The following is a 57671-nucleotide window of genomic DNA, read 5'->3' as shown; positions in this document are numbered from 1 at the left end:
AGTAGTTTCCTGGAACGATGCTGCAGAAATAAACGATTTAGTTTGTAATGAAGCTCTTGTAATACCTTGTAAAATTTGCTCGGCAGTAGCTGGTTGTGCATCTCTTGCTTCAACTAACGCTTTATCTTCTCTACGTAAAACAGAGTTTTCATCTCTTAACTGACGAGCAGATACAATCTGACCTTCTTTTAAAGTTTCCGAATCACCTGCAATTTCAACAACTTTCATTCCATAAACTTCATCATTTTCTTCAATGAAATCATTTTTATGAACTAATTCATTTTCTAAGAATAAGGTATCACCTGAGTCAATAATTCTAACTTTACGCATCATTTGACGTACAACTACCTCAAAGTGCTTATCGTTAATTTTCACCCCTTGTAATCTATATACCTCTTGAATCTCATTCACTAAATATTCTTGAACTTTACCTGGACCTTCAATATTTAAAATATCGTTAGGTGTTACAGCTCCTTCAGAAAGTGGCATACCTGCTTTAATATAGTCGTTTTCTTGTACTAAAATTTGATTAGAAAGTTTAATTAAATACTTTTTAATGTCGCCTAATTTAGATTCAACTATAATTTCACGGTTACCTCTTTTAATTTTACCGAAAGAAACAACTCCATCAATTGCAGAAACAACTGCTGGGTTAGATGGGTTACGAGCTTCAAATAATTCTGTTACTCGAGGTAAACCTCCTGTAATATCACCAGATCTTCCTGATTTACGTGGAATTTTAACAATTACCATTCCTGAATTAATCTTATCTCCGTCCTCAACAATTAAGTGAGCACCTACAGGTAAGTTGTATGATCTAATTACATTGTCATTATCATCTTTTAATAATAATGTTGGTATTGTTTTCTTATTTTTAGATTCAATAATTACTTTTTCTTGGAAACCTGTTTGTTCATCAATCTCCACTAAGTAATTAATTCCTTTTTCAATATTTTCATAATGAATTGTTCCTGCAAATTCAGAAACAATTACACCGTTAAATGGATCCCATTTACAAATAACTGTATCCGTTTTTAACTTTTCACCATCAGCAATATAAATATATGAACCATAAGGAATATTGTTAGTACTTAATGTTAAACCTGTTTTATTATCAACTATTTTAATTTCAGTAGTTCTTGAAATTACAATATCAACATCGTTACCATCAGTATCTTTACCTTTTACAGTATTTAAATCTTCAATAATAGCTTTACCTCCAAATTTAGAAATTAGCTTATTATCTTCTGAAATATTTCCTGCAACACCACCAACGTGGAATGTTCTTAATGTTAACTGTGTACCTGGTTCACCAATTGACTGTGCAGCAACAACTCCAACAGCTTCACCAATTTGAACCATTTTTCTTGTGGATAAACTATGACCGTAACATTTAGCACAAATACCTCTTTTAGCTTCACATGTTAATGCTGAACGTACTTCAACACTCACTATTGGAGAGCTTTCAATACGTTTTGCTATTTCAGTTGAAATTTGTTCACCGGCTTGTACATATACTTCTTCAGAAATAGGATCAATTACATCATGTAATGAAACACGACCATCAATTCTTTCACTTAAAGATTCTACAATTTCATCGTTCTTTTTAAGAGGCTCAACATTTAATCCTCTTAAAGTTCCACAATCAAATTCATTCACAATAACATCTTGTGATACATCAACCAAACGACGTGTTAAGTAACCTGCATCGGCAGTTTTTAATGCCGTATCCGCTAAACCTTTACGAGCACCGTGTGTAGAAATGAAATATTCAAGAATAGATAATCCTTCCTTAAAGTTAGAAAGAATTGGATTCTCAATAATTTCACCACCACCTGCTGTTGATTTTTTAGGTTTCGCCATTAATCCACGCATACCAGTTAACTGACGAATTTGTTCTTTAGAACCCCTTGCACCAGAGTCAAGCATCATAAATACCGAGTTAAACCCTTGTTGGTCTTCACGTAAACGTTTCATAGAAAGTTCTGTCAAACGGTTGTTTGTAGAACCCCAAATATCAATTACCTGATTGTAACGTTCTTTGTTTGTTAACATACCCATATTATAGTTTACCATAATATTGTCAACCTGAGCATTTGCTTCAGCAATCATTGTATGTTTTTCTGGCGGAATAATAATATCACCTAAACTAAATGATAAACCACCTTGGAATGCAAACATATACCCCATTCCTTTCATATCATCTAAGAATTTCCCTGTTGTAGGAACATCGGTAACTTTTAATATTTCACCAATAATATCTCTTAATGATTTTTTATTCAATACTTCATTTACATATCCTGCAGCTTCCGGTACAACTTCATTAAATAAAACTCTACCAACCGTAGTTGCTATAATTTGATTTACTAGTTCTCCTTTTTCATTAAAGTCTTTCGTTCTAACTTTAATACTCGCATTTAAGTCAACCGCTTTTTCATTAAAAGCAATTGTTACTTCCTCGGGAGAATAAAAAGTTAAACCTTCACCTTTAATAGGATATTCTGGAGTAGATTTTCTTTCTTTAGTCATATAATATAACCCAAGTACCATATCCTGTGAAGGTACAGTTACTGGAGCCCCATTTGCTGGGTTTAATATATTATGTGATGCTAACATTAATAACTGACACTCTAAAATAGCCTCAGGTCCTAATGGCAAATGCACCGCCATTTGATCCCCATCAAAATCGGCGTTGAATGCCGTACATACCAATGGGTGTAATTGGATTGCTTTTCCTTCAATTAATTTTGGTTGGAAAGCTTGTATACCTAAACGGTGAAGCGTAGGAGCACGGTTTAACATTACAGGATGTCCTTTTAAAACATTCTCTAATATATCCCATACAACTGGCTCTCTTTTATCTATAATTTTCTTTGCAGATTTTACTGTTTTAACAATTCCTCTTTCAATTAATTTTCTAATTACGAAAGGCTTGTATAATTCAGCTGCCATATCTTTTGGCAATCCACATTCATATAATTTTAATTCTGGTCCAACAACAATTACTGAACGAGCTGAATAATCAACACGTTTTCCTAAAAGGTTCTGACGGAAACGTCCTTGCTTACCTTTTAAAGAGTCTGATAATGATTTTAACGGACGGTTAGATTCAGTTTTTACGGCTGAAGATTTACGAGTGTTATCAAATAATGAATCTACTGATTCTTGTAACATACGTTTTTCATTACGTAAAATAACCTCTGGAGCCTTAATCTCAACTAATCTTTTTAAACGATTGTTACGAATAATTACTCTTCGGTATAAATCATTTAAATCTGAAGTTGCAAAACGACCTCCATCTAATGGTACTAATGGACGTAATTCTGGTGGAGTCACAGGAATTACTTTCATTATCATCCATTCAGGACGATTTTCTCTATTCTTATTAGCATCTCTAAAAGATTCAACAACGTTTAATCTTTTTAATGCTTCCGTTTTACGTTGTTTAGATGTTTCTGTATTTGCTTTATGACGTAATTGGTAAGATAATTCATCTAAATCAATACGGTTGAATAAGTCAATTAAACATTCAGCTCCCATTTTAGCAATAAACTTATCTGGGTCTTTATCATCTAAATACTGGTTTTCAACCGGGAATGATTCTAAAATATCTAAATACTCTTCCTCCGTTAAGAAATCCATTTTTTGCAATGGTTCTCCTTCTGCATTTTTTGCACCAGCTGGTTGTATTACTACATAACGTTCGTAGTAAATAATCATATCTAACTTTTTAGATGGTAAACCTAAAAGGTATCCCATTTTGTTAGGTAATGATTTAAAGTACCAGATATGTGCAACAGGAACAACTAAATTAATATGTCCTACTCTGTCTCTACGTACTTTTTTTTCTGTAACTTCAACACCACAACGGTCACAAACTATTCCTTTATAACGAATTCTCTTGTACTTACCACAAGCACATTCAAAATCTTTAATAGGGCCGAAAATTCGCTCACAAAATAATCCATCTCTTTCAGGTTTGTGAGTTCGGTAGTTAATAGTTTCTGGCTTTAATACTTCTCCGTTTGATTTCTCTAGAATTGCTTCTGGAGATGATAATCCAATCGAAATTTTATTAAATTTTTTTACAGTGTATTTATCGTTTTTTCTTGCCATAATATAATGATGGATTCGAATTTTAAAAATGTAAAAATATATAATTAGTTAGGAGATTAAAATCTCCTAACTAACCTTTAGTTGTTATTCCTCTAATCTAACGTCTAATCCAAGACCTCTAAGCTCGTGCATTAGTACATTAAATGATTCTGGTAAACCTGGTTCTGGCATAGAATCACCTTTAACAATAGCTTCGTAGGTTTTAGCTCTTCCTAAAACATCATCCGATTTTACTGTTAAGATTTCACGAAGTGTACTTGACGCCCCATAAGCTTCTAATGCCCAAACTTCCATCTCTCCAAAACGCTGACCACCAAACTGAGCTTTACCACCCAATGGTTGTTGTGTAATTAATGAGTAAGGTCCAATTGAACGAGCGTGCATTTTATCATCAATCATATGACCTAATTTAATCATATAAATAACACCAACTGTCGCTTTTTGATCAAAACGTTGCCCTGTTCCACCATCATATAAATACGTGTGACCAAATTCTGGTACACCTGCATCATTTGTAATTTTAGTGATTTCATCAATAGTTGCACCATCAAAAATAGGTGTTGCAAACTTTTTACCAATCTTTTGACCAGCCCATCCAAGAACAGTTTCATAAATCTGACCAATGTTCATACGAGAAGGTACCCCTAGTGGATTTAATACAATATCAACTGGTGTTCCATCTTCTAAGAAAGGCATATCTTCTTGGCGAACAATACGAGCAACAATACCTTTGTTACCGTGACGTCCTGCCATTTTATCACCTACTTTTAATTTACGTTTTTTAGCAATATAAATTTTCGCTAATTTTAAAATTCCTGCTGGTAATTCATCACCAACTGAAACTGTAAATTTCTGACGACGTAAAGAACCTTGTAAATCGTTTACTTTAATTTTATAGTTGTGAATTAATTCGTTCACCAACATATTAATATGATCGTCTGTAGTCCAAGTTCCTCCTGTTAAATAACTAAAGTCTGGTACAGCGTTCAACATTTTTAATGTAAACTTTTTACCTTTTTGAAGAATTTCTTCACCTAAATCATTTAATACACCTTGAGAAGTTTTTCCACTAATCAACGTAAATAATTTATCTGTAAGAAGTCCTCTTAACTCTTCTAACTTAGCCGTATATTTACTTTCTAAATTAGCAATACTTATTTTATCTTGTGCTCTTTTAGATTTATCTTTAACAGCACGTTCAAATAATTTTTTATCAATAACTACACCTCTTAATGATGGAGAAGCTTTTAATGAAGCATCTTTTACATCACCTGCTTTGTCTCCAAAGATAGCTCTTAGTAATTTTTCTTCAGGTGTAGGATCCGATTCACCTTTAGGTGTTATTTTACCAATTAAGATATCACCAGGTTTTACTTCTGCCCCAATACGAATCATTCCATTTTCATCTAAATCTTTAGTAGCTTCTTCAGAAACATTTGGAATATCATTTGTTAATTCTTCAGCACCCAATTTAGTATCTCTTACATCCATTGAATATTCATCAATATGGATTGAAGTAAAGATATCTTCTTTTACAACTTTTTCAGAAATTACAATCGCATCCTCAAAGTTATACCCTTTCCAAGGCATAAAGGCTACTTTCATATTTCTACCAAGTGCTAATTCACCTTTTTGTGTAGCATAACCTTCACAAAGTACTTGTCCTTCTTCAACTCTATCTCCTTTTTTAACAATTGGTTTTAGGTTAATTGAAGTACCTTGGTTTGTTTTTCTAAATTTAATTAAATTATATGTTTTTGAATCACCATCAAAACTTACCATACGCTCTTCTTCAGTAGAGTCGTACTTAATTTCTATAATGTCTGCATCAACATATTCAACTACACCAGCTCCTTCAGCATTAATTAAAATTCTAGAATCTTTTGCAACTCTACGCTCTAACCCTGTTCCAACAATTGGAGAATCAGGTTTTAATAACGGTACTGCCTGACGCATCATATTCGATCCCATCAATGCACGGTTGGCATCATCATGTTCTAGGAAAGGGATTAAAGATGCAGATATTGAAGCAATTTGATTTGGAGCAACATCCATATAATTAACTTGCGTTGGCTCAACTACTGGGTAATCAGCCTCTTCACGTACAATCACTTTATCTGCTACAAACTTACCTTCTTCATCTAAAGGAAGATTTGACTGTGCAAATTTCATTCCTTCTTCTTCTTCTGCACTTAAATATCTTGGTTCTTCAGTAATATTCACATTACCTTCAGTAACTTCTCTATAAGGAGTTTCAATGAAACCTAAGTTATTTACTTTAGCAAATACAGCTAAAGATGAAATTAAACCAATGTTTGGTCCCTCAGGTGTTTCAATAGGACATAAACGACCGTAGTGCGTATAGTGTACATCTCGAACCTCGAAACCTGCTCTTTCTCTAGATAAACCTCCAGGTCCTAATGCTGATAATCTACGTTTGTGTGTAATCTCAGCTAATGGATTTGTTTGATCCATAAATTGAGATAACTGATTTGTTCCGAAGAATGAATTAATTACCGATGATAATGTTTTAGCATTGATCAAATCGATAGGTGTAAACACTTCATTATCACGAACATTCATACGCTCACGAATCGTACGTGCCATACGAGATAAACCTACACCAAATTGACTTGCTAATTGCTCACCAACAGTTCTAACGCGACGGTTAGATAAATGGTCAATATCATCAACTTCAGCTTTAGAATTTACTAATTTTATCAAGTTTTTGATAATTGTAATAATATCTAATTTTGTTAAAACTTTTTGATCTATATCCTCGTTAAGTCCTAACTTTTTATTCATTCTGTAACGTCCAACTTCACCTAAATTGTAACGTTGTTCTGAGAAGAATAATTTATCAATAATACCTTTCGCAGTTTCAAAATCTGGCGGTTCAGCATTACGTAATTGTCTGTATATATGTTCAACAGCCTCTTTTTCAGAGTTTGTTGGATCTTTTTGAAGCGTATTATGAATAATAGCATAATCTGCCATTTCATTGTCTTCCTTGTGTAATAAAATGGTTTTAGCACCAGATTCAACTATTTCTTCAATTTGATCTTTTTCTAAAATAGTATCTCTGTCTAAAATAATTTCGTTTCTTTCAATAGAAACTACCTCTCCAGTATCTTCATCAACAAAATCTTCAAACCATGTTTTTAATACACGCGCAGCTAATTTTCGTCCTAAATATTTTTTAAGTCCACTTTTTGAAACTTTTACTTCCTCAGCAAGATCAAAAATTTCAAGAATATCTTTATCTCTTTCATAACCAATTGCTCTAAACAATGTGGTTACAGGTAATTTTTTCTTTCTATCAATATAAGCATACATTACTTGATTGATATCAGTAGCAAACTCTATCCAAGAACCTTTAAAAGGAATTACTCTGGCAGAATATAATTTAGTTCCGTTTGCGTGGAACGATTGTCCGAAGAATACACCAGGTGAACGGTGTAACTGAGACACAACAACTCTTTCAGCACCATTTATAACAAAGGTACCACTGTGAGTCATATAAGGAATTGTACCTAAATACACATCTTGAACAATAGTTTCAAAATCTTCGTGCTCTGGATCAGTACAATATAATTTTAAACGTGCTTTTAAAGGAACACAATATGTTAAACCTCTCTCAATACATTCTTGTATGGAATATCTAGGAGGATCAACAAAGTAATCGATAAACTCTAACACAAATTGGTTACGAGTATCTGTAATTGGGAAGTTGTCTAAGAAGGTTTTATATAATCCTTCGGTACTTCGTTCGTCAGCTTTTGTTTTTAATTGGAAGAAATCTTGAAATGATTTAACCTGAATATCCAAGAAATCTGGATATTCCATTACCAACTTAGCTGAAGCAAAGTTTATTCTTTCGGTGAAATTTTTTGGTGCCAATGGACAAAAATTTTAGTTAAAAAAACTATATATAATATAAGAACAAATATATACGCAAAATGGTTTAGGTCTTAGGGTAACCCCAGACCTAAACCTTAAATTGTGTTAAGTGTTGAAAGCTTATTTAAGCTCAACCTCAGCTCCAGCCTCTTCTAATGAAGCTTTTAATCCTTCTGCTTCTTCTTTAGAAACACCTTCTTTTACTGGTGCTGGTGCGCTATCTACAACACCTTTAGCTTCTTTTAATCCTAATCCAGTTAATTCTTTAACAAGTTTTACAACTGCTAATTTAGAACCTCCGGCTGCTTTTAAAATTACGTCGAATTCAGTTTGCTCTTCTGCTGCTGCTTCTCCACCTGCTGCTGGACCTGCTACTGCAACTGCTGCTGCAGCTGGCTCAATACCATATTCGTCTTTTAAAATATTAGCTAACTCGTTTACTTCTTTAACTGTTAAGTTAACAAGTTGTTCTGCGAAATCTTTTAAATCTGCCATTTCTCTTTGTTTAATTTTTATTTATTAGTTTATTAGTGCGCTTATTCTTTTTCTGATAATGTTTTCAAAATACCCGACAATTTAGCACCTCCAGACTGTAATGCTGAAACAACATTTTTAGCTGGTGATTGTAAAATTGTAATAATTTCTCCAATAAGTTCTTCTTTAGACTTAATGTTAACTAAGGTTTCTAATTGGTCTTCACCAACAAAAATTGCTTCTTCAACATAAGCTCCTTTTAATAAAGGCTTATTAGATTTTGATTTCTTTTGAAATTCTTTAATTAATTTTGCTGGCGCATTACCTGTTTCTGAAAACATTAAAGAAGTATTTCCTTTTAATGCTGTAGGTAATTCACCAAAATCTTTATCAGATTTTTCCATTGCTTTTTCTAGCAATGTATTTTTAACAACTGCAAGTTTTATATCTGCTTTAAAACAAGCTCTACGTAAGTTAGAGGTTTCTAAAGCATTTAATCCTGAAATATCAGCTAAATAGATAATAGTTCCTTCAGTTAATTGCGTTGTTAAAGTTTCAATCACTTGTGATTTTTCTTCTCTAGTCATAATTTGAAATTTTAACTTTAATTAAACTGATTTAATATCTATTTGAACACCTGGACTCATAGTACTAGACATGTAAATGCTTTTAATATAAGTTCCTTTTGCAGCTGTAGGTTTCATTTTAATTAAAGTCTGAATCAACTCTTCTGCATTATCAAAAATCTTATCAGCGTCAAAAGATGCTTTTCCAATTCCTGCGTGTACAATTCCAGTTTTATCTACTCTAAAGTCAATTTTACCTGCTTTTACTTCTTTTACAGCTTTTGCAACATCCATTGTTACAGTACCAGTCTTTGGGTTAGGCATTAAACCTCTTGGTCCTAAAACTCGACCTAAAGGACCTAATTTACCCATTACACTTGGCATTGTAATAATAACGTCAACATCTGTCCATCCTTCTTTAATTTTCTGAAGGTATTCATCTAATCCAACATAATCAGCACCTGCCTCTGTAGCATCTGCTTCTTTATCTGGAGTTACTAATGCTAAAACTTTAACATCTTTACCTGTACCGTGTGGTAAAGTTACTACCCCTCTAACCATTTGATTGGCTTTACGAGGATCAACTCCCAATCTCACAGCTAAGTCAATAGATGCATCAAAATTTACGCTAGTAATTTCTTTTACTAAAGCAGAAGCGTCTTTTAACGAATAAGCTTGATTATTATCAACCTTCGCTTGAGCTTCTTTTTGCTTTTTAGTTAATTTTGCCATTTTTTAATAACTGTTTTATTGTTTAACTGGAGCTTCACCTTTTACTCTAATACCCATTGAACGCGCTGTACCTGCCATCATTAACATAGCTGACTCTACAGTAAATGCATTTAAATCTACCATTTTGTCTTCAGCAATAACTTTCAATTGATCCCAAGTAACTGTAGCTACCTTATTACGGTTAGGTTCTGAAGAACCTTTTTTCACTTTCGCTGCTTCTAAAATTTGAATAGCCGCTGGTGGAGTTTTAACAACAAAGTCAAAAGATTTATCTTTATACACAGTAATTGCTACTGGTAAAACTTTCCCTTGCTTGTCTTGAGTTCTAGCATTAAATTGCTTACAGAACTCCATAATGTTAACTCCGGCAGCACCTAAAGCAGGTCCAACTGGTGGTGATGGGTTTGCTGCACCTCCACGTACTTGTAATTTTACTACTTTACTAACTTCTTTTGCCATTTTTTAATCTTAAATTAGATATTATATATTAGTTGGAAGCACAATACAATATCATATTATTGTAACAATTATGAAATTTTTTCAACTTGCATATAGCTTAATTCTAATGGAGTTTTTCTTCCAAAGATTTTCACCATTACTTCAAGCTTACGTTTTTCTTCATTAATTTTCTCAATAGTTCCATCAAAACCATTAAATGGTCCATCAATAACTTTTACGGTTTCTCCAACAATGTATGGTATAGCAACATTATCATTTTGAACTGATAATTCATCAACTTTACCAAGCATTCTATTTATTTCAGATTTTCTCATAGGAACCGGATCTCCTCCTTTTACTTCTCCTAAAAAACCTATAACACCCGTAATACCTTTAATTATATGTGGAAGTTCACCGCTTAAATTAGCTTCAATCATTACATAACCTGGGAAATAAACTCTTTCTTTGTTTATCTTCTTACCGTTACGAACTTGAATAACTTTTTCCGTTGGCACTAAAACTCTATCTACATAATCAGTCATACCAAGACGAGAAATTTCAGTTTCAATATAAGATTTCACCTTATTTTCTTGTCCACCAATAGCTCTAACTACGTACCATTTTTTTACAGAATCAGCCATGAATTTTTGTTGAATTAAAATAATTTAAAATACTCAGTTAAACCAGTTTGGAAGAATTTATCCACAGCAAATACAGCTAATGCAAATAGCACTGTAAATAAAGCAACAATAACTGTAGATTTTTGAGCTTCTTCCCAAGGAATCCAAGATGTTTTGTTACGCAACTCATCAAATGAGTCTTTTATATATTTAACTAAATTCATTTCTTTTAATTTTGCACGGGCGGAGAGACTCGAACTCCCGACACCTGGTTTTGGAGACCAGTGCTCTACCAACTGAGCTACGCCCGTAAGAAAGGTGCTCCTTCTCAGAAGCACCTTATTACTTTATTCAGTACTGATTAGTCTAACATTTGAGTTACCTGACCTGCACCTACTGTTCTACCACCTTCACGGATTGCAAAACGTAAACCTACGTTTAATGCAATTGGTTGGTGTAATTCAACAGTAATTGTTAAGTTATCTCCTGGCATTACCATTTCAACACCTTCAGGTAAGTTAATAGTACCTGTTACGTCAGTTGTACGTACGTAAAACTGTGGACGGTAGTTGTTATGGAATGGAGTGTGACGTCCACCTTCTTCTTTTTTAAGGATATAAACCTCAGCTTTAAAGTTAGCATGTGGAGTTACAGAACCTGGCTTACAGATTACCATACCTCTTTTGATATCTTCTTTAGCAATACCTCTTAATAAGATACCTACGTTATCTCCAGCTTCACCTCTATCTAATATTTTACGGAACATTTCAACTCCAGTAACTGTAGAAGTTAATTTTTCAGCTCCCATACCAATAATATCAACAGAATCTCCAGTATTAGCTACACCAGTTTCAATACGACCAGTTGCAACAGTACCACGACCTGTAATTGAGAATACATCTTCAATTGGCATTAAGAAATCTTTATCAACATCACGCTTTGGTAACTCAATCCAAGTATCAACAGCGTCCATCAATTCCATTATCTTATCCATCCATTTTTCATCCTTATTCAATCCACCTAAAGCAGAGCCTTGAATTACAGGAGTATTGTCACCATCATAATCGTAGAAAGATAATAAATCTCTGATTTCCATCTCTACCAATTCTAATAGTTCTTCATCATCAACCATATCCACTTTATTCATGAATACAACTAATCTAGGAATACCTACTTGGCGACCTAATAAGATGTGTTCTCTAGTTTGAGGCATTGGTCCATCAGTTGCAGCTACAACAATGATTGCACCATCCATTTGCGCAGCACCAGTTACCATGTTCTTTACGTAATCGGCGTGACCTGGACAGTCAACGTGAGCGTAGTGACGATTAGCAGTTTGGTACTCTACGTGAGCAGTATTAATTGTAATACCTCTTTCTTTTTCCTCAGGTGCGTTATCGATTTGATCGAAATCTTTTACTTCAGAAAGTCCTTTCTCTGCTAATACAACAGTAATAGCAGCTGTTAAGGTTGTTTTACCGTGATCAACGTGTCCAATAGTACCAATGTTTAAATGTGGTTTCGAACGATCGAAGGTTTCTTTAGCCATAATTATTAAATTTTAAATCTTAGTTAAATATATAGTGTTACATTCTATTCTTTACTTGAGCCAATGACGGGAATTGAACCCGTGACCTCTTCCTTACCAAGGAAACGCTCTACCCCTGAGCTACACCGGCCAAAAAAATTGAGCGAGAGACCGGGCTCGAACCGGCGACAGTCAGCTTGGAAGGCTGAAGCTCTACCAACTGAGCTACTCTCGCAATAATTTTTTTCAAATCATCATTATTGCAATAATTTCTTATTGCATTCCTTTTCGTGGTGAGAGAAGGATTCGAACCTTCGAAGCTTGCGCAGCAGATTTACAGTCTGCCCTCGTTGGCCACTTGAGTATCTCACCATTAAATTTTATTCAAAGAACTTTTTTCTTTTGAGCCGATGGAGGGACTCGAACCCACGACCTGCTGATTACAAATCAGCTGCTCTAGCCAGCTGAGCTACATCGGCAATTTACTCCATAAAAGAAGTCCGCTATTTCTAACGGACTGCAAATGTATTAAAGTTTTTATTTTTAAACAAACCTTTTTAAATTATTTTTTAAAATTTATTTTGCTCTAACTTTTTCCTTCTTTTTTGTTAACTGTCTTTTTAAAGAATCTGTTGCTAACATAACACCTTCTTCAAATGTTTTACTTTGTTTTTTCACCACCAAATCATTCCCCGGTATATTCAATTTAATATCTACTGATTTATTTTCTTTTTCACTTGTTTGTTGCACTTTTAGGTACACATCTGAATCTACTATTTTATCATAATACTTTTCTAAACCATTTATTTTTTTCTCAATAAAATCGATAAGACTCTTATCTACATTGAAATTAACTGACTGTACGTTTACTTTCATAATAAATTAATTTTTTACGCTCCTTGGATGGGCGTTGTTATACACTTCCTTTAACTTACCCAAACTACTATGGGTATATACTTGTGTTGACGCTAAACTAGAATGACCAAGCAATTCTTTAACTGAGTTTAAGTCCGCACCTTCATTCAGCAAATGTGTTGCAAAAGAATGCCTAATTACATGTGGGCTTTTTTTAACCTTTGACGACACACTACTAAAATAATTATTTATTATACGATACACAAGTGTATCATACGTTTTTTTACCTTTTTTTGTAAGCAATAAATAAGACTCGTTGCTATCTATTTCATTTCTAAGCATTAAATATTCTTTCAATGACTTTTTAACTGAATTTAATAACGGAATAAAACGCTCTTTATTTCTTTTACCTAATACTTTAACCGCATCATTACTGAAATCAACATCGGATACTTTTACATTAATTAATTCACTTCGCCGCATACCTGTTGAATACAACAATTCAACAACTAATTTATTTCTAACTGATTCGAAATTATCAATTTCTACTTCGGCATTTATTACATTTTCTATTTCTTTTTCAGAAAAAGGAACCTGAACTCTTTTTGCTATTTTTAATGCGCTATGTTTTGCAAGCGGACTTTCTTCAATTTGCTTTGTTTTTTGAAGAAACTTATAAAACGATTTTAATGAAGAAATTTTGCGGTTAATGGTTCTATTTGTAACCTTCGAATTTACTAAACTAACAATCCAATGTCTAATTTGCGCGTAATTTACTTTTGAAATCGCTGGATCATTGAATTCAGTCTGACAAAACTCCTGAAAGGAAGTTAAATCATTTTTGTATGCTATTACTGTGTGTTTTGAGTATTTTTTCTCAAATTTTAAATAGTTTAGAAAGGAATTCACAAGCATAAAAAAAACCGTTAGTAAACAAACATACAAATTGTAGTTAAGTAATACTAACGGTTTAAAGTGTTTTGGCTAAATTTTAACCTTGCTCTTCTGCTGTTCTTAATCTTTGAACGTATTGAGCTTTTATGTTTTGTGCACGGTTTACAACTGAAGGTTTGTTGAATTGTTTACGATTACGCAAATTCTTCATTGTCTTCGTACGATCAAATTTTCTTTTGTAACGTTTTAACGCTCTATCAATATTTTCTCCGTCTTTAACTGGTATGATTAACATATTTTAGCACCTCCTTTCAAAATGTTCTCTTTTTAATTTTGGACTGCAAAGGTACAAACTAATTAAACACAAACAACAAATAAATTATTTTATTTTAGTAATTAACAATAAGCTACGTTGTTGGCTTATATTCTTTCTTATCTATAATCATTTTTGAGATAATTTCTCGCAGAATTTCAGAAGTACCACCTCCTATTGGCCCAAGCCTACTATCTCTAAATAATCGTGCCATTGGGTACTCTTCCATATAACCATAACCACCAAGTAATTGTAAGCAGTTATAAATAACTTCATCAGCAATTTTTGTAGCCATTAATTTAGACATACTTGCCTCTTTAACTACGTATTGTCCTAAATCTAATCTTTTAACAATCGAATAATTAAACTCTTTACACATTTCAACTTCACTAGCCATATCAGCCACTTTATGTCGCAACGCTTGAAATTTGTCAATTGTTTTTCCAAATGCGGTTCTTTCAGACATATATCCTATTGCATAATCCAATGCAAATTCAGCTCTTGCATGTGCATTTACACCCATTATTACTCTTTCAGAAGCAAAGTGCTGCATAATATATCCAAACCCTTTTCCCTCTTCACCAAGCATATTTTCTTTTGGAACTACAACATTGTCAAAAGCTATCTCAGCAGTGTCAGAAGCTTTCCAACCCAACTTCACTAGTTGAGTTGCTGAAAGTCCTGCAGACTCTCGGTCAACAACAAAAATACTCATTCCTTTATTTCCAAGTTCAGGTGAAGTTTTAGCTGCAACCACCAAATAATCAGAGTAAACACCGTTTGTAATAAATGTTTTTGAGCCATTTATAACGTATGTATCACCTTGCTTAGTAGCTGTTGTTCGCATTGCTGCAACGTCTGAACCTCCAAAAGGTTCTGAAACACACAAACAACCAACCATTTCACCTTCAATACTTGGAACCAAATATTTTTTTTTGATTTCTGAACTTCCTTCTGCATTTAAATGTGTCATTGCTAAATAAACATGTGCCCACATAGCTGCTGCAAATCCACCAGAATTCACCTTTTGAAGTTCTTCTAAAAAAACAACAGTATAAAATAAATCTAAATTTAAACCTCCATATTCTTCAGGGTAGTTCAATCCTAAATACCCCATTTCACCAAATTTCTTAAAAACAGATTTATCTATAAAACCTGCTTCCTCCCATTGGTCAATATTAGGTATCACTTCTTTTTGTAAAAAATCTCGAAAACTTAGTCGAAATGCGTCGTGTTCTTCAGTAAAATACATAGTATAAATTTCAGGCTAAAGGAATTATTAAATCCAATTTATTCAGCCGTCAAATATAAAGCTATTCTATCGAATTGCACCAAAGGAAAACCATCAATTTTTTTCAACTCTTCAATAGATTGAATTTCAGCAACTTCATCTTTATAATTAAAGATCTTTTTAGTCAATTCATAATCTATATACACAATAGCTAGTACTTCTTTAAATGTTGCAGTATTTACATTTATTTTTTGAATTACAGGTTGCTCTTTCACTTGAAAATGCATTAAAAGCTGCTTTACAACCTCAGCATCTAAATTCCAAACCTCGAACAACTGACTATTGTACGAGTACCCTTGTAGCTTACTTCTGTAATTAGTTATTCTGTGTGCCAATTTTTCACCAATACCTTTAACAACTTGCAACTCTTCAACGGTAGCAAGGTTAATATCTTTCACTTCAACAATAGCTTCTTTAGAAATAATTGGCTTGGTGTTTTGTGTTTTTTTTGAAGTCACCCATGCTGGAAATTTAAAATACGGGGAAATTTTAATCAATAAACGATCACTTACACCTGTTACTTCTTGAAATTGTTGCACCGAGTTTACATATAAACCTTTTGCTCTATACTTTATGAGTTTATCAATTTCCTGAACAGACATTCCTAATTGGTAGCCTTTAAAATCAGAAATATAATTTGGATTGAACGGATAGATTTTAGGTTTTGAATTTTCAATTTCAATCAAACGAAGCGAGTCCATTTCATGTTCAAATGCAATGATTTCGTTTTGTGATACTTGTATTTTTACTTCAGAAGAAAAATCAACATAAAAAATTACAATTTGCAATACAACTATAATAAGTAGTAAAAAGAAAATCCCATTTCGTTGCTTTTTATTAAAACTGAAATGGGATTGTATATTTTTCATTTGATTCGATTTAAATGTCTTTTCTACCTATTGCTTTCAAATATTTAGATAATTCGACTTTTACCTTTGGAGCTAATAATAACAATCCTATTATATTTGGAAACACCATAGCAAAAATCATAGCATCAGAAAACTCAATTACAGATCCTAAACTTGAAGATGCTCCAACTACCACAAAAAATAAAAATAGTGTTTTGTAAGTAATATCTACAAATTTACTTTTTCCAAATAAATATTTCCACCCTTGTATTCCATAATAAGACCAAGATAACATTGTTGAAAAAGCAAAAAGTATGACCGCTATTGTTAACAATATTGAAAAATTTGGTATTGCTGAATCAAAAGCAACCGAAGTTAAATCAACACCTCCTAAGTGTTTACCAGTACTATTCATGATTACATTACCTCCTTTATCTAAATTTGAATATTCAAACAAGTTACTCTTTAAATTAGTAACTACAATTACTAAGGCTGTCATTGTACAAATAATAACCGTATCAACAAATGGACCAATGGATGCAACAATTCCTTCACTTGCAGGGAACCTTGTTTTTACCGCAGCATGTGCTATTGATGCAGATCCGACTCCTGCTTCGTTTGAAAAAGCCGCTCTTTGAAAGCCAACAATCATCACGCCAATTACCCCACCTACAACAGATGTTTGAGTAAACGCACCCTTCCAAATTTGAATAAAGGCATTAGGAATAATGGTAAAATTCATAACTAAAATAACTAAAGAAGCTCCTACAAATAGAATTCCCATAATAGGTACTATTTTTTCTGTAACTTGTCCTATTCTTTTAATTCCACCAATAATAACAATACCAACTAAAACTGCCATTATAATACCAAATATAAATCCTGATTCAAGTCCGAAAAGTAATTTAAATTGTGCCGCTGCTTGATTAGATTGAAACATGTTTCCTCCTCCAAAAGAACCTCCAATTACAAAAACAGCATACATTCCTGCTAAAATCTTCCCTAATACAGTTAAATTCTTTTCTTTTAATCCTTTTCTAAGGTAATACATTGGACCTCCATATATTTTGCCTTCTTCACCTACTTCGCGGTATTTTACCCCCAACGTAGCTTCCACTAATTTAGTAGACATTCCTAAAAACCCAGCTAAAATCATCCAGATTGTTGCTCCAGGTCCACCAATAGCAATTGCAACAGCAACCCCTGCAATATTCCCTAAACCTACAGTTGCAGAAAGTGCTGCAGTTAATGCTTGAAAATGAGTTACCTCACCTATAACACCTTCAGCTTGCACACTTTCAAAAACATCTCCTCCAGGTGTAGGATCACCTGCAACTACATCAACTGAATGATGATCAACATCGTCATATTTACCTTTTGCTGCTTTAATAGCAACACCTAATAAAGTTATATTAGCAAATTTAAAATATAAGGTAAAAAACAAAGCTCCTAATAACAATATAATAATTACAATAGGTACATCGATTCCAACAATTGAAATGGGATAAAAGACCACTGAACTTACAGCATCAGCAAAAGGTTTAAATTTTGATTCTATTTTTTCATCAATTGTTAATTCTTGTGCAAATATTAAAAAGGGGGTTAATAAAAATAAAAGTGAAAGGTACTTGTTCTTCATAATGCATGGGATTTTTTAAAAATCGCTGCAATATGGCGAAAAAATGAGGTTACCACAAGTTTTTAACAATTAAAAAAGATATCTATTACCATTCTAAATAATTTTAACAAAAAAATATAAAATTAAAAATATTCACGTAGTTTTTTTATCTGTTCCTTATTACCTAGAACAATTAAAAATGTATTTCTTTCTAATTTAATAGTAGCATCTGGATTTATAATATATTCACCATCTTCGGTTTTAAAACCGATAACTGTACAACCCGATTTTCTACGTAAATCTAGATCTAGTATTGTTTTTGAAATATACTCATCGGGCAACTCATTTACACAAATCTCTTCCAAGTTAGCATCTACATCACCTGCAATTGTTAAACGATCTACAAATTCAACTAAATCTGGTGTAACCACTAATGAAGCCATATGCGCACCTCCTAATTTATCTGGCATAATTACATTGGTAGCACCTGCAAACTTTAACTTACCATAAGAAGATTCATTTGAAGCCCTACTAATTATTGTAAATTTTTTATTAAACTGACGTGCAGATAAAACAACAAATAAATTATCAGCATCAGATGGTAAAGCCGTGATTAAACTTTTTGCTCTATCTAAATTTAGTTTTTTTAAATCATCATCATTTGTTGCATCTCCTTCAACAAAAAGAACCCCATCTCTCACCAAATCTTCAACTTCATCTTTTCGTTTTTCAATAACTACGCAAGGCTGATTAAATTGCTTTAATTTACCTACAGCTTGTTTTCCGTTTCTTCCATAACCACAAACAACCGTATGGTCTTTTAAATTTTCAATTTGTTTTTGCACCTTTTTTTCTTTTAGAAGTTTAAACATATCACTATTAGAAAAGTATTGCGTAATTGAAGCAAATGTGTAACCATACACTACAATACTAATAATAATTAGAAAAATTGTAAATAGCTTTCCCTGGACAGAAAGCGCATGAATTTCACTAAATCCAACGGTAGACATTGTTATAATTGTCATATACAACGAGTCTACAAAATTGTCTCCAGAAATGGTCATATACCCTCCTACTCCAATAGCAATAACTATAATTACAAATACAAGGGATATATAAAGTCTTGATTTTAACAGCATATTTTTATAAATCGAAAACCGAATTTCTCTTAGTGTAAATTAAATCTTTTAATCGTAATAAAAAAGCGAGTGTTAAGTAAAACCCAAACGACACGCCTAAAGTCACAAATGACAAATAGATAAAAAATAAACGCACATTTGATGCGCTAACTCCTAACCTATCTGCAAAACGAGATGAAACAGCAAAACCGTGTTTTTCAAAAAAATGTCGTATAGAATCTATCCACCTCAAAAGCAAAATATTTGAACGCAATATACTAATTTTCGAAATAAGATAAACCTTCAACTCAAATTTGTGGTTTCATTTTTTTAACTTTGCCACTTTCCTAAAAATCAATGACAAAACACGAAGAATATATTGAAGTGCTTGGAGCACGTGTTCATAATTTAAAAAATATTGACGTACGTATTCCAAGAGAAAAATTGGTAGTTATTACTGGTTTAAGCGGAAGTGGTAAATCATCTTTGGCTTTTGACACTATTTATGCCGAAGGACAAAGACGTTATATTGAGACTTTTTCAGCCTATGCCCGACAATTTTTAGGTGGATTAGAACGACCAGATGTTGACAAAATTGACGGTCTTTCTCCCGTAATTTCAATTGAACAAAAAACGACCAATAAAAGTCCGCGCTCAACCGTAGGAACTATTACTGAAATTTATGATTTTTTAAGATTGCTCTACGCTCGTGCCGCTGATGCTTACTCATACAACACCAATAAAAAAATGGTCAGTTATAGCGATGAGCAAATTAAAGAGTTGATTTTAAAAACTTACGAAGGAAAAAAAATTGTAATTCTTGCACCGGTAATTAAATCGAGAAAAGGGCATTATAGAGAGCTTTTTGATCAAATTGCAAAACAAGGTTTTGTAAAAGTTAGAGTTGACGGCGAAATAGTTGACATTGAAAAAGGAATGCGTCTTGACCGTTATAAAACACATGATATTGAAATTGTTATTGATAGAATCGCTATTAGCGAAAATTCTGACAAAAGGTTAGAGGAAACAATTAACACTGCACTATACACTGGCGAAAACATATTAATGGTTTTAGAACACAACACCAATTCTCCTAGATATTTTAGTAGAGATTTAATGTGCCCAGAAACTGGAATTTCGTATCCAAATCCTGAACCAAATACATTTTCATTCAATTCACCAAAAGGTGCTTGTGATAGCTGTAACGGATTAGGCATAACCAATTCCGTAAATATTGATAAAATTATTCCTAACAAAAATATTTCAATAAAAAATGGTGGAATTGCTCCACTTGGCGAACAAAAATCAAGTTGGATTTTTAAACAATTACAACTAATTGCTGATCGTTATAAATTTCAACTGACAGATTCTATTTCAGAAATTCCAAAGGAAGCGCTTGAAATTATATTAAATGGTGGACAAGAAAAATTTAAAATCACTTCTAAAACAGTTGGAGTAACTAGAAGTTACGAGATTGATTTTGAAGGCATCATCAACTTCATTAACAATCAATACAAATCTACCGATTCAACTTCTATTAAACGTTGGGCAAAAGATTTTATGGATGAAATTGAATGTGGCTCTTGTAATGGTGCTCGTTTAAAAAAAGAAGCACTTTATTTTAAATTCAACGAAAAAAACATTTCTGAATTAGCGCAAATGGATATTACTGAAATTGCTAATTGGTTTTCAAAAATTGAAGAAAAACTAAGTAACAAACAATTAAAAATTGCTTCAGAAATTTTAAAGGAAATTAGAACTAGAATTCAATTTTTACTAGATGTTGGTTTAGATTACCTAACTTTAGATAGAAGTTCAAAATCACTTTCAGGTGGTGAAGCACAACGTATTAGATTGGCAACTCAAATTGGATCACAACTGGTTGGTGTTTTATATATTTTAGATGAGCCAAGCATTGGGTTACACCAAAGAGACAATGAAAAGTTGATAAAATCGCTCATTAACTTAAGAGATGTAGGTAACTCTGTAATTGTTGTTGAACACGACAAAGACATGATTGAGCAAGCCGATTATGTTATAGATATTGGTCCCGGAGCAGGAGTTCATGGTGGAGAAATAGTAAGTGAAGGTACTTTTAAGGAATTAAAAAAACACCATACGTTAACTGCTGATTATTTAAACGGAACCAAAAAAATTGAAGTTCCAAAGAAGAGACGTGAAGGAAACGGTAAAAAAATCACCTTAAAAGGAGCCACTGGAAATAATTTGAAAAATATATCTGTTGATTTTCCTTTAGGGCAATTAATTTGTGTAACAGGTGTTTCTGGAAGTGGAAAATCTACCTTAATTAACGAAACCTTATACCCTATTTTAAACAAACACATTTATAGAGGTATAAAAAAACCAATGCCTTACAAATCTATTAAAGGTCTTGAACATATTGATAAAGTAATCGCAATTGACCAATCACCTATAGGAAGAACACCACGTTCAAACCCGGCAACATATACAGGTGTTTTTGGTGAAATAAGATCATTATACGCAAAAACAAATGAAGCTTCAATTAGAGGTTATAAACCAGGAAGATTTTCATTCAATGTAAAAGGAGGAAGATGTGAAACTTGCCAAGGTGGTGGTGTACGTGTTATTGAAATGAATTTTTTACCTGATGTGCAAGTAGAATGCGAAACTTGCCAAGGAAAACGATTCAACAGAGAAACCTTAGAAATTAGATACAAAGGAAAATCAATTTCTGATGTTTTAAATATGACGATTGAAGAATCTGTGACTTTCTTTGAACATATCCCAAAAATATATAGAAAACTAAAAACCATAAACGATGTTGGTTTGGGTTACATTTCTTTAGGACAACAATCTACAACACTTTCAGGTGGTGAAGCACAACGTATAAAATTAGCTGCAGAATTATCAAAAAGAGATACTGGTAATACTTTTTATATTTTAGATGAACCTACAACCGGGCTTCATTTTGAAGACATTAGAGTATTAATGGAGGTTTTAAACAAGCTTACCAACAAAGGAAATACCATTTTAGTAATTGAACATAATATGGATGTTATTAAGTTAGCCGACTATATTATTGACATTGGAATGGAAGGCGGAAAAAATGGCGGACAATTAATTTGCTACGGAACTCCAGAAGAAGTAAGTAAGCACAAAACAAGTTATACGTCTAAATTCTTAAAAAAAGAATTACATTAGTCAACAAGATTATTAAAATAAAAACATCAAAAATATATGTCACCAAACGAAGACAGAAAAATACGCGAAAAATTCAAGCAAAAAACTTGGAATGAAATAAGGACAAATGATTCTTGGGCTATATTTAAAATTATGGCAGAATTTGTTGAAGGATTTGAACGCCTAGGTAAAATTGGACCTTGTGTAAGCATCTTTGGATCAGCGCGCACAAAAGAAGGTGAAGCGTATTATGAACTTGCAGAAAACATTGCTTATGAGTTAACACAGCATGGTTATGGAGTTGTTACTGGTGGTGGACCAGGAATTATGGAGGCAGGTAATAGAGGTGCTGCACGTGGTAAAGGAACTTCCGTTGGTTTAAATATTGAATTACCTTTTGAACAACATGACAATCCTTATATAGATTCAGATAAAAGCCTAGATTTTGATTACTTTTTTGTACGAAAAGTAATGTTTGTAAAATACTCTCAAGGTTTTGTTGTAATGCCTGGTGGTTTTGGAACTTTAGATGAACTGTTTGAAGCAATTACCTTAATACAAACCAAAAAAATTGGTAAATTCCCTATTGTTTTAGTTGGAAGAAAATTTTGGTCGGGTCTTATTGAATGGATTAAGAACACCATGCTTACTGAGGGAAATATTAGCGAAAATGATTTGGATTTAATTTCAATAGTAGATACCAAAGATGAAGTTTTAGATGTCATAAATACTTTTTATAAAAAATATAGTTTAAGCCCGAATTTCTAATCACAATTTTGAAAAAACAGCTAATTTTAACGTTCCTTTTTAATGTGTTTTTTTTAAGCCTTAGCTTTGGTCAAAAAAATAACATTTCCATTACTGCTACGTTAAATTCAGAAGCCGATATTTTAGATATTTATCAAGAAATTATTTATTACAATACTTCAGACTCTGTATTAAAAAATATTTATTTTCATAATTGGCCTAATGCTTACAAAAATAAAAGAACCCCATTAGCCATTCGATTTGTTGAAAAAAACTCCAAATCTTTTCATTTTACAAATGACAAAAACAGGGGTTATTCTGAAATAAAAAACATCTTTATTAATTATGAATTGGCAAGCTGGGATAGTACAGCTAAGGATCCAGATATTTTAAATATACCGTTAAAAAAACCTTTACTTCCAAACGAATCGGTTAAAATCATAGTTACCTATTCCGTTAAAATCCCAAAGGATAAATTTACAAAATACGGTGTAAACTCTTATCAATATAATTTACGTTATTGGTATTTAGCACCTGCTATTTTTGATGAAAAATGGAATACTTACAATAACCTAGATTTAGATGATTTATATGTTGATTTTAGTGATTATAACATCAAATTAAATGTCCCTAAAGAATACACGGTAAATAGCGATTTAGTTTACGGTATGACGGAAGGGAAGTTGAACAACCAATACAAACTTATAGGTTCTAACAGACCCGATATTGAAGTAAACATAACTCAGTACAACGATTTCTTAGCCTATAATTCTAAACCTGTTTCTATCATTACAAATTTAGATTCTGAAAAATTAAATTTAGTAGTTAAAACAAATGTGCTTTCTAGAGAATTAAAATTTATTGAATCTTACTTAGGTAAATTTCCACATAAAAAACTATTCATTAATAAAATTGAGTATGATAAAAATCCAGTTTACGGCCTTAACCAATTGCCTTCATTTTTAGAACCTTTTAGCGATATTTTTGAATATGATATTAAAATGTTTAAAGTATTAGTAAAAAAATATATTGAAAATACTTTCCTTTTTAATCAAAGGAAAGATGCTTGGCTAGCCGATGGTTTACAAACATATTTAATGATGAAATATGTTGAAAAATTTTACCCTGAAATTAAAGCCCTTGGAAATATTTCAACTATTTGGGGAATAAAAGCATACAATATTGCTAAGATTGATTACAACGAAAAATACTATTTTGTATATCAATTTGCTTCGCGTAAAAATTTAGATCAACCTTTAACAACACCTACTGATTCCTTATCTAATTTTAACCGAAAAATAGCTAACAAATACAAAGCAGGACTCGGAATTAAATATTTAGAAAATTATTTAGGTGAAGAAACTATTAAAAATGCCATCGTTGATTTTTCAAATAAAAATGCTAACAACAAAGTAAAAAGTACCGCTATTTTCAACAATATAAACACCACAAAAGATATTGAATGGTTTAAAATAGATTACTTACAAACCAACAAAAAACCCGATTATACCATTAAAAAAGTAATTAAAAAAGGCAAAGATTCATTAAATGTTATTGTTGAAAACAAACGAAATTTCACCACACCAATTGAACTGTACGGTATAAAAGACAACGACGTAAAATACCAACAATGGCTTACTAAAATTGATTCAACAGCCACCGTTACGATTCCGAAAGATGGTTTTGATAAACTTTCATTAAATTATAACTCTCTTTTACCTGAATTCAACCTTAGAAATAACTGGAAAAATGTTGATAAGAAATTATTTACAAGACCACTTCAATTAAGATTTGTTAAAGATTTAGAGAACCCATATTACAATCAACTTTTTTACAAACCTGTTTTTGGGTACAATTATTACGACGGAATTATTTTAGGGTTAACCTTTTCTAACCAAACATTTTTAAATAAAAGCATCAACTTTAAAGTAACACCTTCTTACAGCACTAAAAGCAATTCCTTTTCAGGATCCTACTCACTCCGATATGAGTACTTACCTGAAAATGGTAAGGTAAATAAAATTTTTATTGGCTTAGGCGGAAGTCATTTTGATTATGCAGAAGGACTACCGTACAATAAAATAGTTCCTTATGCAGCATTAGAATTTAGAAAAAAAAGCTATCGAGATATAAGTAGTAATATAATTTCAACTTCCTATACTTTTGTAGATAAAGCGGCTTCAATCACAAATCCTCAAGACCCAGAAACACTAAAATACAAAGTTTTTAGTTTAGGTTATGGATATGCAAAACCAACCATTTTAAAAGACATACGCTTTTCAACAGGCATTGAAATCTCTGAAAAATTTAGTAAAGCTTCTTTAAATGCACGCTACCGATTATTAACAAACACAAATACCCAATTTGATTTTAGATTGTTTGCAGGTGCATTTTTATCCAATAATACCAATACCGATTTTTTTAGTTTTGCCTTAGACAGACCAACAGATTATTTATTTCAATACGATTATTTAGGACGTTCAGAAACTAGTGGTTTTTTAAGTCAACAAATTATAATTTCTGAAGGAGGTTTTAAGTCTAAACTACCTGTTCCTTTCGCAAATCAATGGTTAACTTCGGTAAACACAAGTATAGGACTTTGGCGTTGGTTTGAAATTTACAATGATGCTGCTTTGGTAAAAAACAAAAATGCAAACGTTTATTTTGCTTATGAAAATGGGGTACGATTAAATTTTGTACAAGACATTTTAGAGGTTTATTTCCCTGTATACTCCAACCTTGGATGGGAAGTTACCCAACCAGATTATGCTTCTCGAATTAGATTTGTTTTAGTCTTAAAACCAAAAAGAATATTTAATTTTTTACGAAGAGGGTTTTATTAACTCTTTAAATTATCCTCATCTTTTTTTAAGATAAACCTCTTTCTTTTACATAATACCTATGCAGTTCCTGTGATTTTCAAATATCATTTAAAAACCGTAACTTTGCGTAACCAAAAAAATGTGAAAAACATGCAAGTAAAACCTTCATCTTCTAACCAAGAACAACTTTCATTTAATCAATTTAAAACTGAGGTTTTACATGATTATAAAATAGCTGTTATTAGTAGAGAATGCAGCATGTTAGGAAGAAGAGAAGTGTTAACAGGGAAAGCAAAATTTGGAATTTTCGGAGATGGAAAAGAAATCCCTCAACTTGCTATGGCTAAAGCTTTTAAAAAAGGAGATTTTAGATCAGGTTACTATCGCGATCAAACCTTTATGATGGCAATTGGTGAATTAACACCCCAACAATTTTTTGCTAGTTTATACGCACATCCTGACATTAAATTTGAGCCAATGTCGGCAGGTAGACAAATGGGAGGCCATTTTTTAACACACAGTTTAGATGAAAATGGTGCGTTTAAAAACTTAACGGAGCAATACAACTCAACAAGCGATATTTCTCCTACTGCTGCCCAAATGCCTCGTTTATTAGGTGTTGCTTATGCTTCTAAATTATTTAGAAAACTTCCAGATTTAAAGAATCCTAAATTTTCAAATAACGGAAATGAAATTTCTTGGGGAACCATTGGAAATGCGAGCACCTCTGAAGGTGTCTTTTTTGAAACCATAAATGCCGCTGGTGTATTACAAGTACCTATGGTTATGAGTGTTTGGGATGACGCTTATGGCATATCTGTTCCTGCTAAATTTCAAACAACAAAAGAAAATATTTCTGAAATTTTAAAAGGTTTTCAGCGCGATGAGAAATCAAAAGGATATGAAATCTTCACAGTTAAAGGTTGGGATTACCCACAACTAATTGAAATTTACAATAAAGCTTCTAAAATTGCTCGTGAAGAACATACTCCTGTACTAATTCACGTAACAGATTTAACACAACCTCAAGGTCACTCTACATCTGGATCTCATGAGCGTTATAAATCTCCAGAACGCTTAACTTGGGAACGTCAACATGATTGTCTTGCAAAAATGCGCGATTGGATAATAGAATTTGAATTAAAAGATTCCGAAGGAAATTCACTAAAATTCATTGAACTTGAAGAGGAACTTATTAAAATTGAAAAAGACGCAAAGAAACTAGTAAGTCTTGCTAAAAGAGAGGCTTGGGCTAATTATTTAAACCCAATTAAAACACTAAAAAATAATTTAATACTACTCTTAGAAAAAACTGCAAGCAAAAGTGAAAACAGTGTTTTTATTACAAAAATTAAAAACGATTTAAATTCAGTTGCAGAACCTTCTCGAAAAGATTTATTAAGTTCTGCTAGAAAAAGCATTATTTATTTAAGAAACGAAAATTCAATTGAAAAAAGACAACTACAAAATTGGGTCCTTAACTTTTTTGAAACCGAACAACCAAAATTTAGTTCTCACCTTTATAGTGAAACCGAACATAGAGTTGGTAATTTAAAAGAAGTTCTACCAACATACTCTAATAATTCTGAACAAGTTGATGGGCGTATTATAATTAAAGACAATTTTGATACCATTTTTTCTAAAAGAAAAGATGTTTTTATTTTTGGTGAAGATGCAGGAAATATTGGTGATGTAAACCAAGGACTCGTTGGACTTCAAGAAAAATATGGAAAACTTAGAGTTTCGGATACAGGAATTAGAGAAGCAACTATAATTGGCCAAGGAATAGGAATGGCTTTAAGAGGATTGCGACCAATTGCTGAAATTCAATATTTAGACTACCTTTTATATGCCATTCAAATATTAAGTGATGATTTAGCCACTTTACACTACCGAACAGTTGGCAAACAAAAAGCACCCTTAATTATTAGAACACGCGGACACCGTTTAGAAGGTATCTGGCATTCTGGATCTCCAATGGGAGCAATCATCAATTTATTAAGAGGTATCAATATTTTAGTACCAAGAAATATGACTAAAGCTGCTGGTTTCTATAACACTTTACTTGAGTGTGATGAGCCCGCATTGGTTGTTGAAAATTTAAACGGCTATAGACTTAAAGAAAAACTACCAGATAATTTAGGCGAATTTAGAACACCTATTGGTGTAGTTGAAACCATAAAAGAAGGAACCGACATTACTGTAGTTTCTTATGGATCAACGCTTAAAATTGTAGAAGAAGTAGTTAATGATTTAGCACAAGTTGATATTAATATTGAAATTATTGACGTTCAAAGTTTACTTCCTTTTGATAAAAACCACGACATTGTAAAAAGTATTCAAAAAACAAATAGATTGTTAATTATTGATGAAGATGTTCCTGGAGGTGCTTCTGCCTACTTACTGAATGAAATTTTAGAAAAACAAAACGCTTACGAGTTTTTAGATAGCAAACCTATTACATTAACTGCTAAAGAACATCGAGCTGCATACGGAACAGATGGTGATTACTTTTCAAAACCAAATGCTGAAGACATTTTTGAAACTATTTATAAAATAATGCACGAAGTAAATCCAATGAAATTTAAAAAATTGTATTAACGAAACCTTTGTTACACACATTTTTAAATCACATTAAAACACCTATTTAGGTGTTTTTTTGTACTGCTTTTTAACAAAATTCAATCCATTTTCAATAAAATCAATATGACAATTATCATTAATTGACATATATCATTGTTTTTCTAATAAAAGCGATATAACTTTGAGAATAACAAAATTTAAGACCACTAATTATCTATAAAATTATTAAAATGGCAAAAGTTAAAGGCGCAATAGTAGTTGACACAGAGACTTGTAAAGGATGCGAAGTTTGTATTCCTGTTTGTCCAGAAGATGTTATTGGAATGACTACTGAAGTCAACAGAAAAGGATATCATTATGCTTATATGAAAAACCCTGAAGCCTGCACAGGCTGCACAAATTGTGGAATTGTTTGTCCAGACAGAGCAATATCAGTTTACAGAGTTAAAGTTTCAGCATAACTATTAAAACAGCTTAAAAATGTCAGAATTAAAATTAATGAAGGGTAACGAAGCGTTAGCCGAAGCCGCTATTAGAGCAGGTGTTGATGCTTACTTTGGCTACCCAATTACACCACAATCAGAAGTTATTGAATATTTAATGACTGAACGCCCGGAAGAAAGAACTGGAATGGTTGTACTACAGGCTGAAAGTGAAATTGCAGCTATAAACATGGTTTACGGAGCCGCAAGTACAGGTAAAATGGTAATGACCTCCTCTTCTAGCCCAGGTATCTCTCTAAAATTAGAAGGAATTTCCTATTTAGCCGGTGCTGAATTACCAGCCGTTATTGTAAACGTTGTTAGGGGCGGTCCTGGATTAGGTACAATTCAACCTTCACAAGCCGATTATTTTCAATCTGTAAAAGGTGGCGGTCATGGCGATTATAAATTGTATGTTTTAGCACCAGCATCTGTGCAAGAAATGGCTGATTTTATTGAAGATGCCTTTGATATAGCTTTTAAATATAGAGCTCCCGTTTTAATTCTATCCGATGGATTAATTGGGCAAATGATGGAGAAAGTAGTTTTGAAAGACCAAAAGGAACGAATGACGGATGAAGAATTAATTGAAAAATACGATTCTTGGGCTGCTACAGGAAAAACAAATAGAAAACGTAACATTATAACTTCTCTTGATTTAGAATCAGAAAAAATGGAAAAACGCGTTCATAGGCTTATGGCTAAATATGAACGAATGGAAAAAGAAGACATGCGTTATGAAAAAATAGCCTGCGACGATGCCGAATATTTAATAGTTGCCTACGGGTCAAGTGCTAGAATTTCTCAAAAAGCAATTGAACTTGCAAGAGCAAAAGGAATAAAAGTTGGCTTATTAAGACCTATTACACTTTTTCCATATCCTAAACAACCTCTATTTGAACTAGCCGATCAGGTAAAAGGAATTTTAAGCGTTGAATTAAACGCAGGTCAAATGGTTGAAGATGTAAAATTAGCTGTAGAACATAAAGTACCTGTTGAACACTTTGGAAGAACAGGAGGAATTATTCACACACCTGAAGAAGTATTAGAAGCTTTAGAACAAAAAATCATAAACAATGAACGTATTGGACATTATAAAACCCGAGAATCAAGTATTCTGTAAAACAAAATTAATGACAGATACAACCCTGTCTTATTGCCCAGGTTGTGGTCATGGTACAGCTCATAACTTAACTATGGAAGTTATTGACGAAATGGGCATTGTTGCAGATACTATTGGTGTTGCTCCTGTTGGCTGCTCTGTACTAGCTTATGATTTTATGAATATTGACATTACCCAAGCCGCTCACGGAAGAGCTCCTGCTGTTGCTACAGCAATTGCCCGTTGCTGGCCAGATAAATATGTATTTACTTATCAAGGTGATGGAGATTTAGCCGCCATTGGTACTGCTGAAACTATCCATACGTGTAACAGAGGTGAAAACATTGTTATTATTTTTGTGAACAATGGAATTTATGGAATGACTGGCGGACAAATGGCGCCTACTACATTAGAAGGAATGCAATCTTCTACTTCACCCTATGGAAGAGATTCCAAAACAATGGGAATGCCTATTAAAATGACTGAATTAGTTGCAAACTTACCAGGTGTTTACTACGCTACTCGACAGTCAGTTCACACGCACAAACATGCGCGTAAAGCAAAAAAAGCAATTCGAAAAGCTTTTGAAAACACTCGATTAAAACAAGGAGTTTCGTTTATTGAAATTGTTTCAAATTGTAATTCAGGATGGAAAATGACGCCTCTTGAAGCCAATGAATGGATGGAAGAACATATGTTTGCTTACTTTCCTTTAGGTGATATTAAAGTAAATGGTAAATTAAAATAACAAGTTATGACAGAAGAAATTATAATTGCAGGTTTTGGTGGTCAAGGTGTTTTATCTATGGGTAAAATATTGGCTTATTCAGGAATTATGCAAGACCAAGAGGTTAGTTGGATGCCTTCATACGGACCAGAAATGAGAGGTGGAACTGCAAACGTAACAGTTATTTTAAGTGACGAAAGAATTAGCTCTCCGTATTTAAAATTATTTGATACTGCTATTATTTTAAACCAACAATCTATGGATAAGTTTGAGGAAACCGTAAAACCTGGAGGTATTTTAATATACGAGCCAAATGGAATTCATGAACATCCAACAAGAACTGATATTGATATTTACCAAATTGAAGCTACTAAAATAGCTACTGAAATGGGAAATAAAAAAATATTTAATATGGTTGTTTTAGGTGCTTACTTAAAAGCAAAACCCGTTGTTGAACTTGAAAATGTAATTCAAGGTTTAGAAAAATCATTATCAGAACGTTACCACCATTTAATCCCCTTAAATAAAGAAGCAATTACAAAAGGAATGGAACACATACAAAAGTATGAGGTAATTGAAACTGTCTCCTGAAATAAGTTTACACACTTTACGAGATAGTGTCTAAATTTCCCTCTAAATTAAATGCTACATAGTCTATCATTAGTACTTACTATATATTTCTAACAAATATTCAAAATATAGTCTACAAGATTGGTTTCATGAGGTAACTCCATCTTTTTCCGTAATCTATGGCGCTTTATCTCAACACTTTTTATAGAGATACTTAGCAAACGCGCCAATTCTTTTGATGATAAATTCATCCTTAAATATGCACACAATCTCAAATCATTTGGTGTTAAATTTGAATGAATTTCTTTTATCTTTTTTAAAAAATCTCTATCAGCATTATTAAAGGCTTCCTGAAACATTTTCCAATCACTTGTATTGTTTAAATTTGTATTAATAATTTTAATAACCGGCTTTACCGTTTTATCGTCTTTAATATCGGCCAATTCATTTTTAATAGTGTTCAAAATTTCATTCTTTTTAATAATACTCATTGTTGAAACTGAAAGTTCTCGTGTTTTATTATCTATTTCCTGTTGTAGTTTCTCATTTTTTAATTTTATAATTTCCTTGTCTTTCTCTAATTGCATTCGCGTAACTTGGCGTTGATTCTTTTCAACTAATAATTGTGTTTGTTTTTTATGATAAAATTTATAAATAGAATGAATTAATATAAACAACAGTATCAAGCAAATTGAATACAAAACATAGGCTAAATTTGAGAAATAAAAAGGCGGATCAATTTCAAAAGAACAAACAGCAGTATTATCAGAAATCACATTTCCAATCCTTGCTTTTACCTCAAAATTATATGTACCGTATGGCAAATTTTCATAGGAAACACTTGATTCTTCACTCCAACCACTCCATTTATCATTGTACCCTTTTAATCTATGTTTAAAATTAACTTCAATATTTTCATGAAATTCAGGAACACTAAATGCAAAAAACAAATTGTTTTGATTAGACTTTAAACTATTAGATTTATTGAGTGTTAATTGTTCTTTTGGAGTATTTAGGGCTTGTTTATATACTGAATTTAAGAAGATATCATAATTACGAGTTTTTAATTTATCTAAATTTAAAGTAGTAAACCCGTTTGTATTTCCTACTAGGTAAATTTCATTCTTTAAATAATTTAAATTGGCAAAACCGGATACACTATTACTTGACCTAAATGCCTTTTGAACTGGAATATCAATCCTTTTGGGTTTATTAGTAATAGCATCATATTTAATTAAAACTATATTTCTATCAGAAAAGCCCCAAAGATTCTTTTTAGTATCAACTATTAAATTTCCCTTAATAGGGTCTTCTGTGTTATAAAGCAACGAAGAAAATAACGAATCTATTTCAAATTTATTTTTATCTTCCTGAAATTTATACACTCCAACACTTGAAGAATGAAACACTTTATTGTTGTAAGTCACCAAACTAGATTCAACACCAAAAAGTTTAAATTTTATTTCATTTTCAACTTTAGTAAATTCTGTATTCAACTTTAACTTAAAAATCCCATCATATTCGTGATTTATCAACAACTCATTTTCGTTAACAAACTCAATAAAACGGCTAGATATATTAAAGCCTTCAACTTTATTTCTAAATTCCCATTTGTTACCTACTTTTTCTAAAATGCTCAAACCATTATAGTTACCTTGTAATAATATATTTTGATTTGCATTAACTTTTTTAATATCCCAAGTTCCAGGAAGATCGGAAATTTTCAAAGCGAAACCATCTGTAACAACAAATGTTCCAGAATTGTGTCCACAAAACAAGGTATTATCAATCACTTTTAAACACCAAACTTGACCTTGTGTATTATTTACAATTTGCAGTTTTTCATTTGAGTTATATGGTTTATAAAATAAACCCTGATTTGTTCCAACATATAAATTATTCTGAAAAATTAAGGAAGTATAAACTGTTCCTAGCGTTCCTTGAATATCATTATAAACATTAAATGGAGAATCTAAGTTTATAATACTCAATCCATCATCTAATCCCAACCAAATATTTTTATCTTTATCTTCAAAAACACATAAAACAGTGTTATCTAATAACCCTTTTTCTTTATTTATATTTTGAATTAAATCTCCTTGTGAATTAATATGATAAACGCCATTTGAAATAGATCCAAGAATAAAACTCCCATCTGATAGCTTACAACTGCTATAAATATTTTGTGATTTTAAAATTTGATTTGAACTTATATCCCATTGTGATAATGAACCATTTTCAAAAAAATAAAATTCACCATTTTCAGTTAAAAAAAGTAGCTTCTTATTAACTAAAAAAGCACCAACAATTTCTTGGTCTTTTACTGCTTTTTCATCAGAAACAAGTATACCTTCTCCATTTTTAATTTTAAAAATACCTTTGTTCGATATTTGAAAATAAACAGAATTTTCAACAATAAAAATTACAGCTCTTTTTGAAGGAGCTTCTATAATTTTGAAGGACTCATTACTAAGATTATAAATGTAAATTCTTTTTAAGGATTGAAATAAAACGTAATCTTCAAATTGGACTATATTCCAAAATGATTCATCATTTAATAATGGGTTCGATAACTTTTCAACCAACGAAGTATATGTTAAGTTACCATAATTATTTTTTACCCAATATCCAAAATCCATATAGCAACCTGTAAAAATTTTTTTATCAATTACTTTAACTGACCGTATTATTGAATTATTAGATGATGGGTAAATTTTCCAATCAGCACCATTATATTCCATTAAGCCCTTATTGTTGCCTATATAAATATAATTTTCAAAAGATTGATCAATATTCCAATTTTGGTTTTCTCCCGAATAATCTTTTACCGTATAATTTACTATTGGCGGAAGCTCTTGAGCATAAAAAATAACTGGTATAAATAAAACAATAAATAATATGTTTCTTAATAAATTCATGAATTGATTTGGTAAAAGCAAACTATTTTAATTAAAAGTTTACATAATTAAACATCTTATGCAATTTCATTATAGAATTAGTTGACTTGTTAATTTAGCTAAATTAATTAAATATATGCTATCAAATTTTCATATCAAAGTGTTTCTTCAAGTAGCCTTAAAACTTAATAAAATAAAATAAAATGAGAATATGTGTAAATTTATTTTACAGATTTAAGGTAAATAACATAGTCTGAAATGCAAATATAGAACATAATCTCATTAATATACTACATTATAAAATCTAAAACACCTTAACATTAACTTAACATCTACTCAAAAATACATAAATTTAATTAGTTAACAAACACATATAAATTATAAAAAAAATAGCATACTACCTTATAAATAAGTATATTATAACAACATCATTATTTATTGTAGAGAACATGTAAAGGTTGTTTTTACTTATTTCACTTAAATATCTATTAAATTTACTACATAACTAATTGAATTTATTCACACATAAACTCAACTTTAAATAAAACACAATGAAAAACAAATTTCTAATACTAATTCTTTTCGTAGTTACATCATCGCTATTTGCTCAGGTTGATCAAGTGACTGTTGTAAATAATGACGAAGGAATAAAATTAGTTGTTAATGGACAAGATTTCATGATTAATGGGATGAATTGGGATCATATCCCTATCGGAACAAATACTGTAAACGCTAATTTTTGGAAAAAATCTGATGACATAATTAAAGCTGGGCTAGATTCAGAAATGTCACTTTTAAAAAACATGGGTGTTAATGTGATACGTCAATACACTGGCGTACCTGCTAAGTGGATTAAGTACATCTACGAAAATTATGGTATTTACACTATGCTTAATCATTCTTTTGGACGTTATGGCACAACTATAAAAGGTGTTTTTAATCCTATTACCGATTACTCTGAACCTCGTACGCAAGAATTTTTATTGGCAGAAATAGATAAGTTAATAAACGAGTATAAAAACACGCCAGGCTTATTATTATACTTATTAGGTAATGAAAATAACTACGGACTATTTTGGGCAGGAGCAGAAACCGAAGATTTTCCTGATGAAGAAGAAGAAAGAGAATTTGTAGGAGAAAAGCGTGGAAGACCAATGTATAAACTTATGAATGAAGCCGCTAAAAAGATAAAAGCTATGGATTCATCTCACCCTGTTGCTATATGTAATGGTGATGTACTGTTTATAGATATTATTGCTGAGGAATGTAAAGATGTTGATATATATGGAGTAAATGCTTATCGTGGTGCTTCTTTCGGTGATATGTTTCAGGTAGTAAAAGACAAATTAAATAAACCAATAATAATAACTGAATTTGGAGCAGATGCTTATAACGCTATTGAAAACGCTGAGGATCAAAAACCTCAAGCATATTATATGGTAAGTAACTGGAAAGAAATTTACCAAAATGCAGCAGGTTTAGGTAAAACTAATAACTCACTAGGAGGTTTTACTTTTCAATTTAGTGATGGATGGTGGAAATATGGTTTTGAAGATAGAGTAAACGCTGATAAACATGATAACAACGCTTCATGGAGCAATGGAGGTTATCTTTATGATTATAGAATAGGTGAAAATAATATGAATGAAGAATGGTTTGGTATTTGTGCAAAAGGCCCAACTAACGAAAGAGGTTTATATGATTTATATCCTCGTGCTGCATATTACGCTTTAAAAGAAGCACACCAATTAAATCCATATGAAGTAGATGTAACTCCAGAATTTATAGATAATTACTTTTCAAATATTAATTTAACGGACGCTGTTCTTAGAGCACGTGGAGATAAAGCAGCGCTTAAAAATGAAGAAGGCGGTAAAATTCGATTAAGCAATATGAGAGCCGAATTTACAACATTTAATACAGGAGGTAGTTTAATTACAACGCCTGAAGATCCAGATCCAAATGAAACAGTCTATCCAAATAAATTAGGTTTTGACCACATGCAGTCGTTCTATGTAGGTGTTGAAGGAAACCCTTCTTCAAATATGTATGCAAATGTTAATTTTAATATTCTTGGAAATGTTGCCGATAATCCTATTGATGAGATTTTTTATGAAAATAGAGGACGCACTGCTTCTGTTAATACAGATGAAGGGAATGTTGACATTAACGATTTAAATAGAATACAATTATACAGTGCTGAATTTGAATGGAATGCTAAAGATTTTGATTTAAGAGGTTTTTATCGTACAGGCCACGGTCAGTGGGGTTACGAAGGTGATTTCTTTGGTTTATATCCTGAAGCTAATTACGGACCAAACTTAGACATTTATAATGGCGAAATTTCAGGTATTGAAGTTGACGGTAAAAGAGCGTTAACTGGTTTAAAAGCTGCTTTTGGACCTCAACTTTGGTGGGGAGCAAACCCTGCATTTCTATTAAAATATAGTAGAACAATAGGTGGATTTGATATTAGTGGTGTTTTTCATAAAGATGTTGACGAGGCTTCAAAAGTTGTGTCATCAATTGCAATACCACTTCCACAAACAACTAGAGCTACGCTTCATATTAGAAAAGAAATTGGAGACTTCGGTTTTGAAATTGGAGGTATTTGGGGAGGTCAACCTTTAAATGGTAGAGAATTTCAAATTGCAGAAGATAACCCAAATTATGTTCCAAATGTGCAAAACCCTGAACCAAAATATGTTATTTATGTTGACAAAATTAATTCAGAAGATAACTGGGGTGGAAAAGCTAAAATAACTTACTCTGGCGGAGCTTTTAACTGGTATGCACAAGGTGCAGCTATGGGCTTAGTTGCTAATGGTGGTGCAGATCAAACAAAAACATTTACAGGATGGAGACTAAAAGATAGTGGTAGCGGAAACCAAACTAATTTTCTTTCAGGTTTTACCTATACTACTGGTAATTTCCAAATAGCACCTAACTTTTTATGGCAAAAACCAATTGTTGATGCTATGCCAAACGATGTTCAATCTCCTGGAAGACTTAGAAATATTGAAGATGACCCATTTGCAGTTAGAGCAAATAGAGAAACAACAGCTGGAGAACTTTTATTAACCTATGACCCAACACCAGGAACTTGGATGTATGAGTGGGATAATGATAGAGCTGAAGACGCTAAATTTGCAATGAGTGCAGGTTTTGTTTATCGTCATCATCCAACAGCGCAAGATGCAGCAATAGGTTTTTTAGAAGATCGTACTTCTTTTGCATTTCCTAATTCTGCTCCTGCACAAGATTTATGGGAAGCTAATACACGTATTGTTTCTAAAGTAAGACCAGACTTAGGCTTAATTGCTAACATTTATTTTGGTACTGCGCAAGCGAATGGTAGTGATGAAAGAATGATTGAACGTTTTGGAGCTGATGTTAGAGTTATTTATGAAAAAATTAAGCTAGTTTACTCATTAAAAATTAATGACTGGGGACCTTTTGATTACCACCGTGATTTCAACTTAACATACCCACTTCAACAAATGTTAGATATATCAACATCAGTTGGAAAACCAGACTGGTATATTTTACCAGACACCAAAATTGGAATTCGTGGAACATGGCGATCTCTTAATGAGTTTTCTCCACGCTACTCACCAAATGCAGTGCCATCAAATACCTACCCTGCAATACCAACTATAAGTCCAGTAGGATTTGGTCATGGAAATGAATGGGAAATTAGAACGTATGTACACATCAATATTGGAAAATAAAAATATAGAAAATGAAAAATATTAAATTTATTTATTCAAAAATTATACTTCTTTCAGCTCTTCTTGCTTTTAGCACAGTTAGTTGTGAAAGAACAATTTCAGATGAGGTAAAGTTTGAAATAAACAATAGTACAGGTGAAATTTTTACCGATTCACCTATTGGTCTTGGTAGTAACTTTTACTTCCCTTTTGAAGGCTCAAAAGCAACTGCTTGGACAGTAGATGAAAAAGAAGGCTATGAAAGCCAAGCTTCTATGCGTATAGATGTACCTAACGTAAATGATCCTGAAGGAAATTATGCAGGAGCTATTTTTAGAATTGATGGCGCTGGACGCGATTTAACCGAATATGATGCATTAACTTTTTGGGCTAAAGCTTCGCGAGGAGTTACTATTGGCGGAATGGGTTTTGGTACCGACTTTTTTGAAGATAAATACCAAGTAGCCTTATCTGATTTAAGTTTAAGTACTAACTGGGTAAAATATACTATTCCTATACCAGATTCAGATAAACTATTTGATGAAAGAGGAATGTTTTGGTATTCTGCTGGCACGCAAGGTACTGGTGGTTATGGCTACACTTTTTGGATTGATGATTTACAGTTTGAAAAATTAGGTACCATAGCGCAACCAAGACCAACAATATTTAATGGTGAAGATTTAACCTTAGAAACTTTTATTGGAGTTACAGCACAAATGTCAGATTTAAAACAAACATTTAATTTAGGCTCAGGACTAAACCAAACTGTAAGTCCAGCACCAAGTTATTATGATTTTAAATCATCAGATAGAAGTGTTGCAACTGTAAATGAATATGGAGTTGTTAACGTTTTAAGTGAAGGAACAGCTGTAATAACTGCAAGTTTAGCTAATGTAACTGCTGAAGGTTCCATAACAATAAATTCAGTTGGTGATTTTGATTTAGCGCCAATACCTATTAGAAACCCAAATAATGTTGTTTCAATTTTTAGTGACACATACAATAGTATTCCTGTTGACTTTTTTAATGGATATTGGGAACCTTATCAAACAACACAATCTACTCTTTTTGCTATTGATGGTAATAATATGTTAAGTTATACCAACTTTAATTTTGTTGGAAATCAATTTTCAAACCCAACTGTAGATGCATCACAATATTCAAATGTGCACATTAACATGTACATTCCAAAGGTACCTGCAAACATGGACTTTTTAATTACTATTGTAGATTTTGGTGAAGATAATGCTCAAGGAGGTGGAGATGATTCAAGAGAACAAATATTTTTCGATAAAGCCATTTGGGTTGAAAAAGACTGGATTACTCTAGAATTCCCAATAACAATGACAAACAAAAATAATATTGGACAGATTATTTATGAGAATATTAATTTTTCATCGTTAGAAAGCTTTTACTTGGATAATATTTATTTCTATTCAGAATAAGTTAGCATACTATAAAATTCAAAACATATAAAAATGAACAAAACAATAAAACATAATGTAAAGGATAAACCTCTAATGTTTATGTCTTCTCTATTGGCAGTAATTTTAATTATTTCAAGCTGTTCAAATGATGAAACTCAGACTGTGACTACTTTTGAAAAATTAGTAATGGCCGATGAGTTTGATACCGATGGAGCCCTAAATAATGAAATTTGGAGTTACGATATTGGTAATGGAAGTGATACTCAAGCTGGAGCCGGTTGGGGTAATAATGAATTACAATATTACACAGATCGAAGTGAAAATGCAACCGTTCAAAATGGCGTATTAATTATTACCGCTAGAGAAGAAGCTTATAATGGATCTCAATACACTTCAGCAAGAATTGTATCCAAAGTAGCACAAACTTATGGTCGCTATGAAGCTAGTATTAGACTGCCTTACGGTCAAGGATTATGGCCTGCTTTTTGGCTATTAGGTGACAATTGTGGACCTGCTGTAGTTTGGCCAGAATGTGGAGAAATTGACATTATGGAATATCGTGGACAAGAACCAACAATAGTACACGGAACTGTACACGGCAACGGCTATTCTGGAGGAGAAGGAATTACAAAAAGTTATAGTTTGATTAACGACCGTTTTGATACAGGATTTCATGTTTTTGGTATTGAATGGGCTCCAGATTATATAAACTTTTATGTAGATGATGTATTGTACAACCAAATTACACCAAGTGATGTACCTGGTGAATGGGCTTTCGATCATCCATTCAATATTATTATAAACTTAGCTGTTGGAGGAAACTATCTTGGTTCACCAAATAATGAAACCGTTTTCCCTCAAACCATGCTTGTAGATTACGTAAGAGTATATGAAAATCAGTATAAATAGAATAAACTAATTATTTAAAAGATTATGAAACAATTTATTAAAAAAGTGAAGCAAATTTCAATATTGCTTTTAGCTATATCCTTTATAGGGTGTGATGAAAATGAAGAATTACTACCTGAAGTTATTTCAAGCTTCACCTATACAATTGATGCAGATACAGGCGACGTAACTTTTATAAATACTTCTGTAAATTCAAGAAATTATTTTTGGACTTTTGGGGACGGAACTAGCTCTACGCTAATGAACCCAATAAAAACCTATACAGCAGGAGAGTATATAGTTACTTTAAAAGCAACCAATGTTGCAGGAGCTTCTGATATTTCTGAAGCTATAATAGTAATTTCAGATGTTGGAGCACCAGTAATTACCTTACTTGGAGATACAACTATGAATATTATGATTGGAGGTACATTTACTGATCCAGGAGCAACAGCTATGGATGATGTTGATGGAGATATTACCGCTAACATTGTAGTTGCAGGAGATGTTGTAGATGTAAATACAGCAGGTACATATATTATAACTTACAATGTCAGTGATTCCGCTGGTAATGCCGCAACTGAAAGAACAAGAACAGTTATTGTTGCTGCAGATACTGTAGCGCCAGTAATCACGTTACTTGGGGATGCTACTATGAATTTGATGGTTGGAGATACATTTACTGATCCAGGAGCAACAGCTACTGATGATGTTGATGGAGATATTACCGATGATATTGTAGTTGCTGGAGATGCTGTAGATGTAAATACAGCAGGCACATATACCATCACCTACAACGTAAGTGATGCCGCAGGTAATGCTGCAGATGAAGTTACAAGAACAGTTACGGTTACAGACCCTAATGCATGTACACCAGAAACTTCTGAATCTATGAGTGCTTCAAACTTAAACGTTACATTTATGACAGACCAAAGTGCTAACATTATTTCTGATGGCGCTGGTTTTGAATGGGTAGACAATCCAAATGCTAATAATACTGTAAATAGTTCTTGTAAAGTTGGAAAAATTAATAAGAGTGGACAGTTTCCTTGGGATAATAACCAAATTGATTTGGATGGTAAATTAGATTTTGATACCAATTCAGGTTTAAAAATAAAAGTATACTCTGCAGTAGCTGGTTTTACTGTTAGAATTAAACTTGAAGAAATAGGAAATGCAGGAAATAATACTGAGTTAGAAGTTGCAACAACAAAAACAAATGAATGGGAAGAATTATCTTTTCCTTTTGCAAGTGATAAGAGTAATAAATTTAATAAGATTGTAATATTCTTTGATTTAAATGCAAACAATACCGACACTTATTATTTCGATGACTTAACACTTTATGGCGACGGCGGTGGTGTAATCCCTCCACCTAGTGATTGTCCAGCACCACCAGCTGGAGAGCTACTTTCTAATGGTGATTTTGAAGCTGGAGATGTTTGTTGGCAATTTTTTGAGGGAGCATTGCTTTCTACTACAGTTAACAATACCATTGGAGGTAGCAACTCTGGCGAACTTCCAGGGAAACCGGGACCTTCTGTACATCTTAAAATGGAAAGATTTGGAGTAGGTGTAGTTCAGCCTAACACCTCATATACAGTTACATTTGATATTATATCTAGCGGTGATTTTGGAGAGGGAGGAATTTTTAAAGCATTTGCATTTTCTGAAGGTGCTGATGGTGGAACTGTAGGAGCTACGCTACACACCCTTACAGATAGTACAACTTCTTTATCAACATCTTGGGAAACGAAAACATACACGTTTACAACTGCTGCTAATGCAAATCAAGTAGAAGGTGGTATATCTCTTTTATTTGAAATAGTTAATAGTACAAATTCAGCTATATTAAATATAGACAATGTAGTTGTTAAAAAAACACCTTAATCATTATCAATTAAAATAAATCAATAGCTTGAGTGAGCAATAACTCACTCAAGCTATTGATACTAAAAATAAAATAATCATGAGTTTACAAATTCATGAACTTTAAAAACTTTCAAAAAAGAAACAAAAACCAATTCTTTAATTATTAATTTAAACCAAATATGATGAAAAAAATTACTTTATTACTTTTATTATTAACTGCAACTTTGGGGTATGCTCAAACTTCAAACTACTGTTCAACCGAGGTTTTTCACCTCGATATACCTGCTGAGACAGTCTCGGCTATTAATTTAACCATTGTAAATACGGGTGCTACTACGATGAAAGTAACAGCTGCTCACGCAGATATAACTTTTTTAGATCTTTTAGGATCAATTACAGGTGCTCCAAATAAATCAGCTGCTGACACTTCTGTACCTGGTGAAATTAGTATAACATTGACATGGACAGGGACGCCTCCTACTGATGTAACGATTCAACATATTCAATGGAGTAAAACAACTGGAGGAATATGGCAGAAAAATGATGCTACCACACCATTTGCTGGAGTGTGTGCACCGCCACCTGCTCCAGAAGAAGATGCTTCTTTAAGCGACTTACTTGTTGATGGAAATACAATTAGTACATTTAGTCCAATTACATTAGATTATAATGTATTTCTTCCAAGTGAGACAACAATAGCACCTACAATTACCGCTACAACAACACATGGCTTAGCTACAACTGTTATAACTCAGGCAACAGGCCTTCCTGGAAGCGCTACTGTAGTTGTAACATCAGAAGATACTCTTAATGAAAAAATATATACTGTTTCTTTTATATTAGCTGGACCTAATGTTGGAGCACCTACTCCAACTCAGGCGCAGACTGAAGTGATATCTGTATTTAGCCAAATAACAAATGATTTTGCTGATCCTAATCCTACTATTACTTCTCACTATGCAGATATTGCAAATACAAATTATAATCCAAATTGGGGTGGAGGTTCAGGAAACGTTGTAATTGAGAGTTTAGCGGGAGATGTGGTTTTAAAATACCCAAATTTAAATTATCAAGGTACTGCTCTTGGAAGTCATACAGATGTAGGTACAATGGAGTATTTACATATTGATTTTTGGACAGATGCAGGAACAAGTTTAAGAATCTCTATTATAAGTGTTACAACTGGAGAGGTAGCTTATGATATTGATGCTGCTTTAGGAACACTTCCTCAAGGACAATGGGTTGGAATTGATGTTCCGCTTTCTTATTTAACAGATGTAAATGCTAATTTCGATTTTAATATAAAAGAATTAAAATTTGATGAAGGAATAGGTCAAACATTTTACTTTGATAATTTGTATTTCTGGAAAACACCAGTAGATTCAGCAACAGATACTACATTAAGTGATTTAACAGTGGATGGATCAACATTAACTGGTTTTAATGCTAGTACATTAACTTATGATGTTATATTACCTAAAGGCACTACAGTTGTGCCAACAGTAGTTGGAACAACTACGCAAGGCTCTCCTGCTACAGCTGTTACTTCTAATGCAGGTTCATTACCTGGATCAAGTACTATACTTGTAACAGCTCAAGACGGAAGTACAACTGAAACTTATACCGTGAATTTTACTGTAGACACAAACACAGCTTGTGCAGGTAATTCATCTGAAGCTGAACAGGGAACATTTTCTAATGGAGGTTATAGTTATGCCTTTGAAACTTTGGAAAATGGAGATGTTAGAATGACTTTTGAATTATTAGAGGCAGGAGCAACTAGTGTTGTTGCTTATGCATGGAGAGCAGCTCCTAATTTTTCAGAAACACCAATGACAGTTACAGGTAACACAGCTACTTTAGACCTAAATGGCTTTACTACAGGAGAAGTTATTAACTATGCCGTTAAATTTGTTTGGGCTGATGGTGGTTTTGGTGTCACAAAATATTTCACTTACACTGTTGGTGATGATTGCGGAACATTAAGCATCAAAGATTTTGAAATTGAAGGCCTTATAGCTTATCCAAACCCTACAAAAGGCAAATGGTTAATTTCAACTAAAGATCAAGAAATTCAAGCAGTTGATGTATTTAATGTGTTAGGAAAAAAAGTACTTTCTTTAAAACCAAATACATTGTCTGTTAATGTTGATGCTTCAAGTTTGGCTCCAGGTGTTTATATTACAACCATTACTACTGAGAAAGGAACAAGTAGCAGAAAATTGATTAAAAATTAAATAATAATAATAATAATAATAATAATAATGGCAGGTTTAGGTTTAGATTATAGTTAATTTGAACTTTTACTTGCCTTTTTTTCACTCTCTTAAAATAATTATTCCAATATATTAGATTAAATAACGTGAATCTAAAATCAATATTATTGATTAAAAAACAATCTCTAAGGAAATAAAGCTGTCTATCTTCAAACAAAAAAAGTTAAAGAAAAATGAAACCATTTTGACAGTAATAAGTTTAAGCTGCTCTTTGAGATAAAAATAAACTGAAATAATCATAAGTGCGAAAGTTACACAAACCTTAAAAATAGGGTTTAACTTTGATAAACTGACCCCTATAAATATGTACCCACATTTTATGAGATTACGCCCCCTAAAGAAACTTTCCCTTATACTGTTTTAGCTTTAACCCTCTGCAATTCAACTAAAACGCGTTTAATTGTATTTTCTAAATAAAGAATCATAGCACTCAATTCTTCCGAATCGCCATAGATTTCTGCTTTCACTTCAATTTCACGTACTTCTTCCTTCAACAAATAAATTCCAAGAGTATCTATCGATGGTTTTATTTTATGGGCAATTTCTCCAACCTTTTTAAAATCCCCTACTTCATAAGCTTGCCTCATTTCAGTAATTGAAAGTGGGGTTTCATCAATAAATAATTGAATCATTTTATTTATAAAAACCTGATTACCTTTAGCAATACCCTCAAGTTTACTTAAATCAAAAAGCGGTACTTTATTTATTTTTTCATGTTCAGAAATAACTGATTTTTTTTCTTTAGACTTCCCTAATAAAGAAGAAACTATGTACAAAAACTGATCTTCATCAAAAGGTTTTGATAAATAATCATTCATACCTAATGAAAGACATTTTTCACTTTCACCTTTGATAGCATTTGCTGTTAAAGCTATAATTGGAATATTAGATTTTAATTCATTTCTAATTGCTTTTGTTGCCTCATAACCATTTAAAACAGGCATTTGTATGTCCATTAAAACTAAATCACATGGATGCTCCTTTACATGCTTCACTGCTTCCTCTCCATTCTCCACTTCTGAAACGACAACCTCATATTCATTTAAAATTAGAGTCGCCACCATTCTATTCATTTGATTATCATCAACAACTAATATTTTTTTATCCTTTAAAATATTCTTATCTACAAATGAGGCATCCTTTTTCTGAATATCTTGCTGCCCTCCTTTTTCAAAACTAAACTTTAAATATACCGTGGTTCCTTTGCCTTTTTTACTTTCAACCAAAATCTCACCTCCCATTACATCAACCAAAGATTTCGTAATGTTCATCCCTAAACCGGTACCTCCATGGTTTTTAGACATAGATACATACTCTTGGCTAAATTTCTGAAATAATTGCTCCAAAAATTCAGGTTCCATACCTGTTCCAGTATCCGTTATTTTTATTTCAACATTTTGCGAATCTTCTTTATCATTTGTAACCGCAAAACGTATATCAACCCCACCTACTGTTGTAAATTTAATAGCATTTGAAATAAGGTTTAATAAAATTTGATTTATACGGAACGGATCACCTAACAACACGGAGCTCAATTGTTCATCGAAGAAAGAATTTGTAAGTGCCAAACCTTTCTCTTCTGCTTTATGCATCATCACCTTCATAGCTCCTTCAATAACTAGTTTTGGATCGAAGCCTATTTTTTCAAATATTAGCTTACCTGCTTCTAGTTTTGCAAGATCTAATACATCATTAATAATTACCAAAAGGTTTTCTGAAGCGCTAGAAATAGTCTCTAAATAACTTCGTTGCTTGTCGTTCAAATCAGATTTCTGTAATTGACGACTCATCCCCATAATAGCATTCATTGGAGTTCTAATTTCATGACTCATATTCGCTAAAAAGTTCTGTTTAGTTTGGGCTAATTCTTCTGTTACTTTTTTAGCTATTTTGAGTTCTTTTTCCATTAAAATACGACTCGTAATATCAACTGCAAATCCTATTACATAAGGCTTTTCTCCCTTTTCTTCTTTTAGATAGTTGTTATAAAAACTATATACAATATTCCCATCCTTATGAAGCACTCTAAAAATACCTGTTGCCTCTTTATTTTCTTTTATTTTATCTAAATAGTTTTCTTGAAATAATGCTTTGTCTTCAAGCGGCATAAAGTCTTTTAAGGAATGTCCAACTACCTCATCATCATCATACCCATACAATTTTTTAACCATTGGGTTTACACTCATGAAATTCCCATCCATATCATGGGTAGTTATGATGGCTAAACTATTATCGATAACATCTCGGTATCTTTTTTCACTGTTAGCAATTTCTTTCTGAATATTTTTAATATAGGTAATATCAATACCATACCCTATTACCAAATCAACCTTATTACTGTTATTGATAACAGGATACATATTACGCATCATAAATTTGCTAGTACCATCCTTTTGTTTAAGCTCTTCTTCCCAACTTTTAAGCTGCTTACTTTCTAAGACTTCCTTAAACACTTTTTGTCTACCTTCTAAAATATGAGTTGGTTTATTTCTTCTTTTTATATAATCCTCATCTTTTTTTCCAACAATCCATTTCCTTAACTCTTCATCTTTAATTCCTTTTGGATTGATATAAAGGTAACGATGGTTTGTATCAAATACAGCTATATCTGAAGGAATATTATCTAGAATCTTTTCATAGAAAACACGCAAGTCTTCTAATTTTTTATCAATAGCTATTTTTTCAGTGATATCATTATACATCCATAAATGCCCATCATACGTTCCGTCACTCCAAATTGGCACAAAATCACGTTCAAACACACGACCATCAGTCAACTCTAATATTTCACCTGTAACTAATTCTTTATTTTTTAGTCTTTCAGAAATCCCTGAAACGAACAATTCTGGATCTACAAATAAATGCTTGAATTTAGCATCCATATTTGAGCAATCTTCCCCTATCAATTCCTCTGGGTCAACGTTTATTTTAAATAACTCACAATAGCGTTTATTAGCTAAAGCAACAGTCTCGTCTCTATTTTCTAATAAAATACCATCGTGAAGGTTCGCTATTAGTGAAGCCATTCTGCTTGCAGCTGCTTTTATTTTCTCTTGTGCCTTTTTTTCAGAAGTAATATCTTCTTCTAAAGCGAAAAAATGAGTTACTTTTCCTTTTGCATCAAAAATTGGTTGGCCATTGATTCTCAACCAATAACCTTCACCTGATTTTTTATAATTGTAAACTTCGCAAGTAAAAGGTAATGAATTCTTTATCTGGTCTCGCATGTAAGCAACGCTATCTGGGTTTGTTTTTTCTCCCTGTAAGAACTTACCTGGCGTTTCTCCTTTTACTTCTGATAAGGTATAACCCGTAATTTTTTCAAAAGCCTTATTTACCCATTCCAGTTTTCCTTTTGAATCTGTAATTATTACCGCATTTGTAGTTTCTTGAACAATAAGCGATAATTTTTCTAATTCTTGTTGGTTTCTTTTTTGCTCGGTAATATCTCTACCGTAAATATTTATATATCCTTCTTCAGGCATTGACACGCAACCAAAAGAGTAATCAATATCATTAGATCTAGCTTCAAAACTCCACCTTTTTATGTTTTTATCAATACTTGATATGATAAACTTAAAAAACAAATCATTTCTATATACATTACCGTCATATTCAATAAAATCAAGATTAGATGCTGCAGGATTATTTTGAATTAAATCACCTTCATAATTTATCCTTATGTTTGGATCAGGATTTTGCTGAGGAAATAAAGCGATATCATAAACTTCCTTGTTAGCTCTTTTTAAATCATTTTTTTGCTTCACAACTGTTGTAACCAACTCTTTAAGTTCATCGTTGGTAATTTCTTGTGATTTCAGCACATTCAACAAATCAATAATTGGATCGTGCTTTGCAAAATCGTTAATTATTAAATTATTTTCTTTTAATTGTTCAATAGAGCCAAACCAAGGAGAACCAACAAATATAATATTTTCGGTTGCTTCAAGGTACTCAAACTGACCACGTAATTTTAGTTTTTCTGAAGTTACAGACTCTAAAACAATTAAGTGATCTTCTAATTTAATTAAATCACTAAAAGAATTAATTTCAGTGTAGGGTCTTGGTATTTTAAAAAACTCATTAAAGACTTCCACTTTTTCAAAATCATATAATTTGCTTATTGATTCTCCATAGGAAATAACTTTCATTTCCTTATCAATCAATATATAAAAAGGGAAAAGTCGATTTAATTGTTTTTTATTTAAGGAAAAGGAGTTAGCCATATTTTACCAGGTTACTTTGAATATTTCATGAGTGCTACCATCATTGCGACTTTGTAATAATTCTACAACGGTATCTACTTCATACATCTTTCCTAATCCACTCATTAAACCTCTAACAAATTCCTGTAACCCTTCACGTTTAGAGTGGTAATGCACATGAATAGAGTTTTCTTCAATATTACTTACTTTAAATTCGGGTGGTGTTAATTTAGGATACATCAGCATAATTCGGTTATGAAACAGCGGTAGATTTACGAGAAATTCTTTCAAATTATTCCCTCCAGACTCCATTAAACCACCATATTTTTCTTTACCTGTTTTTAATACCCACCATTCACCAAACGCTTGCAAAACATCACCTACTGAAATACCTAATACTTCTGCTGCAGCTTCAGCCAATTTATAAGTCACATCATCGTCATAAGGCTCATTACTTAAGAAAAAGTCTATATCAACAGCGCTTTTTTCTTTTACGGCATCCCATTTATCTTCGCCAAAAGTTTCAGTTATAAGATCTTGAATAGCTTTATTTACAATACCGTACATAGTTATTTTTTTTAAATTATTAGTTAATCCTCATAAAAAGAGGTTATTGTCATAGTTTGATTGTGCAACTGGCAATCTCCTCCTTCATTAAAAGGTGAAATTTCACCATAGGAATAAAAACCTGCCAATAATGTTTCATCATTGAAAGACTTGCTTACTGCTTTTACTTCTTCATCAATTTTTTCACCTAAAACAAGTTTACGCCCTACACAGCTAATTAATATTGCTAAATCTGGTTGATTTTTACGTTTAAGTGAAGTTTGAGAAGCCGCTTGTGATGCAGCATTTGTTAATTTAGTAAAATTAGATTTCATAAACCTAACCTTTGAACCAACGGGAACATCTCCAGCAAATGTCATACTTTTTTCTTCTTCATTAATCGATAAAATGGTACGAACAATAGGCTTGCTAGCTCCTGGAATAACTACTGACAAAGGATACAAAAGCGCAGCTCCAGGTAAATTTTTTGATTCAGGCCCTAAATACTTTTTATAAAGCTCCAATGCATTTTGACCCCCTAACTCAAACAATACATTATCTGTAGATTTTGTTATTCTTTTTTCTAAGCCAAAAATATCCCAACCGCCTTGAGACCCGTGTTCAACAGTTAAGTTATTTCCATAAAACCCAATAGCAATAATTTCACCCTCTTTAGGTTGTTCGTTCAACCCTAAAAGTGTAGACTGAAAATCGGCACCATCACCAGCTAGTCCGCCAGTAATTAAAACATCTTTATTTATTTGTGTTGACAACCCTTTAACTAGTTCACTTCCGTTTACTAAGCTTCCATCAGACAAGACCATTAAATACGCTAAATTTTCTTTTGCTATTTTTTTAACGAGGCCAATACCAGCATGATAACTATTGTTATAATCTTTAATATTGATGGTTTTTGCTTCAATTTTTGTTTTATCAAAACTCATTGCAACTGCCACTAAGGAATCACTATAAACATCATTTTGGTAAATTTCTCCAGCTGTACTACACATTGAAATTAATGCTGAAGGAAATTTAGATTTAACTGTCGAATAAATGCTATCAATTTCTAGCATCGTTTTAGAACCGAAACATAAAACTAAATTAGCCTTATCATCTTCTAATGATTGACTTTTTTCATGCTTTATCCAAACGTTTTCAGAAAACTTATAAAGTGATGTATTCATAGTAATAATATTTAACTAATGGGTTGTTCATTAATCTAACCATACCGTTAAAATTATACCAAAATAAAAATAACGACTAATCATTTATATTTCAGTAATTTAAATTAAAAACCCATTCGTATTTTTTCCGTTTTTTAGAAATTATTCCAAAATATGGAATTAAATAAATTTAAACTAATTCACCGTCTTTTATCATTTTGTAAATAGTACTCTTGCCAATATCTAAAGATTTAGCAGTCTCAATTACATCATTATTATTTTTATTCAAATAATATTTTACAATATCACAAGTATGTTGTCTTAATGTTTTTTTCTTTGTTAAAAAAACTTCTCCACTTTTTGTTGGTGTGTAGGTGATATCATTTTCAGTTATTTCATTATTTTCACAAATAACCGCAGCCAATTCAACTATAGCTTTTAGTTCTCTTACATTTCCAGGGAAGTAATATTGTATTAATTTATCTTTTGCTTCTTTTGAAAAACGAATGACTCCCATATTGTTTTCTTTAGCGAACTCATTTAAAAAATGTTTTGAAAGAATTAAAATATCATTTTCCCTGTCACGCAAAGGAGGCAATTCTAAAGGTAAGCCCATGATTCTAAAAAAAAGATCCTCTCTAAAATTTCCTTTTCTTACTTCTTCTACCAGGCTACTATGCGTTGCTACAATTAAGCGAACATCTAATTTTATATTCTGGTTTCCTCCTAACCTAACCAATTCTCTTTCTTGAAGTACACGTAACAATTTAGATTGTAAACTCAAATCTAATTCAGCAATCTCATCTAAAAACAAAGTTCCTCCACTAGCTTCTTCAAATTTACCTAACTGACGAGCTATGGCACCTGTAAAAGCACCTTTTTCATGACCAAAAAGTGTACTCTCAATTAAACCTTCAGGAATTGCAGCCATATTAACTGCTACAAAATTATTTTTTTTTCTGGAGCTATTGTAATGAATTGCTTTTGCAACTAACTCTTTACCTGTTCCTGTTTCGCCTGTAATTGAAATATTAATATTTGTTTTTAAAGCTTTCTCCATCATTTTAAAAACACGCTTCATAACATCACTCTGACCGATAATAGATTTATCAAAAGAATATTTTTGACCTAATTCTTCGCGCAAATGCTCAACTTCCTTTTTTAAGGTTTGTGTTTCTCGAATACGCAAAATACTATTCCACAATAAATCTTTTGTTGCATCATCTTTTATCAAATAATCACTAACTCCCATTTTAAGCAAATTCACAGCCACAGAAACGTTTTCCTGGCCACTAATCATGATAACGGGAACGCTTGGGTTAATGTCTTGTATTTTTTTTAAAAGTTTATCTCCGGTAATATCAGGCAATGAGAAATCTAAGGTAATCAAGTCGGGTTGAGGCCACATTTTTGAAAGCAATTCTTTTCCTGTTGAAAACAGTGTCACTTTATAATCTGGATTTAGACTTAAATGATGTTTCAATATTTCACCGTACCAAGGATCATCCTCAACAATAAAAATAGTATAAATAGCCATAAAATATTAAAAAGACTTTAGCAATTTATTATGATATGCAACATCATAATACTATTGCAATATAGAGATTTTTTCCAAAATATAGACTAAAAACACGCCTAAAAATAAAAGTACTTCTAATTTAATTAACGTAACTACCTTTCAAAAAAACTTCAATTTAAATATCATATTTTAGAAAATACTTCTTCTTGAAGATAACTTTTTCTAACTTAATTTACAAAACAACAATTTAAAAACTTAATTTTTTATATCAAATGTTGTATATTTATTCCAACTAACCATTCATACATAAAAACATGCAGTTTACCCCTAACTCAGATCTGCCTGCAGATAAACCATACGATTTAACTTTAATTGATAAAATGTGCCGTGGCAATCAAGAACAGGTAGCTAAAATGGTTAAAGTTTTTGTGAATGAGGTTTCTCAATCTGTTAAAGAGATCAATTTAGCTTATTCTGAAAAAGATTTTCCAGCAATTAAAAAATTAACACACAAAGTGAAACCTACCCTTACTTATTTTGGTGTAGAAAAATTACAAAAAGAATTACTTCAACTTGAGGCATTATTATTGAAAGATTTTGAAATAGCCGAATTAGAATCAAGCATACAAAAACTAACGTCTTTAACAACAATGGTTGTTGAAAAAATGAATACAGATTTTTAATTAAACTAAAACACAAACCCATGAAGAAAAAAATATTAGTAGTAGATGACGAAATAAGTATTTGCCTTTTGCTTGAGAATTTCCTTTCACAAGACTACGATGTTGTTTCGCTAAACAATGGATCTGATGCTCTTGAGTGGTTAGAAGGAAATCTACCTGACCTTATCATCAGCGATATTCAAATGTCTAAAATGGATGGTTATGAATTTTTAACAAACGTAAGAAAAAGAGGATTCACAAAACACACTCCTTTTTTAATGCTATCAGCAAGAGCAGAAAGTAAAGAGCGCATCAAATGCTACAAGCTTGGCGCGCAAGATTACTTAACCAAACCTTTTAACCCTGAAGAACTTGAAGAATTGGTTAAAAAAAATCTTTTCCCGATTCATTATGCTATAGAATGGTAATTGAGTGATTAAAAGCTATTAAAAAAATTGACTAAACTAACCCCAACAAACAATTATGAGTACACATTTAAACATACTTTACATTGGGAATGAAGAAGCATCTTTAGAACTGCTAAATAAGCAAAAAAATATTTCTTTAACTATTGTTAACAACAATCTTGCAGCTGTAAACTTTCTTAATTCAAATGAAAAACCAACCACTATTATCTGTGACTATAATTTAACGGGTAGTAATGGATTCTTTTTATTTGATTGGGTACGTGAACGCAGTGAATTTAACACAACCTCTTTTATCCTACTAACTAAAGAGTTTAGTGTTGATTTATTCAAACTAGCATTCGAGAAACGTGTTGATGATTTTTATGTAATATCACCTAAGCTATCAGAAAACCTATTAACAAGAATTCAATTTCTTTACAACTTCAAAAATAAAACAACACCAACTGAACTACCAGTTCAAAAAAGCGATGGCTACCATATGCCGTTCACCAAACGCTTATTCGATATTTTTGTGGCTGGTTCAGTACTTTTAGTAGCTTCTCCTTTTCTATTACTAATTATCATTGCAATTAGATTGGAATCAAAAGGAAAAGTGTATTACATTGCCAAAAGAGTTGGCCGTAAAACGTTCGACTTTTATAAACTTCGTTCTATGCGAACAGGTTCAGATGAATTGTTAAAAAAACTAGCCAAAGAGAAAAATCAATACAATACAGGAGCCGTAAAAACTAAAGATCCATTAGATGAACCCTGCCCAAGATGTAGTGAGTTACCTGAAGGAAAATCTTGCTCTCCAATGATGTATGTAGACACACACCATATTTGTGATTACTGGCACAATCATCAAAAATCTGAAGCTGCGAAAAACGATTCAACCTTTGTTAAAATTGTTGACGACCCAAGAGTTACCAAAGTTGGAAAATTTATTAGAAACACAAGTATTGATGAATTACCTCAACTTATAAATGTACTAAAAGGCGATATGTCAATTGTTGGAAACAGACCTTTACCAGTTTATGAAGCAGAGTTACTTACAGCAGATACTTTATCAAAACGTTTTTTAGCCCCTGCAGGTATCACAGGCTTGTGGCAAGTAGAATTAAGAGGAAAAGGTGGCGACATGTCTGAAGACGAACGGAAGCGCTTAGACAACGAATATGCCGATCACTTTAAGGATGGTAATTTTTCTTTTTGGTACGACATTAAACTTATATTACGAACAATACCTGCACTTTTTCAAAAGAGTTCAGTTTAACAAAAAAAACTATATTTAGAGTAATTACATAATGAGAAACATTTCTAAATTTATTCTTTTCATCATCTTTAACTGTTGCTATATTAACATTGCTTCGGCTCAAACTAGTGAAACAAAAAGTACTCCGAGGGAAATACTATTACCTCCTCTTGAAGATTTAATTGAGGCTGCAATTACACACAACCCAACTATTGAATTTAGAAGATTAGGTGTAGAAAGAAGAGAATCACTGGTAAAAACAGAACGTAATTACTGGACACGCAACTTTGGTTTTCAAACAGATGCGGAATATGGAAATTTATACAACAACTCATTTAGTGTAGAAGAAAATACACCAAACCTATTATCTACCTCAACTACACAATTTAATTATGCGGTTGGTTTATATTTAAAGTTTCCTGTTTTTGATATTATAAATAGAAAACAGCAAATTAAACAAGCCCAATTAGAAGTAGATGAAGCTATAAGCATGGAAGAAAGCATGAAAAATGAAATACGGGAATTGGTTATAAAACAATATCAAGCTATTATTTTAAAACAAAAATTACTAAGTATCAAATCTCAAAACATGGGAAATGCAAGGATGAATATGGAAATGGTTGAGAAAGAGTTTAGAAATGGAGTTATTACAATTTTAGAATATGCACGTATTTCTGATGTAACTTCTAAAATAGAAGTAGAATATGAAACAGCGAAATCAGATTATTTTTTAGCAAAAAAATTACTTGAAAACACCGTTGGTTTCACATTCGATAAAATTAATTCAAATTAGAAGAATGAAGATAATTGAACTTATAAGATTGATATTGAAAAATTTAGCACTGTTAATTTTAGTGCCTTTTTTACTTGCATTGTTGGTTTTAATACTTACTAGTAAACCAAATTTTGAATATTCATCTGAAACTATGTTATATACTGGTCTTGCCACCGGATCATCCATAGAAATGGATAAAACATTTAATTATTTTGCTACAAATATTGCTTTTGATAATTTAATAAACATTATTAATTCAAGAGAAACTCAAGAAGAAGTCGCAATACGGTTATTAACGCTTCACCTAATGTTACCTGAAGCAAATCCAAAGTACATCTCAAAAAAGCTATATGATGAATTCAAACTAAAAATCCCAACAAATTTAAGTGAATATATTGCCACAGATCATAACAGCACATTATCTCAAGAAATCTCATTACAAACAAATGAATCTATCAATCTTACATTACCTCCAGAAATAAACCGTGTAAACTACGAAAAAACTGTTCAGAATTTAACAAACTTAATGAAAAGCAGTAACGATAATTTTGTGTATGAGATTCTAAATTATGATGATGATGATCATTATTCACTTAAAGCATTATCAAGCATTAAAGCACAAAGAATAAACAGTAGTGATTTGATAAAATTAAGTTATACCGTTAACGACCCTGGTATTTGTCAACAAACTCTTGCTATTTACAATGATGTTTGCATCAAAAACTACAAAAACATAAAAGAAAACAGATCAGACGCAGTAGTAAAATACTTTGAAGAACAACTTGCACACGCACGCACAGCATTAAAACAAGCTGAAGATAAGTTATTGGAGTTTAACAAATCATACAAAATTATCAACTATTACGAACAAAGTAAAGCTGTTGCTGTAGTTAAAGAAGATATGGAAGTTGACTACAATAACAAAAAAGCTCAACTTGCAGGAACACAAGCAGCCACCAAAAGACTTGAAGAAAAGTTACAAGTTCGCCAGCAAATACAACTAGAAAACAATGAGATTTTAGATAAAAAACGAGAATTAGGCGACATTAATTATCAAATTGCTTTATTAGACCCTCAAACAGGAGCTAGTACTGACGAGGAAACGCTTTTACTTTTAAATAAACTAAAACAAAAACAAGAAGCTTTAAACAACGAAATTAAAGAAAGTGTAAATCAAATATACAAATATGAAAACTCTATTGATGGAGTACCTATTAACAAGGTACTTCCAGATTGGATGAACAATGTAGTAGAAGCAGAAAATTTGAAGGCTAAGATTCGAGTTATGGATCAACAGAACAAAAAATTTGAAGAACAATATGCCACATACGCACCTGCAGGAGCTAATATAAAAAGAATTGAACGAGAAATCTCAGTATCAGAACAAGGATATTTAGAAATTCTTCATGGCTTAAATCTAGCTAAACTAAAATTACAGGATAACGAACTTTCAGCAAACTTAAAAACAATTGACCCTCCGTATTACCCACTATCTCCAAACCCAACTAAAAGAGCAATCCTTATTATTGCAGCGGCATTTTTAGGCGGCATTCTAATTTTGGCTACCATATTGGTGATGGAATTTTTTGATGAAACTTTAAAAAACACAAAAAAAGCTAGTAAAATTTTAGGCTTACCTACTTTAGGAATGATGCCAAAATTAATTTTAGACCCTGGAAATATTCAATTGCCCTATGTACAAAAAAGATTGATAGAAATAATTACCCAAAATATACTCCAATTTTTCAGCACACATGCTTCCGAAGAAAAAGTAAAAACCATTGCTGTATTTAGTACGCAAAAAAAAGAAGGAAAAACGGTGCTAGCAGGAAACATTGCTAAAACCTTAAAGTCGGAAGGAAAAAAAATACTATTTCTTAACTTCTCTGGAAAACAAGAACCGTTAAAACAACAAGGTAAATTTTCGTTCATCAATAAAATTTTAGGATATTCAGACCCAAGAGTAGACATTAACAATCCGTTTTTAGCAGATGTTTCAAGTTATTTAGCACCTTCAGAATTTCACACCATTCCAATTGATGAAAAGTTTTATCAAGCAAAAAGTTATATCGACATTATTGAACAAAACAACATAAAACTTGATTTTACTCCAGATTATGTAATTATTGAATTACCTGCTTTAATTTATAATAATTATCCTTCAGAATTAATGTCTCGTACAGGTTTAGACATTCTTATTTGCAGAGCCAACAGAGTCTGGACAGAAGCAGATCAAACTGCATTAAGCAATTTATTAGAAACCGATGAATCAAAAATTAACTTTATTGTGAATGGTACTAATATTAATGAAGCTGAATCTATACTGGGAGATTTACCAAAAAAGAGAAGTAATTTCAGAAAAAAAATTAAAGCCATATTTAAGTTTCAATTTTTCAATAAAAACGAAATATAACTGTTTCATAAATGAAGAAACTAAAAAAAATTGTACGCGAAGATAATTTCTTGTCATTGACAGGAAATGTTGTGATTGCAATTTTAGGCCTTGGTGGTTTTGCTTTATTAGCCAGAAGTTTATCCTTAGAAGTTTTTGGTGAATGGGTTT

General features: G+C 32.0%; 41 protein-coding genes and 5 tRNA genes (2 of these 46 running past the window's edge). 19 read left to right on the top strand and 27 right to left on the bottom strand.

Features of this window, described 5'->3' with window-relative positions:
• From rpoC to CHB67_RS12720, 22 genes are all read right to left on the bottom strand, one after another.
• Nucleotides 1-4116: the 5' portion of a DNA-directed RNA polymerase subunit beta' gene (rpoC, locus tag CHB67_RS12825; protein WP_089382182.1), read on the bottom strand. It extends 159 nt beyond the left edge of the window; 4116 of the gene's 4275 nt are visible here — the first part of the coding sequence; it begins with the start codon at nucleotides 4114-4116; its stop codon lies off the left edge, out of view.
• Between the two features lie 84 nt (nucleotides 4117-4200).
• On the bottom strand, nucleotides 4201-8016 hold the full coding sequence (rpoB, locus tag CHB67_RS12820) for a DNA-directed RNA polymerase subunit beta (RefSeq protein WP_089382181.1): 3816 nt from the start codon (nucleotides 8014-8016) through the stop codon (nucleotides 4201-4203).
• A 120-nt stretch (nucleotides 8017-8136) separates the two neighbouring features.
• Complete coding sequence (rplL, locus tag CHB67_RS12815; protein WP_089382180.1) at nucleotides 8137-8511, bottom strand: 50S ribosomal protein L7/L12; 375 nt, start codon at nucleotides 8509-8511, stop codon at nucleotides 8137-8139.
• Nucleotides 8512-8552: 41 nt separating this feature from the next.
• Nucleotides 8553-9077, bottom strand: coding sequence for a 50S ribosomal protein L10 (rplJ, locus tag CHB67_RS12810; RefSeq protein WP_089382179.1), 525 nt, complete (start codon nucleotides 9075-9077; stop codon nucleotides 8553-8555).
• A 21-nt stretch (nucleotides 9078-9098) separates the two neighbouring features.
• The gene (rplA, locus tag CHB67_RS12805) at nucleotides 9099-9788 is read right to left on the bottom strand and encodes a 50S ribosomal protein L1 (RefSeq protein WP_089382178.1); all 690 of its coding nucleotides are present in this window, start codon (nucleotides 9786-9788) and stop codon (nucleotides 9099-9101) included.
• Nucleotides 9789-9803: 15 nt separating this feature from the next.
• A complete protein-coding gene (gene rplK, locus CHB67_RS12800) occupies nucleotides 9804-10247 on the bottom strand; it encodes a 50S ribosomal protein L11 (protein ID WP_089382177.1) in 444 nt (147 codons plus the stop codon).
• Nucleotides 10248-10315: 68 nt separating this feature from the next.
• The gene (nusG, locus tag CHB67_RS12795; RefSeq protein ID WP_089382176.1) at nucleotides 10316-10867 is read right to left on the bottom strand and encodes a transcription termination/antitermination protein NusG; all 552 of its coding nucleotides are present in this window, start codon (nucleotides 10865-10867) and stop codon (nucleotides 10316-10318) included.
• A 14-nt stretch (nucleotides 10868-10881) separates the two neighbouring features.
• Nucleotides 10882-11070, bottom strand: a complete 189-nt coding sequence (gene secE / locus CHB67_RS12790; protein ID WP_089382175.1) for a preprotein translocase subunit SecE — start codon at nucleotides 11068-11070, stop codon at nucleotides 10882-10884.
• 14 nt (nucleotides 11071-11084) lie between these two features.
• Nucleotides 11085-11157, bottom strand: a tRNA-Trp gene (locus CHB67_RS12785).
• Between the two features lie 50 nt (nucleotides 11158-11207).
• Entirely contained in the window at nucleotides 11208-12395 is a 1188-nt protein-coding gene (gene tuf, locus CHB67_RS12780) for an elongation factor Tu (protein WP_089382174.1), read from the bottom strand.
• Nucleotides 12396-12453: 58 nt separating this feature from the next.
• Nucleotides 12454-12525 (bottom strand) — tRNA-Thr (locus CHB67_RS12775).
• 11 nt (nucleotides 12526-12536) lie between these two features.
• Nucleotides 12537-12609, bottom strand: a tRNA-Gly gene (locus tag CHB67_RS12770).
• A 56-nt stretch (nucleotides 12610-12665) separates the two neighbouring features.
• Nucleotides 12666-12746, bottom strand: a tRNA-Tyr gene (locus tag CHB67_RS12765).
• 33 nt (nucleotides 12747-12779) lie between these two features.
• Nucleotides 12780-12853 (bottom strand) — tRNA-Thr (locus tag CHB67_RS12760).
• A 97-nt stretch (nucleotides 12854-12950) separates the two neighbouring features.
• Nucleotides 12951-13250, bottom strand: coding sequence for a ribosome hibernation-promoting factor, HPF/YfiA family (hpf, locus tag CHB67_RS12755; protein ID WP_089382173.1), 300 nt, complete (start codon nucleotides 13248-13250; stop codon nucleotides 12951-12953).
• Nucleotides 13251-13256: 6 nt separating this feature from the next.
• Nucleotides 13257-14144 carry a tyrosine-type recombinase/integrase gene (locus tag CHB67_RS12750; protein WP_089382172.1) on the bottom strand — a complete coding sequence of 296 codons (888 nt, stop codon included), beginning with the start codon at nucleotides 14142-14144 and terminating at the stop codon, nucleotides 13257-13259.
• Between the two features lie 76 nt (nucleotides 14145-14220).
• Nucleotides 14221-14418 (bottom strand): 30S ribosomal protein S21, encoded by a 198-nt coding sequence (rpsU, locus tag CHB67_RS12745; protein WP_089382171.1) that lies wholly within the window; start codon nucleotides 14416-14418, stop codon nucleotides 14221-14223.
• A 112-nt stretch (nucleotides 14419-14530) separates the two neighbouring features.
• Nucleotides 14531-15697 (bottom strand): acyl-CoA dehydrogenase family protein, encoded by a 1167-nt coding sequence (locus CHB67_RS12740; RefSeq protein ID WP_089382170.1) that lies wholly within the window; start codon nucleotides 15695-15697, stop codon nucleotides 14531-14533.
• Nucleotides 15698-15726: 29 nt separating this feature from the next.
• Entirely contained in the window at nucleotides 15727-16596 is an 870-nt protein-coding gene (locus CHB67_RS12735) for a ComEA family DNA-binding protein (protein ID WP_089382169.1), read from the bottom strand.
• Between the two features lie 10 nt (nucleotides 16597-16606).
• Nucleotides 16607-18214: an alanine/glycine:cation symporter family protein gene (locus tag CHB67_RS12730; protein WP_089382168.1), complete on the bottom strand. Its 1608-nt coding sequence runs from the start codon at nucleotides 18212-18214 to the stop codon at nucleotides 16607-16609.
• Nucleotides 18215-18336: 122 nt separating this feature from the next.
• On the bottom strand, nucleotides 18337-19332 hold the full coding sequence (locus CHB67_RS12725; protein WP_089382167.1) for a potassium channel family protein: 996 nt from the start codon (nucleotides 19330-19332) through the stop codon (nucleotides 18337-18339).
• Between the two features lie 4 nt (nucleotides 19333-19336).
• On the bottom strand, nucleotides 19337-19564 hold the full coding sequence (locus CHB67_RS12720; protein WP_089382218.1) for a PspC family transcriptional regulator: 228 nt from the start codon (nucleotides 19562-19564) through the stop codon (nucleotides 19337-19339).
• 104 nt (nucleotides 19565-19668) lie between these two features.
• Between CHB67_RS12720 and uvrA the strand changes: the two genes are divergently transcribed.
• The 8 genes from uvrA (at nucleotide 19669) to CHB67_RS12680 (ending at nucleotide 31527) form a co-directional block, all read left to right on the top strand.
• On the top strand, nucleotides 19669-22494 hold the full coding sequence (gene uvrA, locus CHB67_RS12715) for an excinuclease ABC subunit UvrA (RefSeq protein WP_089382166.1): 2826 nt from the start codon (nucleotides 19669-19671) through the stop codon (nucleotides 22492-22494).
• 36 nt (nucleotides 22495-22530) lie between these two features.
• Entirely contained in the window at nucleotides 22531-23241 is a 711-nt protein-coding gene (locus CHB67_RS12710) for an LOG family protein (protein WP_089382165.1), read from the top strand.
• Nucleotides 23242-23249: 8 nt separating this feature from the next.
• On the top strand, nucleotides 23250-26063 hold the full coding sequence (locus CHB67_RS12705; protein WP_141119722.1) for a gluzincin family metallopeptidase: 2814 nt from the start codon (nucleotides 23250-23252) through the stop codon (nucleotides 26061-26063).
• 129 nt (nucleotides 26064-26192) lie between these two features.
• Nucleotides 26193-28643 (top strand): alpha-ketoacid dehydrogenase subunit alpha/beta, encoded by a 2451-nt coding sequence (locus CHB67_RS12700; RefSeq protein WP_089382163.1) that lies wholly within the window; start codon nucleotides 26193-26195, stop codon nucleotides 28641-28643.
• A 212-nt stretch (nucleotides 28644-28855) separates the two neighbouring features.
• Nucleotides 28856-29086, top strand: coding sequence for a 4Fe-4S dicluster domain-containing protein (locus CHB67_RS12695; RefSeq protein ID WP_089382162.1), 231 nt, complete (start codon nucleotides 28856-28858; stop codon nucleotides 29084-29086).
• A 19-nt stretch (nucleotides 29087-29105) separates the two neighbouring features.
• On the top strand, nucleotides 29106-30230 hold the full coding sequence (locus tag CHB67_RS12690) for a 3-methyl-2-oxobutanoate dehydrogenase subunit VorB (RefSeq protein WP_217900272.1): 1125 nt from the start codon (nucleotides 29106-29108) through the stop codon (nucleotides 30228-30230).
• 10 nt (nucleotides 30231-30240) lie between these two features.
• The gene (locus tag CHB67_RS12685; protein ID WP_217900271.1) at nucleotides 30241-30957 is read left to right on the top strand and encodes a thiamine pyrophosphate-dependent enzyme; all 717 of its coding nucleotides are present in this window, start codon (nucleotides 30241-30243) and stop codon (nucleotides 30955-30957) included.
• Nucleotides 30958-30963: 6 nt separating this feature from the next.
• Nucleotides 30964-31527, top strand: coding sequence for a 2-oxoacid:acceptor oxidoreductase family protein (locus tag CHB67_RS12680; RefSeq protein WP_089382160.1), 564 nt, complete (start codon nucleotides 30964-30966; stop codon nucleotides 31525-31527).
• Nucleotides 31528-31616: 89 nt separating this feature from the next.
• Here the strand turns inward: CHB67_RS12680 and CHB67_RS12675 are convergent, their stop codons facing one another.
• The gene (locus CHB67_RS12675; protein ID WP_089382159.1) at nucleotides 31617-34424 is read right to left on the bottom strand and encodes a helix-turn-helix and ligand-binding sensor domain-containing protein; all 2808 of its coding nucleotides are present in this window, start codon (nucleotides 34422-34424) and stop codon (nucleotides 31617-31619) included.
• Between the two features lie 530 nt (nucleotides 34425-34954).
• Between CHB67_RS12675 and CHB67_RS12670 the strand changes: the two genes are divergently transcribed.
• From CHB67_RS12670 to CHB67_RS12650, 5 genes are all read left to right on the top strand, one after another.
• Nucleotides 34955-38134, top strand: coding sequence for a glycoside hydrolase family 2 TIM barrel-domain containing protein (locus CHB67_RS12670; protein ID WP_089382158.1), 3180 nt, complete (start codon nucleotides 34955-34957; stop codon nucleotides 38132-38134).
• A gap of 11 nt (nucleotides 38135-38145) precedes the next feature.
• Nucleotides 38146-39558 carry an Ig-like domain-containing protein gene (locus CHB67_RS12665; RefSeq protein WP_089382157.1) on the top strand — a complete coding sequence of 471 codons (1413 nt, stop codon included), beginning with the start codon at nucleotides 38146-38148 and terminating at the stop codon, nucleotides 39556-39558.
• A 33-nt stretch (nucleotides 39559-39591) separates the two neighbouring features.
• Entirely contained in the window at nucleotides 39592-40449 is an 858-nt protein-coding gene (locus CHB67_RS12660) for a glycoside hydrolase family 16 protein (RefSeq protein WP_089382156.1), read from the top strand.
• Between the two features lie 24 nt (nucleotides 40450-40473).
• On the top strand, nucleotides 40474-42318 hold the full coding sequence (locus CHB67_RS12655) for an immunoglobulin-like domain-containing protein (RefSeq protein ID WP_089382155.1): 1845 nt from the start codon (nucleotides 40474-40476) through the stop codon (nucleotides 42316-42318).
• Between the two features lie 164 nt (nucleotides 42319-42482).
• On the top strand, nucleotides 42483-44537 hold the full coding sequence (locus CHB67_RS12650) for a T9SS type A sorting domain-containing protein (RefSeq protein ID WP_176461273.1): 2055 nt from the start codon (nucleotides 42483-42485) through the stop codon (nucleotides 44535-44537).
• 389 nt (nucleotides 44538-44926) lie between these two features.
• On the opposite strand, the gene CHB67_RS12645 is transcribed toward CHB67_RS12650, so the two are convergent.
• The 4 genes from CHB67_RS12645 to CHB67_RS12630 all read right to left on the bottom strand — a co-directional run bounded on the left by CHB67_RS12645 (nucleotide 44927) and on the right by CHB67_RS12630 (nucleotide 52027).
• A complete protein-coding gene (locus CHB67_RS12645; protein ID WP_089382153.1) occupies nucleotides 44927-48802 on the bottom strand; it encodes a PAS domain S-box protein in 3876 nt (1291 codons plus the stop codon).
• A 3-nt stretch (nucleotides 48803-48805) separates the two neighbouring features.
• Nucleotides 48806-49348, bottom strand: coding sequence for a heme NO-binding domain-containing protein (locus CHB67_RS12640; protein WP_089382152.1), 543 nt, complete (start codon nucleotides 49346-49348; stop codon nucleotides 48806-48808).
• A 23-nt stretch (nucleotides 49349-49371) separates the two neighbouring features.
• Nucleotides 49372-50511, bottom strand: a complete 1140-nt coding sequence (locus tag CHB67_RS12635; protein WP_089382151.1) for an FIST signal transduction protein — start codon at nucleotides 50509-50511, stop codon at nucleotides 49372-49374.
• A 169-nt stretch (nucleotides 50512-50680) separates the two neighbouring features.
• Nucleotides 50681-52027 carry a sigma-54-dependent transcriptional regulator gene (locus CHB67_RS12630; protein WP_089382150.1) on the bottom strand — a complete coding sequence of 449 codons (1347 nt, stop codon included), beginning with the start codon at nucleotides 52025-52027 and terminating at the stop codon, nucleotides 50681-50683.
• 296 nt (nucleotides 52028-52323) lie between these two features.
• Between CHB67_RS12630 and CHB67_RS12625 the strand changes: the two genes are divergently transcribed.
• The 6 genes in view from CHB67_RS12625 to CHB67_RS12600 are tightly spaced (at most 55 nt apart) and all read left to right on the top strand, a layout consistent with a single transcriptional unit that may run on beyond the window.
• A complete protein-coding gene (locus tag CHB67_RS12625) occupies nucleotides 52324-52692 on the top strand; it encodes an Hpt domain-containing protein (protein WP_089382149.1) in 369 nt (122 codons plus the stop codon).
• A 20-nt stretch (nucleotides 52693-52712) separates the two neighbouring features.
• Nucleotides 52713-53099 carry a response regulator gene (locus CHB67_RS12620; protein WP_089382148.1) on the top strand — a complete coding sequence of 129 codons (387 nt, stop codon included), beginning with the start codon at nucleotides 52713-52715 and terminating at the stop codon, nucleotides 53097-53099.
• A 55-nt stretch (nucleotides 53100-53154) separates the two neighbouring features.
• Complete coding sequence (locus tag CHB67_RS17425) at nucleotides 53155-54354, top strand: sugar transferase (protein ID WP_217900270.1); 1200 nt, start codon at nucleotides 53155-53157, stop codon at nucleotides 54352-54354.
• Nucleotides 54355-54385: 31 nt separating this feature from the next.
• Nucleotides 54386-55126, top strand: a complete 741-nt coding sequence (locus CHB67_RS12610; protein WP_089382147.1) for a TolC family protein — start codon at nucleotides 54386-54388, stop codon at nucleotides 55124-55126.
• 4 nt (nucleotides 55127-55130) lie between these two features.
• Nucleotides 55131-57521 (top strand): exopolysaccharide transport family protein, encoded by a 2391-nt coding sequence (locus CHB67_RS12605; RefSeq protein ID WP_141119721.1) that lies wholly within the window; start codon nucleotides 55131-55133, stop codon nucleotides 57519-57521.
• Between the two features lie 11 nt (nucleotides 57522-57532).
• Nucleotides 57533-57671: the start of a lipopolysaccharide biosynthesis protein gene (locus tag CHB67_RS12600; RefSeq protein ID WP_089382145.1), read on the top strand. The gene runs 1247 nt beyond the window's last position; the window shows 139 of its 1386 coding nt (coding positions 1-139); its start codon is at nucleotides 57533-57535; the stop codon falls past the right edge of the window.

It is taken from the genome of Lutibacter agarilyticus (genome assembly GCF_900188235.1).
In the GTDB taxonomy this organism is placed as follows: domain Bacteria; phylum Bacteroidota; class Bacteroidia; order Flavobacteriales; family Flavobacteriaceae; genus Lutibacter; species Lutibacter agarilyticus.
This window is presented reverse-complemented; position numbering and strand designations above follow the sequence as displayed.

Bases quoted from the DNA above. Each gene is read 5' to 3' on its own strand.
- CHB67_RS12635 (WP_089382151.1), bottom strand. From the start codon at position 50,511: ATGAATACATCACTTTATAAGTTTTCTGAAAACGTTTGGATAAAGCAT.
- CHB67_RS12730 (WP_089382168.1), bottom strand. From the start codon at position 18,214: ATGAAGAACAAGTACCTTTCACTTTTATTTTTATTAACCCCCTTTTTA.
- CHB67_RS12665 (WP_089382157.1), top strand. From the start codon at position 38,146: ATGAAAAATATTAAATTTATTTATTCAAAAATTATACTTCTTTCAGCT.
- CHB67_RS12710 (WP_089382165.1), top strand. From the start codon at position 22,531: ATGTCACCAAACGAAGACAGAAAAATACGCGAAAAATTCAAGCAAAAA.
- tuf (WP_089382174.1), bottom strand. From the start codon at position 12,395: ATGGCTAAAGAAACCTTCGATCGTTCGAAACCACATTTAAACATTGGT.
- CHB67_RS12655 (WP_089382155.1), top strand. From the start codon at position 40,474: ATGAAACAATTTATTAAAAAAGTGAAGCAAATTTCAATATTGCTTTTA.
- CHB67_RS12750 (WP_089382172.1), bottom strand. From the start codon at position 14,144: ATGCTTGTGAATTCCTTTCTAAACTATTTAAAATTTGAGAAAAAATAC.
- CHB67_RS12685 (WP_217900271.1), top strand. From the start codon at position 30,241: ATGACAGATACAACCCTGTCTTATTGCCCAGGTTGTGGTCATGGTACA.
- CHB67_RS12660 (WP_089382156.1), top strand. From the start codon at position 39,592: ATGAACAAAACAATAAAACATAATGTAAAGGATAAACCTCTAATGTTT.
- CHB67_RS12630 (WP_089382150.1), bottom strand. From the start codon at position 52,027: ATGGCTATTTATACTATTTTTATTGTTGAGGATGATCCTTGGTACGGT.
- rpsU (WP_089382171.1), bottom strand. From the start codon at position 14,418: ATGTTAATCATACCAGTTAAAGACGGAGAAAATATTGATAGAGCGTTA.
- CHB67_RS12625 (WP_089382149.1), top strand. From the start codon at position 52,324: ATGCAGTTTACCCCTAACTCAGATCTGCCTGCAGATAAACCATACGAT.
- secE (WP_089382175.1), bottom strand. From the start codon at position 11,070: ATGAATTTAGTTAAATATATAAAAGACTCATTTGATGAGTTGCGTAAC.
- CHB67_RS12695 (WP_089382162.1), top strand. From the start codon at position 28,856: ATGGCAAAAGTTAAAGGCGCAATAGTAGTTGACACAGAGACTTGTAAA.
- CHB67_RS12690 (WP_217900272.1), top strand. From the start codon at position 29,106: ATGTCAGAATTAAAATTAATGAAGGGTAACGAAGCGTTAGCCGAAGCC.
- rplL (WP_089382180.1), bottom strand. From the start codon at position 8,511: ATGGCAGATTTAAAAGATTTCGCAGAACAACTTGTTAACTTAACAGTT.
- CHB67_RS12680 (WP_089382160.1), top strand. From the start codon at position 30,964: ATGACAGAAGAAATTATAATTGCAGGTTTTGGTGGTCAAGGTGTTTTA.
- CHB67_RS12670 (WP_089382158.1), top strand. From the start codon at position 34,955: ATGAAAAACAAATTTCTAATACTAATTCTTTTCGTAGTTACATCATCG.
- CHB67_RS12645 (WP_089382153.1), bottom strand. From the start codon at position 48,802: ATGGCTAACTCCTTTTCCTTAAATAAAAAACAATTAAATCGACTTTTC.
- rplA (WP_089382178.1), bottom strand. From the start codon at position 9,788: ATGGCAAAATTAACTAAAAAGCAAAAAGAAGCTCAAGCGAAGGTTGAT.
- rplK (WP_089382177.1), bottom strand. From the start codon at position 10,247: ATGGCAAAAGAAGTTAGTAAAGTAGTAAAATTACAAGTACGTGGAGGT.
- CHB67_RS12605 (WP_141119721.1), top strand. From the start codon at position 55,131: ATGAAGATAATTGAACTTATAAGATTGATATTGAAAAATTTAGCACTG.
- hpf (WP_089382173.1), bottom strand. From the start codon at position 13,250: ATGAAAGTAAACGTACAGTCAGTTAATTTCAATGTAGATAAGAGTCTT.
- rplJ (WP_089382179.1), bottom strand. From the start codon at position 9,077: ATGACTAGAGAAGAAAAATCACAAGTGATTGAAACTTTAACAACGCAA.
- CHB67_RS12650 (WP_176461273.1), top strand. From the start codon at position 42,483: ATGAAAAAAATTACTTTATTACTTTTATTATTAACTGCAACTTTGGGG.
- CHB67_RS12735 (WP_089382169.1), bottom strand. From the start codon at position 16,596: ATGAAAAATATACAATCCCATTTCAGTTTTAATAAAAAGCAACGAAAT.
- CHB67_RS12700 (WP_089382163.1), top strand. From the start codon at position 26,193: ATGCAAGTAAAACCTTCATCTTCTAACCAAGAACAACTTTCATTTAAT.
- nusG (WP_089382176.1), bottom strand. From the start codon at position 10,867: ATGGCTGATTCTGTAAAAAAATGGTACGTAGTTAGAGCTATTGGTGGA.
- CHB67_RS12675 (WP_089382159.1), bottom strand. From the start codon at position 34,424: ATGAATTTATTAAGAAACATATTATTTATTGTTTTATTTATACCAGTT.
- CHB67_RS12610 (WP_089382147.1), top strand. From the start codon at position 54,386: ATGAGAAACATTTCTAAATTTATTCTTTTCATCATCTTTAACTGTTGC.
- CHB67_RS12640 (WP_089382152.1), bottom strand. From the start codon at position 49,348: ATGTACGGTATTGTAAATAAAGCTATTCAAGATCTTATAACTGAAACT.
- CHB67_RS12725 (WP_089382167.1), bottom strand. From the start codon at position 19,332: ATGCTGTTAAAATCAAGACTTTATATATCCCTTGTATTTGTAATTATA.
- CHB67_RS17425 (WP_217900270.1), top strand. From the start codon at position 53,155: ATGAGTACACATTTAAACATACTTTACATTGGGAATGAAGAAGCATCT.
- CHB67_RS12620 (WP_089382148.1), top strand. From the start codon at position 52,713: ATGAAGAAAAAAATATTAGTAGTAGATGACGAAATAAGTATTTGCCTT.
- uvrA (WP_089382166.1), top strand. From the start codon at position 19,669: ATGACAAAACACGAAGAATATATTGAAGTGCTTGGAGCACGTGTTCAT.